Source organism: Peribacillus deserti (assembly GCF_016909175.1).
Classification (GTDB): Bacteria; Bacillota; Bacilli; order Bacillales; family DSM-1321; genus Paraperibacillus; species Paraperibacillus deserti.
Window position 1 is genome coordinate 1 of record NZ_JAFBFI010000016.1, and the last position, 57,671, is coordinate 57,671.

The following is a 57,671-nucleotide window of genomic DNA, read 5'->3' on the forward strand; positions in this document are numbered from 1 at the left end:
CCATACGAGCAATTTCAATAAGTTTGCGAGTAAAAAATAAAGGGATGCGATCATGTTTAAGAAAATGCGAGCAAAAATTCTGATTAGCGAGCAACTGAGTACATACGAGCAATTTCGATAAGTTTGCGAGTAAAAAATTAGGGATGCGATCAAGTTTAAGAAAGTGCGAGCAAAAATTCTGATTAGCGAGCAACTGAGTGCATGTGAGCAGTTTCAATAAGTTTGCGAGTAAAAAATAAAGGGATACAATCAAGTTTAAGAAAATGCGAGCAAAAATCCTGATTAGCGAGCAACTAAGTGCATGTGAGCAATTTCAATAAGTTTGCGAGTAAAAAATAAGGATTGCGATCAAGTTTAAGAAATGCGAGCAAAAATTCTGATTAGCGAGCAACTGAGTGCATGTGAGCAGTTTCAATAAGTTTGTGATAACAAATAAGAGGAAGCGAGCAGGTCTACGAAAATGCGAGCAGGCTCAATAAGTTTGCGAGCAAAAATCAGGAGGATGCGAGCAAGTACCAATAGTATACGGCAAGCTCTCGGTAAAAGTACTGCGTATGCCCGCCCAACAGCAATCAAAAAACCTGCCGCTTAAGCAGCAGGTTTTTAATTTCAATCATCTAGCCTTTTCATTCGTAGCGCTCGTCTTCGAAGTATTTCCTGAATTCCTTGGTATCGGTAAGTTCTTTGTTCTGACAATACGGGTTATCTTCTGTTGAGTTGTCAGGATCGAGATTTGTTTTGATAACTAATGTTGGTCCGGATGTCCGTCTCTCAGCAATGATGCGGTCATTCAGCTCGTTGAAATCAGGCAGGTCTTTACTTCCTGGTTCTTTCGGTTCCATACGGATACACCTCCATTTATAGAATGCTACTCATATTCCAAATTATGTATGGTGAAAAGCTGGGAAATCTTCAATTTTCTCACCTAAAAGCCGCCGGCTCGTTGGATGGACCTTGAGATGGTTATATGTTTAGGAAAGGGGGACTCAGATAATGCATGGAATAATATGAAGTGAGGGAATTCGTTCATGGGCCACATGTTGAATACTGCGTTTGATAACAGAGTTGAGAAGGATTCATTAAATAAATATCCTTTAAATGTTACTTCAGAGATTGGAGCATTAAAGACTGTTCTGCTTCAGCGTCCAGGGGGAGAAATAGAATATTTGATTCCTGATTATCTAGAAAAATTATTATTTGATGATATTCCATTCCTGCCGGCCATTCAAAAAGAACATGACTTTTTTGCAGATGCTCTTAGAAAAAGAGGCGTAGAAGTCATTTATTTAGAAGATCTTGCTGCAGAAGCGATTGAAAAAGATGAGATCCGATTACAATTCATTGAGGATATAATAAAAGAAAGCTGTGCAAATAATGAAACAGCACATCAGCAGGTTCAGGAATATTTAATGAATCTTTCACCAAGTGAGCTAATCCGCCAGGTTATGAATGGGATGTTAAAGACAACTGTGGACAATAAAATCACGAAAGACCTTTATGATATGCTGGATCAAAACTATCCTTTTTGTCTGGACCCTATGCCTAATTTGTATTTTACAAGAGACCCGGCAGCGGTTATTGGAAATGGCATATCGATTAATAAAATGGACCGGACTGCGAGGCAGCGGGAATCGTTATTCATGGATTATATTATGAAGTTTCATCCTAGGTTTAATTCGTCTAACATACCTATATGGTATAACCGGGATAGAGAGCATTCTCTTGAAGGAAGAGATATGCTTGTACTGAGCAAGGAGGTTGTGGCTATAGGGATCAGCGACCGAACTTCTAAAAAAGCGACTGAAGATATTGCGCTTAGCTTATTTTCGCGTGATAATCAGGTAAAAAAGGTCGTTGCGATCGAAATTCCTAAAACTCGGGCATTTATGCACCTGGATACTGTTTTCACTATGGTAGACAGAGACAAATTAACCATTCATCCTGCTATTCTTGGACCAGATGGAAAAATGGATATTTATATGATTGAATCAGAACAAATGAGCGGCTTAAAAGTTACCCGCAGGAATAATTTATTAGAAGTTTTAAAAGAAGTGCTTCATTTACGTGATCTAGTTCTCATTCCCTGCGGCGGCGGAGACCCTATAGCAGCAGCAAGGGAACAGTGGAATGACGGCTCAAATACTCTTGCCATAGCGCCGGGTGTTGTGGTGACCTATGATCGTAATTATATTTCAAATGAAACTCTCCGATCTTATGGAGTTGAAGTTATTGAAGTGTTAAGCTCCGAGCTTGCGCGCGGGAGAGGCGGTCTACGCTGCATGAGTATGCCTCTTTTCAGGGAAGACATATAAGTTTTGGACCCATGTAATATGGGTCTTTTTAGAATATATTTTGGAAAATGGCCATATACGAGCGGTTGACCCATCTGGAAGTGTAGTCATTGTTTTAGTAGAATAAATCTAATTGTTCCTGAACACCGGCAATATTGCTGGTGTTCATTTTTTTAACTAAGGAATTCAAGTTAAATGGGTAAGTGAAAGGATGTTCGCGGTTAAAAGTTATAGTATGATTAAAGGGTAAACACCATATAAGGGGGAGCACCATGAAATATAGCAAGGCGGCCTATATCACGCTATTTTGCGTGTTGATAAGTCTGGCAGGATGCGATAATAAAGCTAGTTCGCCTGCTTTCTTTAAAAAAGAAAGTTCAAGTTCATTAAAAGAAATCAGGGGACTCGGTTATTTAGGAGAGAAAAAGGGTCTCTATGCGGCTTCCAGCAATGGAATACATAAATATAAAGATTCCACCTGGTTTTCACCAGCAAAAAACAAAAATAATTACATATCTTTTCAGGCAGCTGCCGGAGGCTTTTATGCCAGCGGATATAGCGAAGGAAACAAAAAGAAACCGTTAGGCGTTGTAAAGAGTGCAGATGAGGGGAGAAAGCTAAAAGTGGTTCCTTCTACTGATAAACAGACTTTTCCTCATCTTGCAGCAGGATTGAATAATCGAATTTTATATATGTTAAGCCAAAAAGAAGGCGGCATATTATATACAAAAGATGAAGGCAAGACGTGGACCAAGAGTAAGCTTACAGGCCTTACTTCCAATCAGCTCGGGGGCATGGCCGTACATCCTGACCAAGGAAACAGCTTTGCTCTGTATGCTAAGGAAGGTATATTTTTATCCAGTGATTTCGGTGACAGCTTTACACTCTTTCCCACAACAGGACCTGTTACTTCAATGATTTTTGGAAAAGATTCGATTATCTATTCTGAACTGCTAGAAGACGAGCCAGCTCTATTTGTGCTGGATTTAAAAACAAGAAGGAAATCTGAATTGTCTGTACCCTCGCGTGCTTTAAATAATCCTGTTTTATATCTTGCAGTAAATCCGCAAAATAATAAGGAGATTGCTGCAGCCACTTATAAAAATGAAATCTTTGTATCGAAGAACAGCGGCCAAACCTGGGATAAGATTACAACGGCTAAGAAGAAAGAAAAATAATGTTTATCTGCAGTCCTTTTTTTAGGGCTGTTTTTCATTTTCAAAATACAGGACTGATCTAAAAGAATATAATCCGCAAAAATAAGCTACTAATGAAAGGCCGAGCAGACAATCCGTTTAAGAACGTGCTGGCATCATCACTGCTTTTCCTAAAGTACACAAGGTTAAATTGCTATCGCAGCAGCACAATTAATGTTTATCTGTAGATCCTCTATAAAGTAATAGCGTTAGAACGTCCGGTTTTGATAGAATAGTAATAAGTAATAATACAGTTTTAAAAACATCTGCAGCATTCACTCAGCAAAGGATCCTTCATAAAGTTTTTACCCCAAATATCATCAAAGATCATAGTGCTTAAAGCACTCCATACATATGTCATGATCACTACATTCCCATGCTTACATTAAAAGTTTAGCTTTGTTTTAGTCACAAATGAATGGTTGTTCATTATTAGGAGGTTGCTGTATGGATATTAAGGAATGCGTTGCTGTTATCACAGGGGGGGCTTCCGGGTTAGGTGAAGCCACTGTGAGGCATGTAGCGGCAAGAGGAGGGAAGGCTGTCATTCTCGATCTCGCTAAGGGCAGGGGAGAGGAGCTGGCCGATGAATTAGGAAGGAATGTAGTGTATTGTCATACTGATGTTACTTGTGAAGAACAGGTCACAGCAGCGTTAAACAAAGCACAAACAGAATTCGGAAGCTTTAATACGGTTATAAATTGTGCTGGAATTGTAATAGGCAGAAAGGTATTAGGTAAAAAAGGCGTCCATGACCTGGAATCCTTTTCAAAAGTGATTCAAGTTAATTTAATTGGAAGTTTTAATGTAGTGCGGCTTGCCGCAGAACGATTAGCTAAAAATGAGCCAAATGAGGAGCAGGAGAGAGGAGTCATCATTAATACAGCTTCAGTAGCTGCCTTTGAGGGGCAGGTGGGACAGGCTGCCTATAGTGCCTCAAAAGGCGGAATCGTAGGCATGACCCTTCCGCTCGCTAGGGAGTTTGCATCGGCTGGAATACGAGTGATGGCTATAGCGCCTGGCCTATTTTATACGCCGATGTTTGAAACCCTGCCAGAAGAAGCAAGAGATTCATTAGGAAGAACTGTTCCATTTCCCTCTCGGCTGGGAAAACCATCGGAATTTGCAAAAATGGTAGAGTCAATCTTAGAAAATACTATGCTCAATGGGGAGATTATTAGACTTGACGGTGCCATCCGCATGCAGCCCTATTAAAAGATAAAAAACTGAATATTCAATAAAAGGAGGGTGTTTATGCGTAATCTCTACCTTCAAGATGAACATCATATATTTAGGCGTTCATTTCGTAAATTTTTAGAAAAGGAAGCCAGCCCTTTTTATGAGTCATGGGAAGAAAATAGAATGATTCCTAGGGAATTCTGGTTAAAGCTCGGCAGCGAGGGTTTTCTTTGTCCGGATGTTGAAGAAAAGTATGGGGGCAGCGGCACTGACTGGGGTTATTCAGTGGTCATAAATGAAGAACTCGAAAGGATCGGTTCAGGTCTTGTTGGGATCAGCTTGCATAATGATATAGTAGTGCCTTATATTACAGCCTATGGAACAGAAGAGCAGAAACAAAGATGGCTGCCTGGGTGCCTTTCTGGTGATCTCATAACCGCCCTCGCAATGACGGAGCCGGGAACTGGATCAGATCTTGCTGGGATTGCAACTACAGCTAAACGAAATGGGAATCATTATGTCATTAACGGACAAAAAACCTTTATTACCAATGGCATTCATGCTGATTTGGTACTCGTTGCCTGCAAGACAGATTCTCATGCTGCTTCCCGGCATAAGGGAATCAGTCTGATTGCTGTTGAAAGAAATAACCCTGGTTTCACCCGAGGAAGAAAGCTTAACAAAGTAGGCCTTCATTCGCAGGATACAGCCGAATTGATTTTTGAAGATTGTAAAGTACCTCTGGAAAACTTAATTGGTGAGGAGGGAATGGGTTTTTCATATATGATGGATAAATTGCAGCAGGAGCGGCTGGTTGTAGCCATCGCGGCACAAACTGCCTCTGAGGAAATGCTGCGTATGACCATTGAATATGTGAAGTCCCGGGAAGCCTTTGGAAAACCGATCAGCTCTTATCAGCATAATCAGTTTAAAATTGCTGAGATGGCAACTGAAATTGAGATGGGCCGGGTCTTCTTAGATTCATTAATTTCGGATCATTTAAAGGGAGAAAACATCGTAACAAAGGTGTCTATGGCAAAGTGGAAATTAACAGAAATGGCAAAGCAGACAGCTTCTCAATGCATGCAGCTGCATGGGGGCTATGGATATATGGAAGAGTACGAGATTGCCAGAAGATACCGAGACATACCAGCGGCCAGCATATATGCAGGAACAAATGAAATTATGAAGCTTATTATTGCAAAAAATTTAGGATTATAGAAATGAGGTCATTTTTATGAGGGAAGCAGTAATTGTTGCAGGAGTCAGAACACCTGTGGGCAGGAAGAAAGGGCTGCTAAAAGATATAAGGCCGGATGAATTGTTAGCGCTTACTTTGAAAGAGCTGATTAATCGCACAAATATGGATCCTTCGATGATTGAAGATGTGATCATTGGCTGTGTTTCTCAGATTGGTGAGCAGGCTGGAGATATAGCCAGAGTGGCAGCGCTTATGGCGGACTTTCCAATAGAAGTCCCTGGTACGACCATTGACAGGCAGTGCGGCTCCAGCCAGCAGGCAGTCCATTTTGCAGCTCAGGCGATCCTTTCCGGCGATATGGATATTGTGGTTGCCGGCGGGGTAGAAAGTATGTCGCGGATCCCTATTGGTTCCAACTACCAGGGAGTCAGGCCTTCTCCAATGTACACGGAAAAATATGAAGTCATCCATCAGGGGCATTCTGCTGAGCGGATAGCTGACAAATATGATTTTTCAAGGGAAGAGCTGGATATCTTTGCTCTTCACAGTCATCAAAAAGCGCTGTATGCCCAGGAAAAAGGATACTTCCAGAGAGAAACATTCCCGATAGAGACTACGCTTGAAGATGGTACGCCAGCAGTTCTAAGAGAAGATTCCGGCCCGAGAAAGGATAGTACTCTTGGGGCATTGGCCAATCTGAAACCCGCTTTTACTGAACAGGGAGTAGTAACGGCCGGGAATTCCTCGCAAATCAGTGACGGTGCAGCCTGTTTATTAATCATGAGCAGGGAAAAAGCGGAGGAGCTCGGGTTTAAGCCTCGATTTAAAATACATACGAGAGTAGTTGTTGGCTCAGACCCGACCCTGATGCTCACAGGGCCGATACCGGCTACACAAAAGGCTCTGGAGAAGTCTGGATTGACTGTTGACGATATTGATGTATTCGAGGTGAATGAGGCCTTTGCATCTGTGGCACTGGCATGGCTGGAAGAGACCGGAGCTGATCCGCGGAAGCTTAATCCAAATGGAGGAGCCATTGCGCTCGGACATCCGCTGGGAGCAAGCGGTGCCAGGCTGATGGTTTCCATGATTCATGAATTAGACAGAATCAATGGAAGGTACGGCCTGCAGACTATGTGCGAGGGCCATGGTATGGCAAACGCTACGATAATTGAAAGAATAGAGGCTTGAGAGAAAAACAAGTCTGGGTGCGGGCAGGCAGGCCGATGATCTACAAAATAACGTTTGGAGGTTTTTAGGATGGGAGTTACGATTGGACAAATTTTTGACTTAACCGTAAAAAAATACCCTGACCAAGAGGCGCTTTTTGATGTACGAAAGAACAAACGGATGACCTATAAGGACTGGCAGGAAGAGGTAAATGGATTGGCTAATGCATTCCGGGATGCCGGCATAAAGAAGGGAGATCTTATTTCAACTTATTTATTTAACACAGGTGAACTGGCGACGGCCTATTTTGCTTGTGCCAAGATAGGCGCCGTGTTTAATCCGATCAACTTCCGTTTAACTTCTGAAGAAACTGCCTTTATCTTGGAAGATGCCCAGCCTAAAATCGTTTTATTTGAAGAAGCAACAAGTCCAGTAGTTACATCCATTGAAAATCGATTTCCCTATATTTCTTTTTGGTATATAGACGAACATACGCCGGCATTTGCCCAAAATTATTACGACAAAACGGCTGCAGCACCAAGAACGCCTATTTCCATTGAAGTAGAAGAAACCGACTTATATGCTATTATGTATACCAGCGGCACAACGGGAAGGCCAAAGGGTGTTATGCACTCCCATCGGGATATGGCTGAGCAGAGTTTGTTATGTATAACCTCAACCGGAATTACTTCAAAGGACCGAGGGCTGATTACCGCTCCTATGTTCCATTGTGCTGAACTGCACTGTGCGTTTCTGCCAAGGGTGCATGCCGGAGCAAGCAACGTAGTGCTGCATCAATTTCAGCCTAAGAAAGTTTTAGAATTAATTGAATCTGAGAAAATATCCATTTTATTCGCAGCGCCGACCATGTGGAATATGATGCTTCAGGAAGAATTAGCTGAACATGATGTTTCCTCCCTTCGGCTAGGCTTATATGGTGCAGCGCCAATGGCTCCTGCGCTTGTTAGAGCCTGCCGTGAAAAGCTGGGGGCCGCTCTGGTGCAGGCGTACGGGATGACAGAAATGGGGCCAGCCATTACCTTCTTATCGAACGACGATCAAATAAGAAAAGCCGGTTCGGCCGGCCAGGCTGCCTTAAATCATGACATACGAATCGTGAAGCCAAACGAAGAAGGACCTTCTGAGCCTGATGACATTCTGCCTCCTTATGAACCGGGCGAGATCATTGTACAGGGTCCTTGTATCATGAGTGGATACTATAAACGAGAAGAGGCTACACAAAAAGCTTTGTATAAGGGCTGGTATCATTCAGGCGATATCGGATATTTAGATGAAGAGGGCTTTCTCTTTGTGAAAGACAGAGTGGATGACATGATCATCAGCGGCGGCGAAAATATTTATCCCCGCGAAGTCGAAGACACTTTATATGAGCACGAAGGTGTTCTGGATACGGCAGTAATTGGTGAACCGCATGACCGTTGGGGCGAATCGGTCACAGCGATTGTAGTGAGAAAAGACCCTGCCCTTACGGAAGCAGAATTAGATGAATTCTGCAAAAACAGTAGTAAGCTGGCTAATTTTAAAAGACCAAGAAGATATATTTTTATGGATGCATTGCCACGCAATGCAAGCGGGAAGATACTTAAGTTCCAGTTAAGAAAAGAACTTGAAACTGTTTATTCTGAAAGGCCATAAAATCAAAACAGCCCTTCATGCGGAAGGGCTGTTGCATTTTCAGGACCTGGGCTCAGATAGGAAACTTGATTGATTTAGGTTAGACAGAAATTCAATATTTTTGTAGAAAAGGTCTTTTGCCTCCCAATCTTGATAGCGGACTGGAATCTCTAAAGAGCGGAAGTCTTCGGTTTGACCATCTGTCAGTGTGATTAGGGTTTTAATATACTGCTCTGTCTCTTCAACGGCTGAAGCAGAGCTTACAGGACCGTGCCCTGGAATAAGCGTGCGGGTTTCTAAAGTTTTGAGCTTTTGAAGGATGTCTATCCAATGATCCGGATGGCCGTCAATTAGTAAAGGATGATTGTTGACTGTTACTAAATCTCCGCTAAAGAGGACTTTTTCTTTCGGCAGGTACAAGAAAGCATCACAAAGAGTATGGCCTCCTCCATAAGTCTGCAAGATAGCTGTCCTATTTTCACCGGAAAACACCATTCTATTTTCAAAAGTTAAAACACGTGGCGTAAATTCGAGTTTTGGAAGTGAAGCTTCTATTTCTTTTAAAAAATCCAGTTGGATTCGTAATTTTTTTGCCTTCGCTAAATCTTGCTGAGTTTTTATTTCCCTTTCCAGCTTTTCAATATTGGCTAAGAGCTGTGGGATTTTCGCCTTTTGATCAGAAATTCTCTCTGGATGGGTTTCTATCATCTTTGTTCTTGTAGCTAGTGAAGAAATGATGACCGCACCCTGAAAGCATTGATTTCCTCTTATGTGATCGCCATGCCAATGACTATTGATCACACAGGAAACTGGTTTTTTTGTAAGCTTTTCAGCTATGTCAGCTAACTCACGGGCAGCGTTTTGTGAATTAAAAGTATCAAAAATAATGGTCTTATCTCCCAAGTCTATAATACCTGAGTTAGACACCGCTCCACCGCCTTGTTTAGCTATAGCAGCAAATATCCCATTCTCCAGACGTTCAATTTCGAAATGATTGGTATTTTTAATGACCATGCTATCACCCGCTTTAATTATTGTTGTTTAGCCTCTTAATAAAAGGGAAAATGAAAAATACAATATATTCTTAGGGAGGCGTTTTCATGAAGACCTTACAAGTTGAAGTTAAATATGACGAAAGTGCATTTCAGGAAGGTAAAGTAGATGTATTCACTCAATTGAAAGAGCATTTAAAAGACACCGGCTTTCATGTATCAACCATAAGTGAAGGAGGAACCGGAGAAACTTCAGGGAATTTAAACAGCCGTCCTTATGATAAAGGTGCTCTGCCTAATCAGCCTGAAAATGCAGATCCTGACGTATTGACAGCAGGAGCCGGAGGAATGGTTTCCCCTGATTCTGATAACTACCCGATAGATAAAGAAGGCACTCGATAGAGAGTGCTTTTTTTCTTTAATCTTTTTCTATACAGAGACAGTAATCTCCTTCTATATTTACTGAACGGAAAAAAATAGATGGGTGGTCATGTATTTATGTTTAGGACTTTTGTATAACGATGAAGTTGATAGTAATGCCGAAAAGAAATTTTACAAATATAACATTCGCTCTGTTGGTTTAGACCCAAAGTAGGAAAGATTATCGAAAGTTAGCAGGATTACCTTAAAATCGGGCATTTACCTTTAAGGAACAAGTCTGTTTACATATAAGTTAAATAAGTAAGTAAAGGAGGAGTATATTCGTCTCTGCCCGAAAATTGTAAGAGCTATGACGTTATTCTAATTGGAAGTAAACAAAAAGCAGGAGAAACTTCTTCATTGGCTGCAACAGAATACTATACTACTTTAGTACTATTTAAATAGCCCGTTTGATGAATAGTCAGGTACATGTTCTTCTGCGATAATAAATAATAACAAAGCCCGCACTGGGTTTTGCCCTGCATTGGTTAGTGGCGACATTCGACCAGTGCGGGGTTTTTATTTGTTTTTTTTTATAATAGACCATAGAATATAAGTTACAGAATATTCAAAATAAGGGGTGGCTCAGTGGGCAGGGGACGTTTTCATACCAGGGAAGAATACTCAAAGCTTTTTCTCTTAGTTATTTCTATAGTGGGTTGGTTGTCTTTGTTTTTCTCGGCATTCTTTCTTCACATACCAAATGAACCGGTAGTATTAGTCCTTTTAATCCTGTTTGTTTTTATAAGTGAGTATTATCCCATGCCGGTTTGGAAAGGGTTTACTGCCATCTCATTTCCGCTTATATATGTGCTTTATATTTTATTCGGCACTCCTTATACTGCTCTCTGCTATGCGTTAGCAGTGATGCTTGTAAATATGCTGCAGCGACGTCCTTTGAGGATTATTTTTTTTAATCCCGCCCAGCTGGCTTTAAGTATTTTTGCAAGTACAGCCATTCTGTCCGTATTTAATCCCGTATTAGACTCGAGTTTACAACCCGATGTAATAGTTGGAATTGTGGAATTTTTTATCTTATTGATATCCTTCTTCATCTGTAACAATTTAATAGTTGATTTAGTATTAATCATTCGCCCTCAGCCTTACTCCCTTAAAATGTGGAAACAAAAAACGATTACCGAACTCAATAATGCTCTAATCTCCTTAGTATATGGCATTTTGCTCTATACATTGGGCAGTCAAAACCGGGGGGAAATTGACGTGTTTTCATACTTTTTCTTCTTTTCTCCACTGGTGGGCCTCAGTTTATTAAGCTCAACGATAGCTCGGCTTAAATTGGAAAAGAAAAGGCTGAAAGCGTTGTTTTCAATAACCACCGATCTAAATCAAATAGTGCCGGAATCACAATGGCTTTCAACATTGAAAAAAAGTTTCAATGAATTTATGAATGTGGAAGCTAGTCTTTTATGGACCAAAGAGGATGGAATTTGGAAGCAGCGATTTCAAGAAGGGAGAATCGCCTTGTCGTACTCCTTGCCGGAAGAAGTATATGAAAAATTTGAATGTATGAAACATCCAATTATTTATAACGATCGAAAAAAGGAAAGTGGAATTGCTGAGGATTGCTTTGATGCTGAACTCAAATCTTTTGTATACTCTCCTCTTGTTGTTGAAAACGAAACAGTCGGAATGTTTATAGTCGCAAGAAGCAGAACAAAGAGCTTTGTTCATGAAGATGTACAGTCATTAGCTACTCTTTCCAACCAGCTTGCAGCTGTAATTAAGACACAGATGCTTTTTTCTGAAAAAGAAAAACGTGTCATATTAGAGGAAAGAAACAGAATAGCGAGAGAAATTCATGATGGAATTGCCCAAACATTGGCTGGGGCAGTAATGAAGCTAGAAACAGCTGGGAAAATATATACGAAAAAACCAGATGAAACAATAAAACTGGTGGAAGAAAGTGTCTTCAGGCTGAGAGAAAGTTTAAAGGAAGTACGAGAATCTATATATGCACTTAGACCTTACCCAACTCAAAAAGAGGGACTGGTAGCCGCAATTTCGAAGAAAATAGAAGAACTACGAAAAGAGTACCAGCAACACATTTTATTTGAAAAAAGAGGTACTGAATTTGATTTAAGTCCTATGGCTGAAAAAATATTATTCGATTCATTTCAGGAAAGTATTCAGAACGCTATAAAACACGCTGAAGCTTCTAAGATTGAGGTTTTATTATGCAATCAGGCAGATCATATTATGCTTCAGGTAAAGGACAATGGAAGGGGATTTTCTCTTTTTCAGGCAATGATTAAGGCTCAAAAGCAGCCGCATTTTGGCATCCTGCAGATGAATGATGCCGCAGAAAAGCTTAATGCATCACTTCAAATAGACAGCAAAGAGGGGGAAGGGACCATTGTCGTCATTATGGTTCCGAAAATGGGATTTGAAGGGGGGAGTATTCATGATCAGGCTCATGTTAGTGGATGATCATGCTGTTTTAAGAGATGGTCTAAAGAGTATTTTGGATATGGAGGATGATATTGAAGTTGTCGGGGAAGCCGTCTCTGGTGAAGAGGCATTACTAGAGGTACCCAAGTGCAAGCCTAATATGATTTTAATGGATATCAATCTTCCCGTGAAAAGCGGTGTGGAAGTGACAGGTATTCTTAAACAGGAATATCCGAATATGAAAATCTTGATCCTTACCATGCATAGCCATGAAGAATACTTTATGTCTGCAATAAGGGAAGGGGCCGATGGATATTTATTAAAAGACGCTCCATATGGCCAGGTTATAGAGGCTATACGTTCAGTCGCGAAAGGCGAATCAGTTATTCATCCTTCTATGACTAAAAAACTGCTGTCCTTTCACCAGCAGACAAAGCCTGAAGAATCTGCATTAACAGAAAGGGAAAAAGAAGTCTTGCTCTGCCTGCTTGAAGGGTTAAGCAATAAAGAAATCGCCAGTAAATTATTTATCAGCGATAAGACTGTAAAAATTCATGTGAGTAAAATCATTAAAAAATTGAATGTAAAAAGCAGGTCGCAAGTGGTGATTTATGCTGTGCAGAACAAGCTTGTTCCTATTCCGCCGGGTTCCTGAAAAGGAGCCCTTTTTCCTTGAAAAAAAGATTATATAGGAAGCCATATTTACGTATCCGAAAGGAATTAACAATTGGCATATACTCTGACTATTTCTCACTTGAGCCTTTTCCAATGTTTTGTAGTAATACTTTAGTAGTAATCAGCTAGTACTCCAGTATATCCATTTTTACACCTTAAGCAGAATAGTGCTTTTCATGCGTTCATGAGAAAATACAAAAAAAGTATAGGAGATGAACTGTATGAAAATAAAAGCTGCTATTCTATCTGCTTTCCTGTTTACCTCAGTACTATTCGGTTCTTTATTATCCTTAGAGGCGAACGCACAGGAAATGAAAGCCGCATATATCGACCCAAATTTGAGCGAAACGCTGGTGGACTCAGTTACACCGGTTGAAGTAATTGTTACATTTAAAAATGCGGAATCGGTTTCTTCTATAGGACTGCAGACACTTAAAGATGCAGGTATCACGAAGGGTTTCACGTTTAATAAGCTTCCTATCGCTGGAGTTTTAGCGACAAAAGTACAAGTAAACAAACTTGCCGAACAAGAAGAAGTTCTTTCTATCTACTTAAATAAAAAACTGCAATATGAAAATGAAGAGGCCACCCAGTTAACCGGTGTGGATCAAATCAGGACAAATGAAACCATGAGAACTCTAAACGGAGGGCTGCCGGTTTCAGGCAAGGGTATAGGTGTACTGATCAATGATAGCGGAGTGGATGGAACTCATAAAGATTTGCAATTCGGCCAGCATCTTGTTCAAAATATCTTGGGTTCAACGAATCTTCATGCAGTAGATACATTATTGCCTGTTTCGTATGTGGAGGATGTACCGAATACGGATAACAACTCAGGGCATGGCACACATGTTGCCGGTATTGTTGGAGGAACAGGAGCGATGTCAGGAGGCAAGTATGAAGGTGCTGCACCTGGAGCGGATTTAATTGGCTACGGTTCAGGTGCTGCTCTTGCTATGCTTGATACGCTAGGCGGATTTGATTATGCACTTACCCATCAGCAGGCCTATAATATTCGCGTGATTACGAATTCCTGGGGAGATACGAGCGACTCTGGAACAGAGTTTGACCCTTATAACCCGATCAATATCGCTACAAAAAAACTCTACGACAAAGGCATAACAACCGTTTTCTCCGCGGGGAATTCGGGACCTGGTGAATCTACGATTTCAGGCAATTATAAAAAAGCTCCGTGGGTTGTTACGGTCGCAGCGGGCGACAAATCTAGAAATCTAGCAGATTTTTCATCGAGGGGTAAAAAAGATGCGGGAGGAACCGTAACTGTTGATGGACAAACTTGGACATGGGAAGACAGACCAACAATTACCTCGCCGGGGGTTAATATCGTTTCGACAAGGGTATTATCTCCTATCCCGCTTCTAGGGGCAGCGGATGATGCACAGTTTATCTCACCAGCTTTTATTCCTTATTACACAACAATGAGCGGTACATCTATGGCTGCACCGCATGTGGCGGGAATTATAGCCTTAATGCTTGAAGCTAACCAAGCGCTTTCTCCCGCTGAGGTTAAAAATATTCTTAAATCCACGGCAGCCCCGATGGCAGGCCATGAAGCCTGGGAAACAGGAAGCGGTTATGTTAACGCCTTTGGAGCAGTTGAAAGAGCTTTTGGGATAGGACAATAGCACATTCAATCAAGGAGGGTTGATAATCAAATGTCAGTCCTTTTTTATAGTTTCAAAGGTACTATATGCCCTATATCCTTTGTATTATTTGAGAATACTCCATCCGGTGGTTCAAAATAGAACCTTTGCGGAATAGAAAAATTCATTCTTTATGAGGATAATTAAAATAGAATTTAAAATATTTTGACAATGGAGGAGAATAGATGAAACGCTGGATTCATGTCTTATTAGCCATTTTATTATTTGTACCAGCCTATATAGGCAGACAGCAGGAGGTTAATGCTGCTGGTGGAGCAGAAGCAGTAGTTGATCCGTTAATTAACAAAGCTCTTGAAACCGCTGGCTCACTGCAGGTTATAGTTTCTTTTAAAGGCGATGGCCCCCCAACAGAATCACAGCTAGGCCTTTTAAAAACTCTCGGGATAAAGACAGGGGTTTCTATGAAATCACTGCCGATAGCGGGAGTGATTGCTACAGGTGCACAGATTGAAAAACTAGCTGATTCTGGAGAAGTACAATCCGTCTATCTTAATAAAAAGCTAAGCTACTATAACGAAGAGGCCACGAATGTAACAGGAGTAGATAAAGTAAGAACTGATCCAGGTTTTCAAATAGCTAATAATGGCCTTCCTGTGACAGGCAAGGGCATTGGGGTTGTAGTAAATGACAGTGGAGTCGATGGCACCCACAAGGACCACGAATTTGGAAAAAACTTAGTACAAAATGTACTGGGTTCTACAAATCTAAATGCTCTTGAACCAGCATTGTTACCGGTCACATACCAAGAAAACGTTCCTAATACGGATACGAACTCAGGGCATGGGACTCACGTCGCGGGGACTGTAGGAGGCACAGGAGCAATGTCCTCTGGGAAATACGAAGGTGCAGCCCCAGGAGCAAATTTGATTGGGTACGGGTCCGGTGCAGCCTTGTTCGTTCTAGATGGGATTGGCGGATTTGATTATGCCATTACACATCAGAATCAATATGGCATTCGTGTGATCACAAACTCCTGGGGAGCAAGCGGTAATTTTGATCCGAATGATCCCATTAACATCGCAAGCAAAAAAGCTTTTGATAGGGGTATCACGGTTTTATTTGCTGCCGGAAATGAAGGTCCTGGAGAAAATACACATAATCCCTATGCAAAAGCTCCATGGGTAATCTCTGTTGCAGCGGGCGAGAAAAATGGAAAACTTGCTGAATTTTCTTCACGGGGAACGAAAGGGGCTGGAGGTACATTTACGGCAGACGGCCGGGAGTGGACATGGAAAGATGAACCGACAATAACTGCTCCAGGGGTAGATATTGTATCAACTAGAGTCCTGGGTCCTGTATCCAGCTTAGCTGCCGAGCAGGATGCACAGACGATTCCAACTGCGTATTTCCCTTACTATACAACGATGAGCGGAACTTCCATGGCAACTCCTCATGTGGCAGGCATAGTGGCTCTGATGCTTGAAGCAAATCCCAAGCTTTCACCTTCAGAGGTAAAGGATATTCTACAGAAAACAGCGACAAATATGCCAGGATATGAAACGTGGGAAGTGGGATCAGGGTATGTAAATGCCTTTGCCGCAGTGGATAAGATTTTAAATGGAAAAGAGTATGGGAAAACAGTCAATGCATCTCAAACCTTTAACAGTAATGTCCAATCATCAACTGAACGAAAAGAATTTTCCGTGGATTATAATCCAGTTACCTCGCTATCCACCAATCAATACGAATTTACGGTGGAAGCAGGATTATCAAGCCTTGTAGCAAAAGTGGACGGCAAGGGTATGCTTGAGCAAACCGGTAACCCTATTAACCTTGTCCTTATTGCACCAGATGGGAAAGAATATAGTTCAGGTGTAAGCCTGTTATTCCCATTATATACAGACCGCACTGTTTCTGTTTCATCTCCAGTTTCTGGAAGGTGGAAGGCTGAGATTAGAGGAATTAGGGGAGACGAAGCGAATCCAGTAGGAATTGGACTTCCCGAAACAGTGAAGGGGACATTAGCCTTCTCGAAGGTCAGCGGATTCACCGGCTTAAGTGATATAATCGGACATCCTGCTGCAGAAGCTATTAAAATGGGAGTGAGTGAACGTTTATTTGATGGATATTCCAGTGGAGCATTTAAACCATCTTCCCTTTTAACCCGTTCAGAACTGGCAAAATATCTTGTTATGGGAGCAGAAATCCGTCAGTTCCTGCCGGCTTCCGGGCAGAATACGTATTCTGATGTATCCGCAGCCGAACTGCCATTTGCTGAGGCTGCAGGTGCAAAGGGTGCTTCGTTCAGAGATCAGCATCAAATCCAAAAGGGAGTGATTTTACCAAAAGGGACTGGCAAATTTGCTCCAAAGGAAAGTGTAACAAGAGCTGAACTTGCCTACTCTTTGGTTCAAAGCCTTGGTCTTCAGAAGGATGCTGAAAACTTTTCCGGCCAGCTTACTGTTCAATATAAAGATGAAAGAATAAATATAGAAGATACATTTAATACCCCAGTTGAATTAAAAGGATATGTGCAGCTGGCTCTAGATTTAAATATCCTGAATGCTTCTTTCTCTGTAAGCCAGGGACCTTATGATCTAAAGCCAATTGTCAAAGCTAGTTTCAATCCGGCCGGCCTAGTGGCTAGAGGAGATTTTGCAGTCGCTATGACAAGATATTTTAATGCATTTCTACAATAGAAATATCTAAAGAGCGAATCTGCCTTGAGCTGATTCGCTCTTTTCAATGAGGTTTCTCTTTCCTCTTAATCCTCCAGAATTCATGGGAAATGTTTTTAAATAATCTCAGAAACAGCATCTCTGTGCAGCTAAAAGGAGCGCCGCCATACAATGTGTGCATTAAGAGTCTTGATGTACATACTAATCCTAGCTTAAAAGGATTTCAAACTTAGAGGTTTCATAGTTTAAAAAGGCTGATTCGGCAAATAATCGTGCCTTATCTGCTCCTTTCGTTAGCCTGGCTGCCCTGTTCCAATTTACTGCCTGCTTGCTTTCCGGTTATTTTAGATTACATGCATAAAAAAATCCTTGTTTCAAAAGCTAATCCCAAAGGAGGAATATTTATGAAAAAAATGAACATTTTAATCATGGCCGTCCTCGTTCTATTATGGTCAGGGACTCTCTCATCGGCTCAGGCAGAAACAGTAAATAAAGGCGAAGTAAAGCTGACACAGCAGCAAAAAGAAGAGCTGTCAGCATTACACAGAAATATATTGGCAGAAAAGAAAAAATTGATAACAAAATATGTGGAGTATGGGATTCTTACTGAGGAAAAAGGAAAGAAAATCTTAACCCGCTTAGAAGAGCATTACAGTATGCTTGAAAAAGAGGGTTTTGTTCCACAGCATAAAATGGGAAGAGATAAATGGAAGCATCATCACCCTAATCATCAGAATAGACCCTGACTAAAACTAAAAGGGCACGGCAGAGAGCCTCGCCCTTTTGCTATTTTTTATAAAAAATTCTGGATACCAGTAATCCTATTGAACCTAATCCCATAAATAAAATGGCCCGTACCAGCATAGAGACACTAGGTATATCGAAGAAAATGAGCTTTAGGAGAGTGAGTAATAAAAGGCCGATTCCTGTATATCTGGCAATCTTTAAGCCTTTAATAAGTCCATATGCAATCACAGCCAGTGCGTATAAACACCAAATGGCGGAAAGGATTAGATGCTGAGAATTAATACTAAGTACTTCTGTAATAATCATCGTTTCCCTTGTTAGGAAGTAAAGTCCTAATAGTGTAAGAATGAGACAGGCTGCAACCGTAAGCACCTGTTTATCATCCTGTTTTAAGGGCTGGTCTTTAATTGAGACATTCCACAGCAATATAAAGGCTGAAAAAAAGGCAAGCCATGCCAACGTTTCGATGGAAAAGACTTCTGATAGATCGGCAGCCAATGTTAAAGCTGTTCCAATGAGAAAGATACTATATCCAGTAATCTGCTGAAGCTTCGTTCCGAGCTTCTTCCCTAACAACACAGCTAATGTTCCTTCAATCATAAGAACAAGCGCGATAAATTTCTGATCGAAGACATGGTATATAAAGAAAAAGATGGCTAATAGTGAAATCGTTGACGCGACAGTCCATTGAGACTGCCTATTCTTTCGATAAGCATAAAAGGACACAGCTGTATAAACCGCAATAGATATCAATAGAAAACCGGTTATTCCATGATCAGTAAATCCATACCTGACCCAGATATATGTAATTACAAAGCTGGCAAATACAGTTCCAATCTGTGACTTCATAAATTCACTGCGTGACAAAAAGGCTAAAACTAAAAAGGCATGCTGAATTAAAATGGCCCACGATAAGACGTTATTGTCTGCTCCAAAAAAAGGGCCCAGCAAACTGTAAATAGCTAAGACGACATTTAGCAGAATAGCAGATACAAAGTATAATTTCACATATTTAAACCTTATAGATAAATATAAAAAGGTTATATAGAGGAATGTTTCATATGCCGTGAAAAGGTACACATTTCCGGAGCTGCTGCCAATAAGGAAAGGAACCAAAAACCCGCCTATAACACTGAGAACAGCCAGTGCTTCTGATCTAAACTTGTTTGTGAAATAAATACCAAGCAAAATCCAGATTACATTTAATATGAACGCAATGTTTGAGGAAATTATTCCATACAGATTCGTCATAGCAAATGTAGTAAGCATTAATAAACAAATCGATCCGCCGAGCAGGACCTGGCCCAGTTTCTCTCTCTCTTCCTTAAATTGTGTAAGGCCGAGCCAGATTAATAATCCAGCTGTCAAAAACCCTAAGGAACATTTTACGGCAGGGTTTATAAAACCATAATCAGAGGCTGCCTTAAATCCCCAAATCAGACCAATCAATAAGACAAATATGAAAATTCTTGGAAGCCAGACTTGAGTAAGCAGTTTTTCATAATCGACTGCTTCTTTCACAGGTTTAGAGTGAGGAACAGGCTCCATGGGCCGTTGAGAAACAGGCTTTATAATCGGCTTTACATTTGGCGCTGTATTTACTGGCTTGCTGGAAAGGATAGAGATTTGATGTTCCAGCCTTTCAATTTTCCGTTCCAATTCTTCTACTCTATTTTCTATAGTCATTACGGTTCCTCCAGCATTTGGAATTGTATATTTATCATAACAAAAAAGGGCAATAAAAATGAGAGATTTTTTAAAAATTGTTAAAATTCACCAATACGCTTTAGGTATAATAACTATATAAAATTTTATAAAGGGTAATGACATGGAAAAGGATAACCCAAAACACATAGTGGGAGTGTCAGGATTGGTGACGAATGACAATGGGGAGGTTCTGGTTGTACAGTCCATTGATAGACTTGATACCTGGGAACTTCCCGGGGGACAGGTTCAGGAGGGCGAGCCGCTTGACCAGGCGGTAATAAGAGAATGTTTAGAGGAAACCGGAATACTAATCAAGCCGGTTGGTATAACTGGTGTTTACTATAATTCATCTTATGACGTTTTAAGTGTTGTATTCCGCTGTGAATATATATCAGGTGAAATAAACATTCAGCCTGATGAGATCAAAGATGCTAAATTTGCTGAAATCACTGAAGCGAATATGGATCAATACTTTACCCGTCCACATATAAAATCCAGATTTATAGATGCTCTGGGACCGGAAGTAATGGTTCCTTATGAAACCTGGGATGACCCCTATAACAGGACGGTAAGATTAGAACCTTCACTCACCAGCCCGCATCCGGAATGTAAAAACTAATGAATTTACATAATTATTTTATTAAGATTCTTTTTATTTTTACGAGAAATTTTTTCTAAATATTTCTAATTATCTGCCCTGCTCTGTCGATAATAAGTATGGACATACATATATTATGACAGAAGGTTGGAATGTATATGAAAATGAAAATGACAGTGGGCACTAAAATTAGAGGAGCTTTCTTAACTCTCTTCCTATTGCTTGGAGGTGCTGCGGGGCTGGCATGGTATGAAATAGGACAGGTAGACCGCTCATATACTGAGGTCCTGAAAACTGAAGTAGTAAGCATGGAAAGGGTAAAAGAATTGAAAGCGGAGCTGAACCAGCAATCAGGCGAAGTACGCGGCTATCTTATTACCGGGGACGAGTCATATATGGCAGCGTACCAAGAGTCAGCCAATTTGTTTGAAAAAAATGTACTCCTGATTCTATCCGAGACTAAGGATCCTGGGTTTAAGAAACTCATCAAGGAAATAGATGAAATTCATGGAGACTTTCAGATGGTTGTTGAAAAGGAAGTCAAAGCAAAAAAGGCCGGGAATATCAATGAATATATGACAATCGTTAAAACTAGCGCGAAAGATGTAGGAGCTGGTTTTAGAGCGGCCGTTGATAAAGCAGTGGCTTATCAAATGAATAAAGTGGATGAGGTTAGTGCATTGACTACTGAGGAGACTAAGCAGACTCAGTGGCTTGTGATGGCAATCAGTATTTTCTCACTGGCTGCAGCCCTAGGGCTTTCCTATCTCATCAATAACGCCATCACAAAGCCAATTATTGCTGCTTCAAGGGCAATCAATAAAGTCTCAGGCGGTGATCTGTCAATTAAAGAAATCAAGGTTAAAAACAAAGATGAGCTAGGAACCCTGATCACATCTCTTAACCAAATGATTCTCAATCTGCGTACGATCGTAGGAGAGGTTAATCAATCCGCAAGCCATGTAGCCGCAAGCAGTGAGCAGCTTGCAGCAAGCTCGGAAGAAAGCACAGCAGCTGCTGAACAAATTGCACATAACACACAAAGGGCCTCACAGGGAATGGAGATTCAACTGCAGCAGTTTGAGACCGTATCCCTTTCAGTTAACGATATGACTTCAGGCCTTAAGCAAATTTCCCATAATAGTGATGATATGCTTGCCGCGGCCGAACAAGCAAGTGCAGTCACAAAACAAGGCACTCAATCAATCGGCAATGTTGTCAGACAGATGGCTCTCATTCACGAATCAGTTAGTGAAGCTTCACAATTTATTCAATCACTTGATGTCCGCTCAGCTGAAATCAGCAATATTGTAAGCTTGATTACTGGAATAGCCGACCAGACCAACCTGCTTGCCTTAAATGCTGCCATTGAAGCAGCCAGGGCAGGAGAACAGGGCAGAGGCTTTGCAGTTGTAGCTGATGAAGTTAGAAAGCTAGCGGAAGAATCTAAGAGATCCGCAGACCAGATTACAAATATGATTAACCTGATTCAAGAGGAAATCAAGCAGGCCGTCCAGGCTATGGAAGAAGGAAATCAATTAGTAAATGACGGCTTAGGTGACTCTGCTGAAGCAAATGGGGCTTTCGATTCTATTTCGCAATCCATTGATTCCGTTGCTACAAAGGTTAAAGAGGTATCTGCTTCTGTTCAGGATTTAACTGCTTCGAGCGGGCAAATTACGGAGGCGGTCATAGAAGTCAGGGAGATCAATGAGATGAGTGCGGCTGCCACATTAGAAAGCTCAGCTGCCACAGAAGAACAGCTGGCTACTATGGAAGAAGTGACAGCATCAGCAGAAGCTTTATCTAAGCTTGCAGAAGATTTGCAGTCTTCCATTTCTCATTTTAAAATGTAAACAAAGCCCGGAAAGCTCTTTCGCTTTCCGGGCTTTAAAAACCGTTCTTTTGTAGGAATATATTTCTTGCTATATTCAAAACATAAGAGAGGTTTTCTTACTATTTGGAGGTTACATATGTATACATTACTTACACATAACGATTTAGATGGAGTAGGCTGCGGCATTTTAGCCAAACTCGCATTCGGAGACAAAGTGGAAGTCCGTTACAATTCGATATCTAGTTTAAACAGGCAGGTCGAACATTTCCTTGAAAAAAATGATCTCTCACAGATTTTGATGATTACGGACTTATCAGTCAATGAAAAAAATGAAGAAGGAATAGAAGAATTTATTAGCCGAGGAGGCAAAGTTACCTTAATTGACCATCATATTACAGCCATACATTTAAACCAGTATGACTGGGGATATGTAGCCGTTGAGGATGATGAAGGAAGGCCGGCTTCTGCCACATCGCTCTTGTATACATACTTAATTAAACAGGGTTTTTTAGCACCCTCTAAGGCGGCTGATGAATTTGTGGAACTCGTCAGACTGTATGACACATGGGAATGGGACCGCCTCTCCATTCAAGATGCTAAGAGGCTGAATGATTTATTTTTTATGTTCTCCATTGAGGAATTTGAAGAAAAAATGTTTGCCAGACTCAGTAAAAGCGAAGAATTTACCTTTGATGAACTAGAGATGAAGCTGCTGGACATTGAAGAAAATAAAATTGACAGATACATACGAAGGAAAAAGAGGGAAGTGTATCAAACCTTTATCGAGGGAGAATGTGCGGGAATTGTTCATGCTGAATCCTACCATTCGGAACTTGGAAACGAATTAATGAAGGAATTTAGCCACCTGGATTACATAGCCATTGTAATGGTAGGAGGAAAAAGGATCAGCCTGCGAACCACCCATGACCATATTGATGTTTCAAAAGTAGCTGCCCGGTACCAAGGTGGAGGACACCAGAAAGCATCAGGCTGCAATCTTACACAAGAAGGTTTTTCTATTTTTGTTGAGCAGCCGTTTTTAATTGAACCTTTAAAAGCAGATGCTTTCCATAATAGGTATAACATAAAAGAACCGGAAACCTTCTGTCTATTCAGCAACCACAATCAGGATATTATACTAATAAGCAGGGAAGCTGATGAAGAATGGAAACTAGAAATCAATAGAGAGGTAATTGGAATTTATCCGGCTTTCATGGATGCTGAACGGGTGGTAAAAAGAAAATATTATGCCTGGCTGGTCCGGGATGATCAATATGTAGAATTTCTTAGAAAAAGATACTTAGAAAAGCAATAATCGTTTTGGGAGAGCATAAATGATAAAAATCATAGCACACACTGAAATACAAAATGCGGAGGAAATTCTAAGAATTCAAATTCCTGCCTATAAAAAAGAAGCTGAACTAATTGGTTTTAACGGAATTCCTCAATTAAAGGATCAAATACATGATATCCAGCAAAGCAGAGAAATATTTGCCGGTTTTTATGAAAATCGTGCCTTATGTGGTTTTGTATCATATGAAGTTAAAGAAGACATACTCGACATTTGCCGGCTGGTCGTCCATCCTGAGCATTTTCTGAAGGGTATAGCGGGGAAACTTATTCAATATGTAATGGAATCTAATTCACATCTGCAAAAGGTGTCTGTAAGTACAGGAACTTTAAACACGCCGGCTATGAATCTTTATAAGAAAATGGGGTTTAACCCTATGAGTACAACTGAAATTGCAAAAGGCATTACAGTTACACATTTAGTTAAGCTTTTATAAATAACAAAACCAGGCTCCAAGAGGCAGAGCCTGGTTTTTTTTTATTTCAGCTTCTTTTCATAAACATCGGCAAATCAGTATGCCCCATCTCACGAACATAAACAAATAAGGCTCCTTTATGATGAACTTCATGATCCAAAGCAAGTTGTAAAAACTGTCTGGCAGTCATATTCCTGCCAACCATGGCTGATACATCTATCTCTCTTTCCAAATCGCGGTCTGACAGGGATTCAAGGATCTGCCTTGTTTTATCAGTGTAAATCTCTGCGAGTTTTTGAAGGTCAGATTCCTCTTCCACTTTTTCTTGAAAAGGAGCAAGATGTCCTTCCTTTGCAGCTGCTGCAAATTTATAAAACGATTCCAGTATGTGAGTGGCCAGTTTACTAGCAGGCATGGAAGTTTCTGTAGGCTGATACTGGTAATGCTCTTTTCCGATTTTGCTGATCAGCTCATTCGTAACATCCCGGTGAGATAAGAAATAGTGAAGAAAACGGTTTGCTTTGCTCATAATAGTACCGCCTAATTTTTTAGTGCTGAGATGAACGAAGGTATGTAAGAGTATTCGTAATGTTCATCCTCCATCATTATATTCTAATGAGGATATTTGGAAAAGAGAACAGCGGAAAATGGGAGATAGAATGGTATGGGGCAATATAAGGACAAAATTGAATTTCAGCGGCGGTCTTAAGTATTAGGTGAATTTTATATTTTTACATGTTACACGCAGAAATTAGAAATATCGCGCTGAAAATATTAGAATTGCGCAGAGAGTGGTAATTTTCGCGCCGAGTCTGGCAAGTTCTGCCGTGCATGGGTCGAGGACACACGCATTTTACTCAATTAATAAACCCATCTAGGACGAGACAAGAAAAAACCAGCTCAGGAGGTGAGCTGGTGTTAAACCATTGCTAAGTCAATTAAGTCCATTTCATTTACAATTTGATCCACTTCCCAGCCTTCAAGAGTTTCTTTTTTAAGAAGGGCGTTTACAAGAGCATCGAACTGAAAACGGTGAGTGTCAATTAACATTTCAGTTTGTTCTAAAGCTTCATGGAAAAGTTCTTTCATTTTTTGTTCTTTATCATCTTTGGTGAAGGAAAGGGTAAATCCATCCTGAAGCAGGCCTAAATCAACCATTTGTTCAATAATTTGTTTAGCCTGCTGGACATCTCCGCCTACACCGATACTATGCTCTCCAAGGAACATCCGCTCGGAGACACCGCCTGCAAGTATCATTTTAACTCTGTCCATGAGATCAGATGCAGTTGATAAGTGCATTTCTTTTTGGATAGGGGCTACATATCCTAAAGCCTGCCCGCGGGGAATGATGGTTGCTTTTCTGACTGAACCTGGCTTTGTAAGTGCAGAAATGAGTGCATGGCCGGCTTCATGAATCGCAACTCGGCGTTTTGTATCTGCATCTTTCATCGTTCTTGATGTGCTGCCTAAAATCGTTCGATCCAGGGCGAAATCCAAATCGCCTCTTGTTATGGTTTCCTGTCCATTTCGGACAGCTCTTCTGCTTGCCATTTCAAATAAGGAGCTGAGCTCTGCGCCTGAAAATCCAGAAGTGCTTTCAGCCAGTACGTCTAGAGAAGCTGTCACATCTTGTGCGAGTCTCTTTCCTTTTACATGAATATCAATGATATCCCGTCTTCCCTGTGTGTCAGGAAGAGGTACTTCAAAGGAAAAGTCAACACGGCCCGGGCGAAGGAAAGCATCGTCGAGCATATCTTTTCTATTGGTTGCTGCAATAAATAATATTCCTTCGTTATCAAGACCGCCGTCAAGCTGAACAAGAAGCTCAGTCAGGGTTTTCTCAGATTCCTCGCCACCATGCTGCTTACGCTTGGCAGCAAGTGCATCGACCTCATCTATAAAGATGACCGCAGGTGTCTGCTTCCGCGCTGTCTGGAACAAGTTTCTAACACGGGATGCGCCTACTCCAACAAACATTTCATTGAATGAAGCTCCGCTGGCAGTGAAAAAGCTTGCTCCGATTTCACGAGCCATTGCCTGCGCCAGCAAGGTCTTCCCAGTTCCAGGAGGGCCATAAAGAAGGACACCCTTTGGAGGTTTAATTCCCACTTTTGCCGATCTTTCCGGTTCTTTAATAATGGAAAGTGTCTGCAGAATTTCCTCTTTCATTTCTTCCGGAAGTCCGCCAACGTCATTTAGCGTGATGTTCGGCAGAGGACGGGACTTTGAAATGCTAGTTTTCATGGTACTGGCAGCACTGCCGCCTTTGGCTTTTCTTTGATACAGGAAGCCCGCTCCAATTAGGAGGATTAATAGACCCCCCATAATCCAGCCTCCATACTCGCTGCTATTTGTATATGTGTAATGAACATTATATTTTTCTACAAGCTTATCTACCATTTGACTGTTTGGAGGCACATAAGAAACATATTTTCCTTGCGGAGTAGTGAGAATCAATTTTCCATCCTGCTGCTCTTTTAAGGAAACTGGTCCACCTTTTTCGGATTGAATTGTTTCAGCCATAGAAGAGAATGGAATCGTCATTTCTTTCGTTGTCCCTTTAATGATCCAAAAAACCGCACCGACTATTATCAATAAACCTGCCAGGGGCAGAACGAACTTCGACATTAACTTTGGACGTGAATTCAAAGACTCATCTCCTTCTGTATGATACTTAAATTATAGAAAATTAAGATATATTATACAAAGGGAAATTTTAAGATTATAGCCGGTAAATAGTGGAAATTTACATAAAACAGGTTTAAAGTGCAAAAAAGTAGTTTTCTCTTTAAAGCCAAAAAAAAATAGTGCTGCATCAGCATCAGCACTATTTTGTAAGCTCAGCCTTCTAAAAATGTAGAGAACATCCATAAATGCTTCTCAAGAGAAACAGAAATACCTAACAGTAAATCGCTTGTTCCTTCATCACCTGCCGCTTGAGCTTGTTCCATTCCAGCTGCAAGTTCTTCAATCATCTGCTGAAAATCGGTACGTAAGGTCTCTACCATTTCCATTGTATTTTCATTTCCTGAAGCTTCTTTGATAGTCGCTGTCGCGAGAGCATCTTTTAAAGTGGCTACAGGCCTCCCTTTTATGGCTAATAGGCGTTCGGCCAATTCGTCAACATATTGGTTAGCTTCATTGTATAATTCTTCAAATTTGATATGAAGAGTAAAAAAGTTTTCTCCCCTTACAAACCAGTGGTAATTATGAAGTTTTGTATACAATACAGTCCAATTCGCTACCTGCTGGTTTAATACGCTTGATACATCTGACATTCCTGTTACCTCCTGAAAATGGTCTCAATGGTTATCATTTCGAAAAAAACATCAATTATACAATTGTTTTTTTTCAATAATATGTTTTTCCTCAAATCAACCCTAATTAAACATCAAGGAAAGGAACAGCTATTAAAAAAATATAAAAAGTCTAATAAAGGATTAAATGAGAAATCCCCACTATGGACTGTAGAAGGGAGCAGGGAGGACTCGTTTTTTTAAAAGTTTCAGTATTGGTCTTTGTTTTTAATTGGGATCCATAGAGGAGACAAGGAGGCCGTCGACGAAAACTTTGATGGAGCAAACGCGCAGAAAAAAACAGAGGGGAGAAAGAGAAATGGCATAAGAATTGAGAAAAAAATGTGAAAAATGTCTTCATTCGCTTAGAACATTTTTCAGAAGCTTATATCTGCAGCTATGAATGAAATTACTCGTTCATTTAATCACACGTGTCCCAATTTTAGAGGACAAACGGTACGCAGACCTAAAAGTAAGAGGCAGCCATAATGGCCTTTCTAAAGGATATTGCTCTACATGCATGACCGCTGCTATTGTTCCATATATATTGCTATAGACGACAGTCGGAATAATGCAGCGGGCGGTGATTAAATGGGCATTCGCGTTCGTAAGGACAACAGAGTTTTTTCGCTGGACGGAAAGAATAGCAGCTATTTACTGTGTATCGATAAACAAGGGCATTTACTCCATCTGTACTGGGGCGGCAGGATCAGCAATCTTGAAGACTTTGACCTGCCATTTGTAAAAGGAATATCTACTTTTGAGGCTAAAGAGGATATTATGGCAGAGGAATTTACACCCTGGGGGCAGCTGCGATTTAAAGAGCCCTCGCTAAAGGCTGGCTTTTTAGATGGTACGCGGGATCTTGACCTGGTCTTTGATGGCTACAGGGAAGAAGGGGAAGTATTATCCATTTCATTAACTGATTCCTTTTATCAGGTTAAGATTCAAATTGTTTATCAAGTATTTGCAGAGTTTGATGTTATTAAACGATATGTGATCCTTAATAATTTGGATGATCACGAAATAAGAATTCAATCGTTTTATAGCGGCGAATGGAATTTTTTAGGCAGCGATTTTTACTTTACTAATGTTCAAGGTACATGGGCCAATGAAGGCAATAGATTCCGGCAAAAAATTCTGCCGGGAAAAAATGTGATAGAAAGCCGAAGAGGAATTACCGCACATAACCATAGTCCTTATTTTATGCTGGATCGAGATGCTAAAGAGCACTCTGGTGAGGTATACTTTGGAATTCTGGCGCACAGCGGTAATTTTAAACTTACTATTGAACAGAAGCCTTATGATCAAACAAGACTTTTGCTTGGAATGAACGGTTTTGATACAGAGATTAGTGTCTCTCCTGAGGCAAGTTTTGAAACTCCGCCTGTTTACTTCGGGTACACTGTAGCTGGTTTCAACGGTGCATCTAACTCATTAAACCAGCTTGGTCTGCATCTTCTTCCTGAGAAGCACAGAGAAACAGTTAGGCCTGTTCTATATAACAGCTGGGAAGCGGCCAGATTCAACGTTACATGTGATAATCAAGCGGTGCTGGCGGAAAAAGCAGCACAATTAGGAGTTGAACTGTTTGTTGTGGACGATGGGTGGTTTAAAAACAGAAACAATTCCTCAGCGGGCTTAGGGGATTGGTATCCGGATGAGAGCAAGTTTCCAGAAGGTCTGGATCCTTTGATAAAAAAAGTAAAAAGTTTGGATATGAAATTCGGTCTATGGCTGGAGCCGGAAATGGTCAATCCGGATAGTTACTTATACAGAATGCATCCTGATTGGGTGTACGGCTTTGAGAACAGGAAACACAGCCTTTCACGGAAACAGCTGATTTTAAATATAACGAAACAAGAAGTAAGGAATTATTTGTTTTTTGTGATTGATCAATTATTAACAAAACATGATATTTCGTTTATCAAATGGGATATGAACAGGCCTTTTTCTGAGCCCGGTGCACTAAACCTTCCTAAAGAGAATCAGCAGGAAATCTGGATGCTGCACAACAGGCATGTTCTTGCCCTTATTAAAGAATTAAGAGATAAACACCCCCATGTGTTGTGGGAGGGCTGTGCATCCGGAGGCGGACGGGTAAATTTCGAGGCTCTCCAATATTTTGACCAATTCTGGCCCAGCGATAATACAGACGCTCTCGATCGATTGTCGATACAGCATGGATATAGCTTAGCCTATCCGATAAAGACCATGGTCTCATGGGTAACAGATTCGCCAAATATGTATACAAAAAGGGAAATTCCTTTAAAATTCCGCTGTCATGCTGCCATGATGGGAGCAATGGGAATAGGCTGCAACCTGAATAAACTTACAGCAGAAGATTCGGAAATTCTATCACAAAACATTGCCTTCTATAAAAAAGTGAGGACTATTATTCAAGAAGGCTGCTTTTACAGGCTGAGTTCAATTACAGAGAGCGGTTATCATGCGGTTCAATATACAAAAGATCAAAGATCCGTTATATTTGCTTTTAAGCGAGGAGTTAGTCGTCATAAAAAAAACTTTCAGCTTAAATTAAAAGGTTTTAAGCCGGAAACGCGCTATTGTATATCCCTGCAAGGAAAGGTAGCTGCGATAAAATCTGGGGATTATTTGATGAATGCAGGAATCAGCCTTCATCTAGAAGGGGAATATGACAGCTGTGTATTCGAAATCTTCCCGAAAATGGGCGAGCTATATAAAAATAAAAAGTCAAAAATTAACTTGTTTTAGATCCAAATTAGGAGCAAGCTGGTTAAAGCGGCTGAAAAGCCTAATAGCCTAGGTTAGTTTCTCCCATACTGATACAGACTAAGAGAGAAGAAAAACCGTACTGTACGGGGCGGAAAGGGAGGTTATCCAATGCCTATTTATCAATTTTATGCCTTGATTGAACCCAGGGACGATTCTTTTTTTGTAAAGTTTCCCGACATCGAGAGTTGTTTTACTGAAGGAACCACTTTATCCGAGGCAGTGAATCTTGCTGAAGAAACGCTTGGTGTATATCTTTCATTTTGCGAGGATGAGCGGGCGGAAATACCTAAAGCATCTCCGCTAAACCAAATGGAGGTTATCCAGGGAACCAGCTTAGTGCTTGTACAAGTGAATACCGATCATTTCAAGGGGCGGACGTAAGGCCCCTGTTTCTTTTTAAACAGGCAGTGGAGGGGTCTATATCATAGAAATCCCCTTAAGGACGAAAAATCCCCATAAATTTCTCGGAATCCCCATAAAATCGAATGTACCTCTCCAATAATTCAATTTACCCCATAAAATTGCATGCAGTCCTCCTAAATGGTTTAGCACACATCATGAAGCGTTCAAGGTTATCTCCCACTCACGGGTTTAGCATGAAAAGGACACAGTTCGCACACAGATAGATTAGAAGTGTGCCAGACCCCTTCTTTCGCCCCGAGAACCAGGTTTTTCTCCACGCAGCATGATCATCAATCAGATAGTCAGAGTACCCCGTCACGGAGCATGTGCCCTGAACAGATAATCAGTCTGACCCGCTCAACCCACCCTTAGCAATGATTCCTCTCTAGCCTCGAAAAATATACTCAATTTTTGCCAAAATAAAAAAGAGTTAATCCTGATAAAGGGATTAACTCATCTGAGAAGAATATAATAATAGCTGTTTAATAAAAAATCGGGTTATGATTTCTTATGAAGGTTTGGTGTAATCTTCACTAACAGACGCTCTCCGGCTTCCATTTTTTCGCCGCATAAAGGACAGTCTGGAAGATCCTCGAATGAGTAATCTTTTCTCATCCAGCCTTTGCAATCCTGTGATTGACATTCCCAAACTTCAATTTGTTCTTTTGGTTGTGGTTCTTCCCACTTTTTACTATTATACATGTATAATCACAACTCCTTTTACTTATTGTATCATGAATCGGGCATTATTTATAAAATAGGGGGATAAGAAATGTTAAAAATAGGCGTTATTGGTTTAGGAGACATTGCACAAAAAGCATACCTTCCTATTTTCAGCGGAATATCCGAGGCTGAATTTCATCTATATACAAGAAATCAGGACAAATTAAAAGATATCGGCCGGAAATACCGCTGGGAGCAGCTTCATGATAGTCTGGAATCTATAATTCAGTCAGGCATAATAGGTGCGTTTGTACATACTTCTACAGAATCTCATGAAGAAATTATCAGTAAGCTGCTAGAGAACGGCATACATGTTTTTGTAGACAAACCCATAACTTATAATTACCAATCTTCTAAAGCGCTAGTAGACCTGGCACAGGAGAAGAATGTCATATTAACCGTGGGATTTAATAGAAGATTTGCTCCTCCTTATCAATTTATTAACCAAATCAAAGACAGAAATATGATTCTCATGCAAAAAAACCGTAAGAGTCAGCCGGATGAGATTAGACGGTTCATTTTTGATGATTTTATTCATGTCGTAGATACAATACGACATTTATATCCTTATGAAATTGAACAAACAATTATTACAGGAAAATCTAACTCTGGAAAGCTGTCTCATGTAACTCTGCAGCTTCACTCTAAAGACGGCACTGCAATCGGTATTATGAATCGAGACAGCGGGACATCTGAGGAAAAGGTGGAAGTATTCGGGCCGGATGAGAAACGAGCGGCATTAAATGTTACCGATACAGTTATTTTTCAGAATAAAAACGAATGGAAGCCTGGCGGAAACGATTGGGAGCCTACACTCAGAAAACGAGGCTTTGAGCAAATGATTTTGAACTTCATAGATTCTCTAAAAGGAGACGCTAATCCATATATTACAGCTGAAGATGCGCTGATCACTCATAGGCTTTGTGAAAAGATTGTCATTCAATTAGAAAGAGAGTAATCTGCTGGGGGACTGAGGTATGCACAAGAAAAGTGCCGGACGAAAAAAAGTCAGGGCTATTTATTGGATTATAGGAGGAATCACCTTTCTTACACTGCTCGTTGCAGCCGGGGTAAGATCCGCGCCAGGCGTACTAATCATTCCGCTTGAAGAAGAGTTTGGCTGGAATAGGGCAGAAGTAACCTTTCCGTTATCGGTTAATCTGGCTTTGTATGGGCTTTGTGGTCCCTTTGCTGCTGCATTAATGAATCGATATGGTATTAGAAAAGTGATCTTAACCGCACTGTTTCTTCTTGTGGCTGGAACAGGGCTGTCACCTCTTATGACAGAAACCTGGCAATACACCGTGCTATGGGGAGTTACCGTAGGTATTGGCTCAGGGTTAACTTCCTCTGTTTTGGGAGCCGTTGTGGCTAACAAATGGTTCAAAGAAAAGAAGGGGCTGGTAGTCGGGCTTTTTACTGCCAGCGGAGCTGCCGGTCAATTGGTATTCCTGCCGCTCTTTGCTAAGCTGGTGACCACATTTAACTGGACTTTAGTAACAATGGTTAATGCCTGCACGGCCTTTATTATTTTTCTTCTTGTTGCCATATTTATGAAAAATGACCCGAAGGACGCAGGAGTGCTTCCCTATGGAGCGGATGAAAGTGAAGAGCAGATACAAAGTCCTGCAGAAAACCCATTCAAAGCCGTTTTAGGAGGACTCAAAACAGGGATACGCTCCAAGGATTTTTGGCTTCTTGCCGGGAGTTTTTTTGTGTGCGGCCTGTCAACCAATGGCTTAATCGGTACTCATTTAATTCCTGCCTGTATGGAAATGGGCATTCCTGAAGTTACAGCAGCAGGCATGCTGGCATTTATGGGAATATTTGATATCTTGGGAACTACTATTTCGGGCTGGCTCTCCGATCGCTGGGACAGCCGGAAACTGCTCTTATGGTATTATGGACTCCGCGGACTGTCGCTGCTATTTCTGCCTTATGCATTAGAATCTTCCGGCATTGCATTAGGAATTTTCGTAGTTTTTTATGGACTGGACTGGGTGGCAACTGTTCCGCCAACAGTAAAGCTCTGTAATGATGCTTTCGGAAAAAACAGCAATGTCGTATACGGCTGGGTTTTTGCTGCTCATCAATTAGGTGCTGCAGCAGCGGCATTTGGCGGGGGACTGTTGTTTACGATGTTCGGTACGTACACCGTCATATTCATGTCTGCCGGCATTTTGTGCGGTGCTGCCGCAGGATTTGTAACTCAAATCCAAAAGACGAATAATACTCCACTAAAAAACATAGCTTAATAACAATAATGAACTTCATTTTACTGAAAATTTGAAGTTTTGAAAGTAAATGGTTGACTTGGGCTATAGAAAGGTTTATAGTCATAATCATATTAATTGAATCGAATGGCTTTGACGAAGAGTAGTACCTTAGGCGGAATAATGCAGAGAGCCGGTGGCTGGTGGAAACCGGATAATTTTCCTAAGCGAATGGACTTCCGAGCTTTAAACCGAACCCTTTTGTTAGGCAGTAGGCTTTAACGTTTGCCCAGCGTTACATGGGCAGGTATTCAAGCATCTTGCTTTGATACCGTTAAGAGGGTTGCAGTTGCAACCAATCAAAGGTGGTACCGCGGGTTTCCCGTCCTTTTTACAGGACAGGAAGCCCTTTTTTGTATTCAAAAAAATGCATATTACACTTCAATGAGAAAGAAGAGTAGCTTAAACGGACTGTTGCAGAGAGTCGGTGGCAGGTGTATTCATGCAAAAAGCACGCATGATCGGACCTTGGTGAGAACCGATACAGTAAGTTAAGTGAATGGCCTTTCGAGAGGTCCCTTGAACATGAGTAGAGGGACACGGATTCCCCCGTTACAGGGATAGGATATCTGGTTAAGGATCTTAATCATGTATCTGAAGAGATGGGAAGCGCTTTTATGGTTTCCTAACGGGGGTGGCACCGCGGTATATTCGTCCTCCATAAGCTTTATTGCTTATGGAGGACTTTTTTTATACCAAAAACAACTCACATAACGAAAGAGGGATAATAAATGGCTGTGAAAAGCAAGCAAATGCTGAAGATATATAGAAGAGAAGTAAAGGAGCAAGTGGATTCTGTTTCCGCGTATGAAAGTCTTGAGGGATCATATAAAGTATTTCTCGAATTCCCCGATCAAAAGGGCGGAACACAGACCATTATTGGATTAAACCCTTACCTGCAGATTAGATCAAGCCAAAATGAAATTGAAGTGATAAAGGAAGGGGAAGTTACCCGGACTACTGGAAATCCTCTTCAAAAGCTGAAAGAACTGATTGCCGGGCATCATTCAGATCAGACAGAAATCGCTAAAGGAATTGGCTACTTTGGCTATGATTTTATCCGAAGCGCAGAAAATATCGGTCCAGAAAAAATCAATGATTTAAATACCTATGACTTGAATTTCCTGTTTCACTCCCACTATCTAATGATTCAACAGGATGGTACAGCAGAATATTGCCTGGTTGATTATGAGGGCAGTTTGACCGAAGAACAGGCTGATCATATTTTAAATGAGCAGGCTGCCAAACTAGAGGCACTTCTGCAGGTTGAGAAAACAGAAGATTTTAAAATTTCTGGATTTGTTTCCGAAACAGGCAAAGAGCAATTCGAAGAAGCTGTCCGCAGGCTAAAAGCTCATATTTTAGAGGGAGATATTTTCCAAGCGGTGTTATCGCATAGATTTAACAGCAGCTTTACAGGCGATCCATTCCAATTTTTTAAGAAGCTTCGTATTTATAATAAATCAATGTATCGATATTATATGGATTTTGAAACCTATCAGATTGCAGGAAGTTCACCTGAACGTTTAATAACGGTTAAAGAAAATAAGATTCTCTCCAATCCAATTGCCGGCACCCGCCGTAGAGGAGAAAGCCCGGTTAGAGACCTCGAGTTAGAGAACGAGCTGCTGAATGATGAAAAGGAAAGAGCAGAACATTATATGCTTGTGGATTTAGCGCGAAACGACCTAGGAAAGGTGAGCAAGCCTTCGACAGTAAAAGTAACGAAGTTAATGGAAATAGAGAAATATATAAATGTTATGCATTTGGTTTCAGATGTCGAAGGAATGCTTGATGAGCAGGTTCATTTTTTAGATACAGTGGCATCCAGTCTGCCGGCGGGTACGGTTTCCGGTGCACCAAAAATAAAGGCTATGCAGCTGATTAACGAGATTGAAAAAACTCGCAGAGGAATCTACGGAGGAGGCATCGGCTATTTTACACATGGCGGCAGCCTGGATCTTGCCCTGACAATCAGGACCATGATTTTTACAGAAAATAAAGCATACCTTCAGGCCGGGGCAGGAATTGTACACGATTCGGTTCCTGAAAGTGAATGGAACGAAACATTGTTTAAAGCTAATGGTTTATTGGAGGCGCTCAAATGATCTTACTGATCGATAATTATGATTCATTTACTTATAATCTGTATCAAATGCTGAAGGAACTGGAAATAGATACCTTAGTCAGAAGAAATGATGAAATAACGATAGAAGAAATAAGAGAGCTGGATCCCCAGGGAATCATTATATCCCCCGGTCCCGGTGCTCCGGATTCTGCTGGTATCTGTCTGGAAGTGGTCAAAGCATTTTTTACAAACATACCGATTCTAGGCATTTGCCTGGGTCACCAGGTGATCGGGGCAGCATTTGGAGCAGTGATCAAGAAGGCTGCGACCGTTAAACATGGAAAAACCTCTGAAATTATCCACAATGGAAAAGGAATTTTCAAAAGCATGGAGAGTTCGATGACAGTAATGAGATATCATTCCCTGCTTATTGACTCCGGGAGCATTCCTGATTGTTTAGAGCAAGTGGCTATAGCAGAGGAAGATGGTGCTCTAATGGCAATGCAGCATAAGGAATATCCTGTAATCGGCTTACAATTTCATCCGGAATCAATTGCCACTCAATCAGGTAAACAATTAATTAAACACTTTGCGCAAAATTTAAAGCGGAGGGATATACATGAAAAAGTTCTTAATTAATCTGCTGGCAGGCCAGGAACTGGGCTTTGAAGACATGAAGGAGGCAGCTGAAGCACTGCTAAATCCTGAAACTAGTGAAAGCGAAATTTCAGCCTTCCTTATGGGTTTAAATTGTAAGGGAGCGACACCTGGAGAGATGGCTGCCCTTTCTCAAAGCATTCGCACTGCGTCTACCCATAAGTTTGACATTGGAGAGGGAAGTATGGATGTATGCGGAACAGGCGGAGACGGTTCAAATAGCTTCAATATCAGCACGACAACTTCCTTTGTACTGGCCGCAGGCGGTGTAAAAATGGTGAAGCACGGAAACAGAGGCATCACAAGCCGATCCGGTTCTATGGATGTACTGGAGAGACTGGGGATTTCCCTTATACAGAATCCACAGGATACAAAGCGGATGGTGGAACAAACAAATATTGCCTTCTTATTTGCCCAGCATGTTCATCCCCAGTTAAAGAAAATTGTTAAGGTCCGAAAAGAATTAGGGATACCTACCGTTTTTAACAGCCTTGGTCCTTTGACCAATCCAGTTTCTTTAACATACCAGGTGACGGGTGTTTATAGTGCCGATTTATTGGATTCTTATGCGAGGGTCTTTCAAAAGCTTGGAAGAAAAAAAGCGGTTGTGGTTCATGGTGCCGGCGGAATGGATGAAGCTTCTCTGCAGGGTGAAAATCAGCTTCGGATCGTAGAAAATGGAGAGATTACAAAACAGACGGTACATCCTTCACAGTTTGGCCTAAAGCAAGCAAGCAACCTGGAAATCAGAGGCGGATCTCCTGAACGAAATGCTGATATTTTATTATCTGTTCTTGAAGGAGATCAAGGACCATTTACAGATACTATACTGTTAAATGCAGGTATTGGGCTCTTTACAGCCGAAAAGGCTTCAACTCTTCAAGAAGGAGTAAATCTCGCCCGTGAGTTGATCTATTCAGGAAAAGTATACAGCCACTTTAAAAAAGTGTTAGAAGCATCGAAAGCGATCAGCATGGAGGAGGTAATAATATGAAAGATTATCTTGAACCAATATTAGAAGAAAAACGGAAAAAACTTTCACAGCTATCAAACGCTTCAAGCAGTCAAAGGCTTCCTGCTGCTACAGCTACACTAAAGCAGGCATTAGAGCAGGGTTTCAGCATTATAGCAGAATTTAAACGAGCCTCTCCCTCAAAAGGAGAAATCAACCCTGATGCAGACCCGGCTGAAGTTACAAGCCTATATGAAGAGGCTGGGGCGGATGCAGTTTCGGTGCTTACTGAAGAAACTTTTTTTAAAGGAAGTCTGCAGGATTTAGAAATGGTAAGAAAACAAGTGAAGCTTCCAATTCTTTGTAAAGACTTTATCTTAGAAAAAAGACAGATTGATGAAGCTCGTCACTCGGGAGCAAATATCATTCTATTAATTGTACGGGCTCTGTCTGATACCAATTTGCGAGATTTATATGATTATGCTGAGTTTCAGGGGCTTGAAGTGCTTGTTGAAGTTCATGATAAAAACGAATTGCAGCGGGCCCTGGCTATTGGAGCCGCGATTATTGGCATTAACAACCGAAATCTTACAACCTTTGAGATTGACTTGTCTGTCACAGAACAACTGGCAAAAGCGGCGAAAGAGTGTGGTGCCTTTGTGATCAGCGAAAGCGGAATAACTTCATTGGAAGATTGTGAGAGAGTGATAAGGGCAGGGGCTGATGGCATTCTGGTAGGAGAAGCGTTCATGAGGCAGGATAATCCTAAGGAATTAATTGCTCAAATGAAGAAGCTGCGAAAGAGAAAAAGTCTATGAAAGTTAAAATATGCGGAATTATGGACAGAGAAGCCGCTCATGCTGCAGTAGCTTATGGAGCAGATGCGTTAGGGTTTGTTTTTGCGGAAAGTAAAAGAAAGATAGATAAAGAGCGTGCTAAACAAATCATTGACAGCCTGCCGGAAGAGATTCAAAAAGTAGGGGTTTTTGTGAACGAATCAAAGGAACATATAGAAGAAATCGCCGTTTACACAGGACTTACGATGATCCAGCTTCATGGAGAAGAAGAGGATGAATTAATCCAGGTGCTTTCCCTTCCTGTTATAAAAGGAATCCCTTTTCAAACTGAAATAGACACAGTCCTTAGAAAGTCGAAAGCCGACTACATCTTGCTTGATGCGCCGAAAGGAAAATACCGGGGCGGGAACGGCCATAGTTTTAATTGGCAGGATGCAAGGGATCTGGGAATAGAGGTGAAAAACCTTATATTAGCTGGCGGGTTGACTCCTGAAAATGTTGAGGAAGCCATCATGATTATCAAACCGTTTATGGTAGATGTTAGCAGCGGCGTGGAAACGGATGGAAAAAAAGATCTAGAGAAGATAAAAAAATTCATTGAAAATTCCAAAACAGGAGTGATGTCAAAATGACGATGACAAGTTATAAAATGCCAGACCAGAATGGAAAATACGGGGTGTTTGGTGGAAAGTTTGTACCGGAAACGTTAATGAATGCTATTACCGAGTTAGAACAGGCCTATAACACGATAGCTTCAAAAGACGGGTTTCAGGAGGAATTTCAGTCCCTGCTTAAAAACTATGTCGGTCGTGAAACTCCTCTCTATTTTGCCAAAAGATTGAGTGAGAAAACCGGAGGAGCAAAGATTTATTTAAAACGGGAAGATCTCAACCATACGGGTGCTCACAAAATAAATAATACGCTAGGCCAGGCTCTGCTCGCGAAAAGAATGGGCAAAAACAAGGTGGTAGCAGAAACAGGAGCAGGCCAGCATGGTGTAGCAACAGCCACAGTATGTGCCCTGCTTGATATGGAAGCTGTGATATTCATGGGGGAAGAAGATATACAGCGCCAAAAGCTTAATGTGTACAGAATGGAACTGCTAGGAGCTAGAGTGGTTTCCGTTACACAAGGCAGCCGTACGCTGAAAGATGCTGTGAATGAAGCCCTACGTTACTGGGTTACAAACATTGATGATACACATTACATTATGGGCTCTGTTCTAGGTCCTCATCCTTTTCCGCAGATTGTCCGTGATTTCCAGAGTGTAATCGGAAAAGAGACAAAAGAGCAATTCTACACTGTAGAAAATAAGCTGCCTGATTATGTAGTTGCCTGTATCGGAGGAGGCAGCAATGCCATGGGAATGTTCTATCCATTTATAGAAAACGAGGATGTTTCCCTTATCGGCGTAGAGGCAGCAGGAAAAGGAATTCAGACTGGGTTTCATGCCGCTTCCTTAACCAAAGGTAAAAAAGGTATCCTTCATGGTGCTTATATGTATCTGCTTCAAAGTGAGGATGGCCAGATCCAAGAGGCCCATTCCATATCTGCAGGACTTGACTATCCAGGAGTAGGTCCTGAACATTCATACTTAATGGAAGAAGGACGGGTTGAATATACTTCTGTTACCGATGAAGAGGCTCTTTCGGCTTTCCACCTGCTTACAAGAGCTGAAGGCATCATTCCGGCGCTCGAAAGCTCACATGCGATTGCACATGCTGTAAAGTTAGCAGCTGAACTGCCATCCGATTCAAGCATTGTCATCTGTTTATCGGGCCGTGGCGATAAAGACGTAGATACTATCAGAAAAGCTGCTGAGGGGAGAACGGATCATGAATAAACTGAATGAAAAATTCAAGACATTAAAAGAAAACGGAGAGAAGGCGTTTGTTGCCTATATTATGGGTGGAGACGGCGGCATGGAAAGACTTAAGACGGATATTCTCTTCTTGCAGGAAAGCGGTGCAGACATTATCGAGATCGGAGTCCCTTTTTCAGACCCGGTTGCTGACGGACCAGTCATACAGGAAGCCGGGCTCAGGGCTCTTGAAAAAGGCACCTCAATTTCTCTTATTCTGGAAACCCTAAACGAAATAAAAGGGGATGTCAGGGTGCCGCTCATTTTAATGACCTATATCAATCCGGTCCTGCAATATGGCATTGAAAAATTTGCTCAAAACAGTGAGAGAGCTCAAATTGCCGGCTGTATCTTCCCTGACCTTCCTCTTGAAGAAGAAAGCCTGGTGAAAGAAGCACTTTCAAAGACTGATATTGCAGTAATTCGATTAGCTTCTTTAACAAGTCCGGAAGAAAGGCTCAAAGGATTAGCAGAAGATAGTGAAGGATTTATTTACGCAGTAACAGTAAAGGGAGTTACGGGAGAGAGAGCTGAACTTGATGCTGCTGAACTAGAAGCCAAAATCAGTGAATTGAAAACATATACCACAACACCTGTTTTAGCAGGATTCGGTATTTCCACTCCGTCACTAGCTAAAAAGGTCCTCCCTTTTTGTGACGGAGTTATTGTAGGAAGTAAAATCGTGAGCGCATTTCATCATAATAAAAGAGAAGAAGTCAACGAACTCATTAAAGGAATTAAAGGCCTTGCGTTAACAGCTAAATAAGCGGACGATGAACACCTGGATGTAAGAATCCGGGTGTTTTTTTTGCTAAGAAAAACTCTTATTAAATAGAAAGGTTATATATACAAAGATGTTAGACGCCTTATGCTTAAGCCCCGTTCCCTTCGGCAAAAATACAGGTTTCTCTAGCAGAGTAATATAGTAATCCTATGTTAATGGCACTATCCCAGGTTTTTTTTCATGCAATATTGCTTATTTTCAGTGGAAACTACTAATTTGAGCCTAAATTCAACTACTAATTAAACAAATTTAGATTGGCGTCCAGGTTAATCGGTGTTTATGCTTATGTTTTGCAGATTTATGCTTAAGTTTCTTGAATTTATGATTAACTTTTATTCATTTGTGCTTAAGTTCCAAGGATTTATGCTTATGTATGATTTTGAAATTCGCTTAATGCTTATGTCTGCCTCCTTTTGCTTGAATAAATTAAGTCTCCCTTAGTAGGAAAATAGGGTTTTTTATCGAATTGTTTATGAGATAAAATTGGAGAGGTGTGAGCACAAAATGAAAACCGATTTAATACGGGTAGCACAACTTATATCCCTTCAGAAACATTGATAAATCATCAGAGTGGTACACGAACGTATTGGGAGCAGAATTAAGCTATAAAAGACGATGATAAGGCTAGTATTAATTTAGCCAACCAAAGCTAGCCGCTCCTAATCAACACTTGAATTTTATAGATGATAAGGGGAACGAGCATTTTGCTCTTACCTTTGAGGTGAATGGCATCCAGCATCTGAACATCCTTCATGCCCAATTAACTGAGAAAAATATTGAAATTGGAGAGACTAGAAAACAGAGGCCATTCAGGCAGAAATTTTGTATTCAGCGATCCAGATGGAAATAAGTTTGATGTGTGGAGTGAGCTAAGCCGGGATTTTATTGAAAAATACGGAATTCGTTCATCTTAATAATTAAAATAGCATCAGGCTGGAGAATTCATCCAGCCTGTCGCTATTTTTCTGTGTTCACTGTATGTGGAGGGGTGGTGTTGTCTAGCGACTGAAACCATCAAAAGGCAAGAGCCGCCATCCGCCTGCAAATTCTGCATTAAACAATGTCAGCTCGAGATTATTGTTTCACTGAAAAAAGCTATGTTTAAAGGCTTGGAAAAAGGCTTCTTAGCCCAAATAAAGTAAGATTATTCATAAAACCAATGAAAACAATGGTATGATTTAGTAAGTTCATAATAAAGGAGTAACAGGAAAATGATTCAGCGATTTTTTACTTATTATAAGCCGCATAAAAAATTATTTATGATCGATTTTGCCAGCGCTGTAGTCGTGGCTCTGCTAGAGCTTGCCTTTCCGCTTGCTGTTCAATGGTTTATTGATACTTTGCTGCCTGGCGAGGATTGGTCTGCCATAGTCTCAGTCAGTCTAGGCCTGCTGGCACTGTACGTAATCAGCACGTTCCTCCAGTTTATTGTGAATTACTGGGGGCATATGCTCGGGATCAATATAGAAACAGATATGAGGCAGCAGCTGTTTCAGCATGTTCAGAAGCAATCCTTTAAGTTTTTTGATAATACAAAAACAGGACATATTATGAGCCGGGTAACCAATGATTTGTTTGATATTGGAGAGCTTGCCCACCATGGTCCAGAGGACTTATTTATCGCTGTTATGACGTTCTTCGGAGCCTTCTGGATTATGCTCACCATTAACGTAAAGCTGGCTCTTGTTGCGATATGTATTTTGCCTTTTCTGGTGCTTTTAATGGTGTTCAGTAACCTGAAGATGAATAAAGCCTGGAATAAAATGTACGGAGAAATAGCCGACGTCAATGGCAGAGTAGAGGATAGTGTGTCAGGGGCTCGTGTCGTTCAATCTTTTACAAACGAAAAATATGAAATTAAAAGATTTAAAGTGAACAATCAAAGGTTCAGAACTGCTAAACTTGCTGGCTATAAAGTTATGTCATTCAGCTCATCCGGAATTTATATGATGACCAGGCTGATAACCCTGGCCGTTCTGGTTGTAGGAGCATGGCTGAGCTACCATAAACAGCTTTCTTATGGCGAACTGGTAGGGTTTGTCCTATATGTAAATGTTTTGTTTAAGCCTGTAGATAAAATTAGTGCTCTGATGGAGCTATATCCAAAAGGAATGGCCGGATTTAAGAGATTCACTGAACTCATTGACCAGGACCCAGACGTTCAGGATGCGAATGGGGCAATCGAAGCGGGCTCATTAACTGGGGATATTACATTTGAAAATGTATCGTTCAGCTATGACGGGAAAAATCCAGTGTTACAAAATATAGATTTAGAGATTAGAGCCGGAGAAACAGTGGCATTTGTCGGGCCAAGCGGAGCTGGAAAAACCACCATCTGTTCTCTGATACCGCGTTTTTATGATGTAACGGCTGGAAAAATAAAAATGGATGGCATCGATATCCGTGAGCTGACCAAGCAATCGCTTCGTTCGCAGATTGGAATTGTTCAGCAGGATGTATTTCTTTTCACTGGAACACTAAAAGAAAACATAGCTTACGGCAAGTTAAATGCATCGGATGATGAAATTGAGGAAGCTGCAAAACTGGCCCATTTAGAAAAGTTCATTGATTCTCTGCCTGATGGGTATGAAACACAGATAGGTGAGAGAGGCCTTAAATTATCAGGCGGCCAAAAGCAAAGAATAGCAATTGCGCGGATGTTCTTGAAAAACCCGCCGATTCTCATCCTGGATGAAGCAACCTCCGCTCTAGATACAGAAACAGAAATGATCATTCAGAATGCATTAACGGAGCTCGCTAAAAACCGTACAACTTTAGTAATTGCCCACAGACTAGCAACTATCAGAAATGCTGACCGGATTGTAGTGGTAACCGAAGAGGGGATTGCGGAACAGGGAAGCCATGAAGAACTGCTGCAGCAAGAGGGCGTCTTCGCAAACCTGCACCGAGTTCAATTTCAAAATTAGATAGAAAAGGCCCTTTCTTAAGATAAGTAGTTCCGATAACGTGGAGAAAAAGCTAAATAACAGTGTAATTGACACATCAATTTTCGACTAACATAACCATATAATTTGAACAAAAAAACGCTTGGGGTGTTTCAAAGATCCCTAAGCGTTTTTAATTTATAGTGTTGGACTTGTTCAACTAACGCCCTCGTAAGTTGAAGAAATTTGTTGTCTATTATTCTAACTTTTGTATTCTAAAATATCTCCAGGCTGGCATTCTGATGCTTTGCAAATTGCCTCTAAAGTTGAGAGCCTAATTGCTTTTGCCTTTCCATTTTTCAATATAGAAAGGTTAGCCATTGTGATTCCAACCCTCTTTGATCGTTCTGTTACGCTCATTTTCCTTTTAGCCAGCATCACATCAATATTGAGTATAATTCCCATGGTTATCCACCTCAGACTATTAGATCATTTTCTGATTTTATATCGATGGCTTCTTGTAAAAGTCTTTGAAGAACAGCAGCAAAGATTGCAATCACCATTGAAGCAAAAGTAAGCATTGCTCCCAAGCTTATAAAACCTGTTATGTCTTCACCTTCGCCTTTAATCAATATAACTACAAATATTAATCCTGCTACAATCAAGGTAATGATGCTGATTCCACAGTATTTTATATACTTCAAAGCTCTAACAGATAATACCGAGAACGCCTTGTTCTGGTCAATATAGCTTAAAAGTTTTAAAGTCTGATACAAGGCAATGAAAAACGGTGTTGCCGTTATATAAGCACCTATCAAAAAAAGATACTGCAAGTAGGCGGTCTCTGGATGCGATGCTGCATCTCTAGCGGCTATCTCAGGCAACCAAAGTATACACAAAGCTAGAACTGGAGTTCCGATAATAAAAACGACTATCTTTAAAAAGAGTGTTGAACTTGGTTTCATATGAAGCACCTCACTTATTTTCTGGCAACTTGACTTTAACACATACTTTATCGTTTTACAATAAAACATTGTTGTTTTTTATTATATTATTATTGTATAAAAATAACCTTAAAAAAGATAAAATTCTGTATAAAACTTAAAACTATTCAATTTATAAATTGTGCAACTGGTAGTTAATCAAATGCGGTAAGTCCTTTTATTAATCGTACTTAAAATATCTCATATCTAATAAGTTGTATTTTAATTTAGGTTATTTTAAGATTACTCTGAATTTAATAATAATTTTGGAGATGAGCTTATGGATTCTATGCAACTTGTACAGGTAACCAGGGGAAGCATTATAGAAAGCGCACACAGGGGACATATAGCGGTTGTAGATTCGAAAGGAGAACTGCTTTTTTACGCTGGAAATCCAGAAAAAATTGTCTTTGCCCGTTCTTCGATGAAGCCTATTCAAGCCATACCAGTGGTTGAGACAGGTGCGGCAGACCGCTTTAAGCTGGATGATGCAGATCTTTCATTATGCTGTGCATCCCACAGCGGAGAAGTGATGCATACCGGACGTGTCCATTCCATTCTTGGAAGAGCTGGCTTGGAGGCTTCGCATTTACAATGCGGAACGCATATCCCACACTGGCCGGACTCTTATATTCAATTGATGAAAGAAGGAAAAGAAGTGACTCCTCTCTACAATAATTGCTCTGGGAAGCATACTGGAATGCTCGTAACCGCCAAGCATTTGCATGAATCAGTAGAAGATTACTATGAGCTTTCCCATCCTGTTCAACAGCGGATATTATCTGCCGTTAGTGAAATGACAAATTACCCTGCAGAAAAAATTGAAATAGGAATTGATGGGTGCGGGGTTCCAGTTCACGGCCTGCCATTAAAAAATATAGCCTTTGCTTATGCCAGAATGGCTAATCCGCACCTTTTAAGTGACGATCGTAAACTGTCAGTTAGACGGATTACAAAATCTTTGATTGCCGCTCCCGAAATGGTTGGTGGTACGGAGCGTTTCTGCACTGACTTTATGAAAGCGGGCAATGGCCGTTTTTTTGGAAAGGCGGGAGCAGAGGGAGTGTATTGTATTGGCGATCTGGAGACTGGTATTGGAATTGCCATAAAAATAGAAGATGGGAATGGGCGGGCGGTTTACCCGGCAGCCGTTGAAACTCTAAAGCAATTAAACCTACTGTCAAGTCAGCAGTTAGAAGAATTAAAGGGGTACTGCCAGCCTAAATTGGTAAACGCGCGTAAAGAATCAGTGGGGGAACTCATTCCTGATTTTCAGCTGATACCGGTCCATTAAAGGAAAAACACCATCCTAGTTTTTAACAGGATGGTGTTTATTTAAAAAAGAAAATGCAAGAAAAATGGACATAAGAGTGAGGTGAAAATGGCGCTTAAGGTCATTGCGATGGAACTAATGGCACTTTCCAGCTCGCCATACTCACTTGCTTTTGAAGTTCCAATCCCATGGGAGGCAGTACCAAGACCGATTCCAATAGCAATGGAATTCGTAATGTTAAGTTTTTTCAAGAGAATGGGACCAAAGACAGCACCTGATATACCGGCAACCATCACATAAACTGCAGCCAGGGCTGGAATGCCTCCATTTAATGAACTGATACTCATCGCTACAGGAGAGGTTACAGATTTAGGGGCAAGAGACAGTATAATTTTCTCATCAAGCCCGCACCACCAAGCAAGGTAAATTCCAGAGATAAGGCCTGCGGTAGTACCTGCCAAAACACTGGTCAATATAGAAACAAAAAAGCTTCTTAAAGTTTTCCGATGCTGGTATAAGGGGTAGGCTAGTGCGACAACTGCTGGTCCCAGCAGAGTGCTGAGCCAGCTTCCTCCTCTCATATAATCGTCATAGGAGTAGTGTGAGAATAGCAGAATGGAAATCATAACAAGTGTCGATGTAGCAATCGGAACTAAAATGGGTGATGGGAACCTTTTGTAGACACGGATCATGGCCGCATATACCAGTATCGTTAAACAAATAAACAGGAGAGCTGAGAGAAAATTCATATACTCATCTCCTGTTTACCGTCAGACAGAGATTCATGAGTCTTCTTATTGTTAAGCTTCTGGCTGATTACGGAAGACAAAATCATGACGATAAATGTACTGATAAGGACGACACCTATACTTGCTGGGTGTTTTTGAAATAAGGAAAGATAATCCATTGCACCTACAGTGGCTGGAATAAATAGAAGCGGCATATGTTTAATTAAAAAATGGCTCCCAGTTTCGATCCATTTTGGCTGAAACCATTTAAAATGAAGCAAAGTGAATAATAAAAGCATTCCAATAATGCTGCCGGGAATACTAAGCTGTAACATAGATTGTACGAATTCCCCCGTCATGTATAATCCATATAAAATCATTGTTTGGCATATGATGGTAAGCGTCTTCATTAGCTGACATCCCTACTAATATTTTATTTATCATGTTAAGTCTGTAAGCGTTTATGTGTCAAATGTAACAGCTTCTAGTTTTTTCTTTCCCATTAACAAATTGACAGAAGATAAAATGTATTCTATATTTAATTCCAAGAAAACTTATAGGAATTAGTATATATAATCGGATAAGAAATTAACAAGGGAGTTGGAAAAGATGGGAAGAAGCCAAATAACGATCCCTTGGAGGGATAGTAGTCTTTCTGCCGCTTTGGACGTACCAGATGACTATGTTAGCCATTCAAGGCTTCCATTGGTTATTATCTGCCATGGATTTATAGGCAGTAAAACAGGTGTAGACCGATTGTTTGTAAAAGCAGCAGAAAAATTAACTGCTGAAAACTTTGCCGTCTTGCGTTTTGATTATTATGGATGCGGGGAAAGTCCTGGCCAATACGGAGATACTGGATTATGTGACTTGATTGACCAGACTCAAAGAGTCATAGATTATTCCCTTAGTCTTAATTTTATTGATACAGAGCGTGTGTTTCTGCTTGGGCACAGCCTTGGAGGAGCAGCTTCCGTCCTTGCACTAGAATCTGAATCTAGAATAAACAAACTGATTTTATGGTCTGCAGTTGGGTTTCCGTATAAGGATATTACCTCTATCTTGGGGAGTGATGAAGTATTAAATCTAATGGAGGGAGAAACGATTGAGTACTCTGGCTATCATTTTACCAGAAAATATATTGATTCCCTTCTAAAACACTCACCTGTTGATAGTTTAAAAAAGTTTCAGGGAGATGCTCTGATTATTCATGGATCTGATGACGACGTGATACCATGCAAGTATAGTCTGCTTTATAAAGATATAATTAAAAACAGTGAAATTCATATAGTAGAGGGAGCGAACCATACCTATTCCAGCTCTTGCCATTTTAATGGTTTAATAATGACGACAATAGACTGGCTAAACAAAGCCGAAAAAAATAATAGCACGGTTAGTTAAGGAGCCTTATCTATTGACAAGGCTCCTTAAGTTTGGATATCAATGCTGTTCTAGTTCATTAGCTGCTGTATTTACCTGCTGTATAGCCTGATCGACAATACGAAGTGATTCTTCAATATCCTGAAGGTTATCCTCCTTTTCAACTGTATTCTTTGCACTTTCAAGTAACGACTTCGCCTCGTTTAATGCAGTGGACGATTCCTGGACATATCCGCGGGCATTTTTTTTCTGCATAATCATTCCTCCTTCAATAACATTCAGGAATTAGTCTGCATCATTAACATAAGAAATATTTGTTTAATCTTTCTGCTTCGTCACTGACGGAAGTAAAATCACTATTAAAAAACCAATGAATAGAAGGAGATACATCCTCCTTTCCAGAATATAAAAAACAGGCAGAAATACCAGGCCGCAATTGACTAGATGAGGAGTATACAGATGATGGAAAATCCAAAATTACAAAAACTATATGAAGATTGGCTGATCGAGGCAACAATCGATGATATGCAGGAGAAAATGGGGAGCGGGCAGCTGAGCGCTAAGGAACTAACACTGCTCTATTTAAAAAGAATGGCAGAAGTAGATAAAAACGGACCTGAAATAAATTCAGTTCTTGAAATTAACCCGGATGCTCTGCAGATTGCTGAATCACTCGATGCCGAGAGGGCTGTTACAGGTCCAAGAGGTCCCCTTCACGGAATTCCAGTGCTGGTCAAAGATAATATTGATACAGGGGATAAAATGCATACAAGTGCAGGATCGCTTGCCCTTGCAAATTCTACAGCGTCAGAGGATTCGTTTGTAGCGGCCCAGCTGAGAAAAGCAGGGGCTGTAATTCTCGGGAAAACAAATATGACCGAGTGGGCCAACTTTATGACGGAAAATATGCCGAATGGATACAGCTCAAGAGGCGGGCAGGTTCTTAATCCCTACTCACCAGGAAAATTTGATGTCGGAGGCTCCAGCTCAGGATCAGGTGCCTCTATTGCTGCTAACCTGGCTGCAGCCGCTATAGGGACTGAAACGTCTGGATCTATTTTGAGCCCAGCGAGTCAAAATTCCCTGGTTGGTATAAAGCCTACCGTAGGTCTCGTCAGCCGGACCGGCATCATTCCTATTGCACATACTCAAGATACGGCTGGACCTATGGCTAGAACCGTCAAAGATGCCGTCTATCTTTTATCGGCTATTACAGGAGAGGATTCTTCCGACCCGGCTTCAGGAAAGAATACCTATTTTCTTGGTACTGATTTCTCTCAATTTTTAAAGATTGATGGACTTTCAGGGAAAAGGATTGGAATTGCCAGGGATGTATATTTTGAATATATAAATGAAGAAAAACAGGAAGTATTGAATTCAGCCATTGCAAAGCTTAAAGAAGCAGGAGCAGAAGTGGTTGAAAATGTTGTCATTCCTTCTACAAAACAAGAATGGGGTTATGATGTATTGACACACGAATTCAAGACCGACTTGAATGAGTATTTAAGCAAGCTCTCTAACAGATGTGCCGTTCATTCTTTAGCGGATGTGATCGCTTTTAATAATCGTCACAGCAAAAAAGCATTACAATACGGACAAACATTGCTGGTTGAATCAGAAAAAACAAGTGGTACGCTGACAGAGGGCCGATATATTCAAGCACTTGAGCATGATCAATATTATTCTACGATCATGGGTATTGACTCTGTGCTTGAAACCGAGCAGCTGGACGCGATTGTTTTTCCTAATAACATAGGAGCAGGAATTCCCGCGAAAGCAGGCTATCCATCGATAACTGTTCCAGCAGGCTACACTGCTGAGGGAGAACCGGTTGGAATTACATTTACCGGAATAGCTTTTAGCGAGCCTGTGCTTATTAACATCGCATATGGGTATGAACAAACTTCACTTGCAAGAAGAGCACCCAAACTTGGGGTTGAACAGACGTTAGTAGAAAAATAAGTTGCTGTAAGTACGGCGAAAGGTTTTGTATAAAGTTTTTTGGGGGTCTGTAACTAGAGGGAATATAGAAACCGGAATTCCTTATGTACGCCAATAACGGAGGGAATAATATGAAGAAAATGGGATTACAACTATGGACTGTTAAAGAGGCGGCACAGGAAGACTTCCTTGGAACCTTAAGGAGGATCGCTGAGATGGGCTATCAAGGTGTAGAATTCGCTGGTTTTTTTAACACTCCGGCCCTTGTTCTAAAGAATGTAATGGAGGAAACAGGTCTTTTGGCAGCAGGAAGCCATACAGGACTGGAGCAGCTGGAGGCGAATATAGAAGAGATATTTCAATACAATAAAACGATTGGAAATGATCTGATCATATGTCCGTGGCTGCCTGAAGAAAGAAGAGGTACCGAGGCGGACTATGTTGAATTGGCAGCCTTACTAAACTCTATTGGACAAAAATGCCACGAACAGGGCTTTACATTTGCCTATCACAACCACGATTTTGAATTTCAGCAATTTGGCGGTACTACGGGTTATGAAATCTTGCTCACTCATACAGATCCGAAATGGGTTAAGTTTGAATTAGATTGTTATTGGGTGTCATACTCAGGTCTAAATACCCTGGAACTATTATCAAAATACCCGGACCGTTTTTGTTCACTCCACCTTAAAGATATGAAAATCGAAAACGGAGAAAAAAGAAGTACTGAAATTGGAACAGGACAATTAGAGATCGAGCATCTTTTGAAAAGCGTGAACCTGCCTGCTATTGGGTGGTTTATCGTGGAGCAGGAACAATTTGACAAAGATTCCCTTGAAAGCTGCAAAATAAGTATAGATTATATAAAGTCTCTTTCCATTTGAATTTGTCTAGAGGAGAAGCGGGAATGTTAAGGGGAAAAAGGATTTATTTAAGGCCTTTAGAGGAAACGGACGCAGAGGGATATACAAATTTGCTCGTTCGCAACCGCCATGTGTGGCAGGATTACGAACCAGCAAGAGATAATAAGTACTATACTCAAGAAAATCAGCGAAAGTCCATACTTGAATCTAAGGAGGACTTTATAAACGGAAAGTCTTATATATTTGGAGTGTTTTTGATTGAAAACGATGAGCTTGTCGGAGAGATAAGCTTGTACAACGTTAAAGGCGGTTTTTTTCAGACAGCTTCTGCAGGCTACTCTATGGATACTGATCAAACAGGTAAAGGGCTTGCAACTGAAGGATTAAGTTTATTAATCCGTTTTGCATTTGAAACGATTAAGCTTAGAAGAATTGAAGCAGGAGTATCACCAGAAAATACCGCTTCTATTCGCGTACTAGAAAAAGCAGGTTTTCAAAAAGAAGGTCTAATGCGGGAAAATCTGCTGATCAATGGAGAATGGAAGAATCATTTTCTATATGCAGTTCTTTCAACTGACAAAAAATAAAAAGGGATAAATCAGCAAAAAGGCGACGATTGATATTGAAAGTTTTCATTTTCGTGCTCGATGAAGTATAATCATTAGGTAAAACTTACATATCTATGATTTGAAGGGAGTTTATTCATTTGAGTAAATATGCTGTAATTGATTTAGAAAAAGGCGGACAAGTAAAAATTGAACTGTTTCCAAACGAAGCACCTGGAACAGTTGAAAATTTTGAGAAACTAATTAAAGAAGGATTCTATAACGGACTTAATTTCCACCGTGTTATTCCTGGCTTTGTAGCTCAAGGCGGATGTCCTGAAGGAAGAGGAACTGGCGGACCTGGGTACACAATCAAATGTGAAACACAGGGCAATCCTCACAAGCATGAACGCGGTTCTTTATCTATGGCTCATGCTGGCAAAGATACAGGCGGTTCTCAATTCTTTATCGTATTTGAACCACAGCCGCATCTTAACGGAGTACACACTGTATTCGGTAAAGTTGTAGAAGGTATGGACAAAGTCGACGATATTAAACAAGGCGACAAAATGAAAGAAGTTAGAGTAATCGAAGAGTAAATGCAATAAGCCCGCGAAGTGTTTCGCGGGCTTTTTTATTTTGCTTTCTGGATGTGTAAAAGAACTTCTTCATATAAAGTGAATAAACAGGTTAAAATAAAAGGCTGTTTTCGCAAACTTTGTTGCTATCGAACAAGGAGGTTGATTTCCTCTCCAGGATGCTCGCTTTCCGCGGGGCGGGCGGTGAGCCTCCTCGGCTTTGCCTGCGGGGTCTCACCTGTCCCGCTGCTCCCGCAGGAGTCTCGCACCTTACGCTCCAATCAACTAATTTAACACTGAGATGACTTTGTAAAACTTATTAAATAACAACAATCTTTAAGAAAAGAGCCAAATAAAATAACAGAAGAAGTCTTTCTCATTTATTATAGGGACGCATCGATTCTTCTATTTTTCCTCCAAAACAGCTGCTTATATGCGCCGGAGCCAATGACCACACCCGCAATGATTAACAGAAGTCCGGCTAAATGTGAAGTAGTAATTTTTTCATCAAGAAACAGAGCAGCGCCCAGCAGGGAAAAGAACGGAGTCAGATTTAAAAATATAGAAGCTTCGGCTGCCCCGATTTTACCAATGCAGTAATTGTACGACATATGTCCCAAGGCAGTTGCAATGATGGCGGATGCGGAGAAAATGACCCACATTATCGTGCTGCCGGCTGCTAAGCTATGAATTCCTCCAGGCTCAGTTATTGTGGCAATAATTAATAAGAATAATGATCCGAGAGTCAGCATGTATCCTGTCAGAAGCCTCGGATCCATAGTTTTAGATGCCTGTTTAATCAAGATAAAACTAAATGCCTGTGAAAGAATGGATAAGAAAATTTCAAAATCTCCTATACTAACTCCATGCATTCCGGATTTCCCTTCCAAAACCGTAATAAATACTCCGGAAAACCCAATAATAAACCCAAGAAACTTAATCCAGGTAAGGCGGCTTCCGAGAAAAATAATAGCTAAAATGGCAGTCAATAATGGTCCAACTCCTAATATAAGTCCGCCATTAACCGCAGAGGTGTTTTTAAGGCCGACTGATAGGAGGGAGTGATGACCAGCTACATTTAAAATAGCACCCAGGACGACTGCCTTCCATTCACTTCTTGCAGGAAGCCGAAATTGCCTCAGCATGAGCAGAACAATGATAACAGCAATCCCAGCAGTCATGATTCGGAACGCTGTCATGGTTAAAGGCATAAATTGATCAACTAAAATTTTAGTTGCTGTTACATTTAAACCCCACGGAATCATGATGAAAAACAATAAAAGGTAAATTTGATAAGTACGCAAGGCTTCAACTTCTTTCTAACGGAATAACTTTTACATTGAATATTTTTTAATTTTATAGCGAAGGGTCCAGAATGTCACGAATTAAAAAGAAATAGCCAGGCAGCATTGTAAAAGAAATCAAGGGGTTTGCAGCAGATTGTAGAGGGAAAACAAAAGACGAAGGAATTATACTAGGAGGTTATGAATAATGAGTGTACTATTTACAGCTAAAGCAACTTCAAGAGGAGGACGGGCAGGAACAGTCCGGTCCGATGATGGAGTTATTGATTTCCAGCTTGCCAATCCACGAGCATTAAATGGAGATGGAGGAAATGGAACAAATCCTGAATCCTTATTTGCAGCTGGATATTCTGCCTGCTTTAATTCAGCGCTCGGACTTGTTGCGGGAGAAAAAATAAAAGTAGATCCTGTCGTATCCGCCGAAGTCAGCCTGCTGAAGGACGAAAGCGATAATGGGTTCAAATTGAGTGTTATTCTGAATGTAGATATCAGCGGCATTTCTCAGGAAGAAGCTGAAAGTCTAGTGGAAAAAGCTCATCAGGTATGTCCGTACTCAAAAGCAACTAGAGGCAATATTGATGTTGAGCTTAAGGTGAATGCGAACTAAAAACTATTATTGCTAAACAAATAAATTTGTGTTATTATAAATAAGCGATGAGCTGAGTTGTGTAAGCCGAATAACATACCTTTTGGTACACACTATGTGGAGTGTGGTTATTCGCCTCAATACGCGAAAGACGCCTGGGCAGCCAGGCGTCTTTTTTTGTGCATTTTGTTTCTTTAGGCAAAAAAGGAAAGCGTTTTTTTCAGGAATAGGACGAAAATGGATCATAGTTCACTTAAGATGAGGGTGAAATTTAAGAATTAGCAGCAAGGCGGATCAAGTCTATAGAAGCAAAAAAGGGGTAAAAATGATGGGTCTGCAGTTTGTAAAAGGATATAGAAATAACGAAACTTTAAGAAATAGCTTCAATCAGCTATCACAACAGATTTTTGGTATAAACTTTGAATCCTGGTATAAAGCAGGGTTTTGGATCGATAAATACGAGCCATATTCGTACATAGATGATCATCAGGTGGTCGCTAATGTCTCCGTTAATAAAATTGATTTGATTTTACATAAGGAACATAAAAGAGGCATCCAGATTGGAACTGTGATGACTCATTTAGATTATCGAGGCCAAGGCTTGTCTAAGAGATTGATGAACAAAGTGCTAGAGGATTTCGCCGATTATGACTTTATCTATTTATTTGCAAACCAGTCAGTACTGAATTTTTATCCGAAGTTTGGATTTATGCCGATGAAAGAGGTCCAATATTTTTTGGACTTTGAAAATGACCCTGCAGTATCTGCGCCTTTTAGAAAGCTGGATGTCCGCCACCCGGCAGACTTATCGTTTATTTTTGAGTTTGCATCCATAAGGATACCTATTTCTCGAAAGTTTGGTACAGTCAATGTGCAGGAACTGTTAATGTTTTATTGTATGTACGTTTTTCGCGATGATATTTATTTTTTTGAAGAAGACAGGGTTTTGGTTATTGCTCAAAACGAAGGTCATACCCTGCATGTTTTTGATATCATCAGCGTAGAGGAACTAGATATCAAGAAAATAATTTATTCGCTTACTTTGCCAGCTTCCAATCGAATTGTGTTTCACTTTACTCCAGATTATGCAGGCATACGTTTTAAAAAAGAATTACTTGAAGATACGAATGTGCTGTTTGTAAGATCTAATAACCAATCAGTATGGCCGAAAGATGTCAAGCATCCTATAACCTCACAGGCGTAAAATTTCTTTATCGCATTAAAGTGCTTTACATTCTATAATATAAGATGTATTCTTTATAATAATTAAATAATTCGAATCTTAAAAAAACCTTATCATGAGCGGTGGAGGGACTGGCCCTGAGAAACCCGGCAACCCCTGTTTGAAAAAACAGACGGTGCTAAATCCTGCAGAAAGATTACTCTGAAAGATAAGGGAGAGAACTTGTATGCTTATGCTGTGTATATGAACGCTCTTCCTTACAGGGGGAGCGTTTTTTGGTTTGCCAAAGAAAGCTGCGGCCGCCTTTATACGCTGTGGGAGACTTTTCTACTTAATAAAAAAAGGGGTTGTTTTCATTGACTAAAACATTACTAAAAGCACCATTTAGAGCCGACCATGTAGGAAGCTTCCTAAGACCTGAGAGACTCAAACAGGCCAGACTGAAAAAACAAAATGGAGAAATAACAGCTGACCAATTGCGGAAAATCGAAGACGAAGAAATTATCCGCCTAGTAGCTAAGCAAAAAGAAGTAGGTTTACAAGCCGTAACTGACGGTGAATTCAGAAGGGCCTGGTGGCATTTTGATTTTCTGGCTGAGCTGGAAGGTGTCGAGTTATACGAAACAGAGACTGGCTTACAATTTAATGGTGTTCAAACAAAAGCACACGGCGTCAAAGTAACTGGGAAAATAGACTTTGCAGATCATCCAATGCTTGAACATTATCAATTTCTCCATGAAATTGCTGGAGACCATACTGCAAAGTTCACGATACCAAGCCCCAATATGCTTCTCCTGAGAGCCTCACTTGAAGATGGAGTATACGAAAGCAGGGAGGAGTTATTTGATGACCTGGTCCTTGCTTATCAAAAGGCCATTCAAGCCTTCTATGATGCGGGCTGCCGCTATCTTCAGCTGGATGATACATCCTGGGCTGTATTCTTTTCGGAACAAGGCAGAGAAAATATCATTGCACAAGGTGATGAACCAAAAGATCTTGCTGAGCTGTTTGCCCGTACTGTCAATGAATCGATCGCCCATAAGCCTGATGACATGACAATCACTATGCACATCTGCCGCGGTAACTTCAAATCTACTTTTATGTCAAGCGGCGGCTACGATTATGTTTCTGAAATTATATTTGGAGGCTTAAACGTAGACGGCCTGTTTCTTGAATTCGATGACGAGCGTTCAGGAGGTTTTAACCCTCTGCGCCATGTAATTCGTGACGATCTGCAAATCGTATTAGGATTAATAACATCTAAATTCGGGGATCTCGAGCAAGCTGAACAAATTAAAACCAGAATTGCAGAAGCAAGCCAATTTCTAGATATAAACCAGTTATGTCTAAGTCCTCAATGCGGCTTTGCCTCAACAGAAGAGGGCAATCTTCTAACAGAAGAACAGCAATGGGAGAAAATAAGACATGTTATTAAAATAGCTGGGGATGTTTGGAAATAAGTGCATTAAAAAAAGACTCGATTTAGTTCGAGTCTTTTTAATTGTGGTAACTAGATTCCGGATTCTGTTAAGAATGGGGAAGATGAACTAGCAGTTTACCTTAGAATTACTTGCATATGTAAACGTGCTCGCAAAGTATATATTGTTGCTCGGCATTTAGGATGTCTGGTCGCAAGTAGGTATTTGGTGTAAACATGCTCGCGTGATGAGTGTCTGCTCACAAGGTAGGAAGGGATGCTCTCAAAATCGGATTTTTGCTCGCAAGTTCATATGTTTGCTCACAATGTATGGGAACTTGCTCACATGCTGGGTGTCTGCTCGCAATGCAGGGATTGTTGCTCTCAAATCCGGATATTTGCTCGCAAATAAAGTTTGTTTGCTCACAATGTATGGGAACTTGCTCACATGCTGGGTGTCTGCTCGCAATGCAGGGATTGTTGCTCGCAAATACATTTATTTGCTCACAATGCATCGAAACCTACTCACATGAAGTGTGTTTGCTGGCAACTACATTTATTTGCTCACAATGTATGGAAACTTGCTCACATGAAGTGTGTCTGATGACATGGTGTGTCTCTGCTCGCAACGCGCGGTCTCTAATCATAAGAACTTAATTTTTGCTCACTAATCTTCAAGTGCCTTTTTTGCCCGCGCACTCACCAGAGCCTCTCCTCCGCATTGTTCCAGCCGCTCCAGCATCATATTTTAAATAAAGCATCATCTGGGAGGAATGCATGAACTCCTAATAATTAACAATCTGCGTTATTCGTAAATCGACTACGAGTGAAGCATAAGCACATGCTTCTGTTCTGGATATGTTATATAAGTCGGCCATCAGTCCAGCATTTCATTTAAAGCGATCCACATGGCTTCGTTCAGGTCTTCATGGATGCCCATTGTAATCCATTCGTTTTTGACCTTAGCTCTTGGTGTGTCAATGGAAAAGTCTTTTAATACAGTGAGGGTCAGGTCAACTTTTTCCATAGGACATTCCAGAGCAGGTCCAGAAACTTCACCGCCCCTTGAAGTGCATGCCCGTCACCGGCAGAAAAAAGTCCTCCTTCAACGGTTATTGGCAAATATAAGGTGGTACCTGCCTGAAGTTCTTTGCAATCCAAATTCCCGCCCCAATTTCGTGGAACAACAGTAGAATGTTTTCCCTCCTCGGCTGGCGGCATACCCAAAATTCCCATAAACGGGTTAAGTCTTACAGCGTAATCAAAATTGCCGAACTGGCTACTTCCTATCATATTTGTTTGATCGAGG

The 57,671-nt window shown here is 40.8% G+C and carries 52 protein-coding genes, 1 pseudogene, 1 riboswitch and 2 other annotated features (1 of these 56 running past the window's edge); of the genes and pseudogenes, 38 read left to right on the forward strand and 15 right to left on the reverse strand.

Annotation, left to right across the window (positions count from 1 at the left end):
• Positions 1–626: 626 nt before the first annotated feature.
• A complete protein-coding gene (locus JOC77_RS15715) occupies positions 627–842 on the reverse strand; it encodes a hypothetical protein (RefSeq protein WP_204544860.1) in 216 nt (71 codons plus the stop codon).
• Between the two features lie 195 nt (positions 843–1,037).
• Here JOC77_RS15715 and arcA point away from each other — a divergent pair, with 195 nt between their 5' ends.
• From arcA to JOC77_RS15745, 6 genes are all read left to right on the forward strand, one after another.
• Positions 1,038–2,312, forward strand: coding sequence for an arginine deiminase (gene arcA / locus JOC77_RS15720; protein ID WP_204545192.1), 1,275 nt, complete (start codon positions 1,038–1,040; stop codon positions 2,310–2,312).
• Between the two features lie 251 nt (positions 2,313–2,563).
• Positions 2,564–3,469: a WD40/YVTN/BNR-like repeat-containing protein gene (locus JOC77_RS15725; protein WP_204544862.1), complete on the forward strand. Its 906-nt coding sequence runs from the start codon at positions 2,564–2,566 to the stop codon at positions 3,467–3,469.
• A 465-nt stretch (positions 3,470–3,934) separates the two neighbouring features.
• Complete coding sequence (locus tag JOC77_RS15730) at positions 3,935–4,702, forward strand: 3-hydroxyacyl-CoA dehydrogenase (RefSeq protein ID WP_204544864.1); 768 nt, start codon at positions 3,935–3,937, stop codon at positions 4,700–4,702.
• 39 nt (positions 4,703–4,741) lie between these two features.
• The gene (locus tag JOC77_RS15735) at positions 4,742–5,887 is read left to right on the forward strand and encodes an acyl-CoA dehydrogenase family protein (RefSeq protein ID WP_204544866.1); all 1,146 of its coding nucleotides are present in this window, start codon (positions 4,742–4,744) and stop codon (positions 5,885–5,887) included.
• A 16-nt stretch (positions 5,888–5,903) separates the two neighbouring features.
• Positions 5,904–7,058: a thiolase family protein gene (locus JOC77_RS15740; protein WP_204544868.1), complete on the forward strand. Its 1,155-nt coding sequence runs from the start codon at positions 5,904–5,906 to the stop codon at positions 7,056–7,058.
• Between the two features lie 69 nt (positions 7,059–7,127).
• Positions 7,128–8,693: a fatty acid--CoA ligase gene (locus JOC77_RS15745; RefSeq protein WP_204544870.1), complete on the forward strand. Its 1,566-nt coding sequence runs from the start codon at positions 7,128–7,130 to the stop codon at positions 8,691–8,693.
• A 39-nt stretch (positions 8,694–8,732) separates the two neighbouring features.
• On the opposite strand, the gene JOC77_RS15750 is transcribed toward JOC77_RS15745, so the two are convergent.
• Positions 8,733–9,686 carry an MBL fold metallo-hydrolase gene (locus JOC77_RS15750; RefSeq protein ID WP_204544874.1) on the reverse strand — a complete coding sequence of 318 codons (954 nt, stop codon included), beginning with the start codon at positions 9,684–9,686 and terminating at the stop codon, positions 8,733–8,735.
• 86 nt (positions 9,687–9,772) lie between these two features.
• Between JOC77_RS15750 and JOC77_RS15755 the strand changes: the two genes are divergently transcribed.
• The 6 genes from JOC77_RS15755 (at position 9,773) to JOC77_RS15780 (ending at position 18,217) form a co-directional block, all read left to right on the forward strand.
• Positions 9,773–10,066 carry a hypothetical protein gene (locus JOC77_RS15755; protein WP_204544877.1) on the forward strand — a complete coding sequence of 98 codons (294 nt, stop codon included), beginning with the start codon at positions 9,773–9,775 and terminating at the stop codon, positions 10,064–10,066.
• A 780-nt stretch (positions 10,067–10,846) separates the two neighbouring features.
• Complete coding sequence (locus tag JOC77_RS15760; protein ID WP_239558821.1) at positions 10,847–12,532, forward strand: GAF domain-containing sensor histidine kinase; 1,686 nt, start codon at positions 10,847–10,849, stop codon at positions 12,530–12,532.
• On the forward strand, positions 12,507–13,148 hold the full coding sequence (locus JOC77_RS15765) for a response regulator (protein ID WP_204544883.1): 642 nt from the start codon (positions 12,507–12,509) through the stop codon (positions 13,146–13,148). Before JOC77_RS15760 ends, JOC77_RS15765 begins: the two co-directional genes overlap by 26 nt.
• 241 nt (positions 13,149–13,389) lie before the next feature.
• On the forward strand, positions 13,390–14,814 hold the full coding sequence (locus tag JOC77_RS15770) for a S8 family serine peptidase (RefSeq protein WP_204544885.1): 1,425 nt from the start codon (positions 13,390–13,392) through the stop codon (positions 14,812–14,814).
• A gap of 203 nt (positions 14,815–15,017) precedes the next feature.
• The gene (locus tag JOC77_RS15775) at positions 15,018–17,492 is read left to right on the forward strand and encodes a S8 family serine peptidase (RefSeq protein ID WP_204544887.1); all 2,475 of its coding nucleotides are present in this window, start codon (positions 15,018–15,020) and stop codon (positions 17,490–17,492) included.
• Between the two features lie 383 nt (positions 17,493–17,875).
• Positions 17,876–18,217, forward strand: coding sequence for a YckD family protein (locus tag JOC77_RS15780; RefSeq protein WP_204544891.1), 342 nt, complete (start codon positions 17,876–17,878; stop codon positions 18,215–18,217).
• Positions 18,218–18,257: 40 nt separating this feature from the next.
• Here the strand turns inward: JOC77_RS15780 and JOC77_RS15785 are convergent, their stop codons facing one another.
• Complete coding sequence (locus JOC77_RS15785) at positions 18,258–19,904, reverse strand: DUF2339 domain-containing protein (protein ID WP_204544894.1); 1,647 nt, start codon at positions 19,902–19,904, stop codon at positions 18,258–18,260.
• Between the two features lie 142 nt (positions 19,905–20,046).
• Between JOC77_RS15785 and JOC77_RS15790 the strand changes: the two genes are divergently transcribed.
• The 4 genes from JOC77_RS15790 (at position 20,047) to JOC77_RS15805 (ending at position 24,147) form a co-directional block, all read left to right on the forward strand.
• Positions 20,047–20,544 carry an NUDIX domain-containing protein gene (locus tag JOC77_RS15790; RefSeq protein ID WP_204544896.1) on the forward strand — a complete coding sequence of 166 codons (498 nt, stop codon included), beginning with the start codon at positions 20,047–20,049 and terminating at the stop codon, positions 20,542–20,544.
• A gap of 137 nt (positions 20,545–20,681) precedes the next feature.
• On the forward strand, positions 20,682–22,379 hold the full coding sequence (locus JOC77_RS15795) for a methyl-accepting chemotaxis protein (RefSeq protein WP_204544898.1): 1,698 nt from the start codon (positions 20,682–20,684) through the stop codon (positions 22,377–22,379).
• Positions 22,380–22,496: 117 nt separating this feature from the next.
• Complete coding sequence (locus JOC77_RS15800; RefSeq protein WP_204544900.1) at positions 22,497–23,675, forward strand: DHH family phosphoesterase; 1,179 nt, start codon at positions 22,497–22,499, stop codon at positions 23,673–23,675.
• A gap of 19 nt (positions 23,676–23,694) precedes the next feature.
• Positions 23,695–24,147: a GNAT family N-acetyltransferase gene (locus tag JOC77_RS15805; protein WP_204544910.1), complete on the forward strand. Its 453-nt coding sequence runs from the start codon at positions 23,695–23,697 to the stop codon at positions 24,145–24,147.
• Positions 24,148–24,193: 46 nt separating this feature from the next.
• On the opposite strand, the gene JOC77_RS15810 is transcribed toward JOC77_RS15805, so the two are convergent.
• The 3 genes from JOC77_RS15810 to JOC77_RS15820 all read right to left on the reverse strand — a co-directional run bounded on the left by JOC77_RS15810 (position 24,194) and on the right by JOC77_RS15820 (position 27,404).
• Positions 24,194–24,655 (reverse strand): DinB family protein, encoded by a 462-nt coding sequence (locus tag JOC77_RS15810; protein WP_204544924.1) that lies wholly within the window; start codon positions 24,653–24,655, stop codon positions 24,194–24,196.
• A gap of 389 nt (positions 24,656–25,044) precedes the next feature.
• The gene (locus JOC77_RS15815; RefSeq protein ID WP_239558823.1) at positions 25,045–26,775 is read right to left on the reverse strand and encodes an AAA family ATPase; all 1,731 of its coding nucleotides are present in this window, start codon (positions 26,773–26,775) and stop codon (positions 25,045–25,047) included.
• 191 nt (positions 26,776–26,966) lie between these two features.
• Entirely contained in the window at positions 26,967–27,404 is a 438-nt protein-coding gene (locus tag JOC77_RS15820; protein WP_204544927.1) for a Dps family protein, read from the reverse strand.
• Positions 27,405–28,013: 609 nt separating this feature from the next.
• Between JOC77_RS15820 and JOC77_RS15825 the strand changes: the two genes are divergently transcribed.
• Both JOC77_RS15825 and JOC77_RS15830 read left to right on the forward strand, forming a co-directional pair.
• Positions 28,014–30,158, forward strand: coding sequence for an alpha-galactosidase (locus tag JOC77_RS15825; RefSeq protein WP_204544929.1), 2,145 nt, complete (start codon positions 28,014–28,016; stop codon positions 30,156–30,158).
• 129 nt (positions 30,159–30,287) lie between these two features.
• Positions 30,288–30,560 (forward strand): type II toxin-antitoxin system HicB family antitoxin, encoded by a 273-nt coding sequence (locus JOC77_RS15830; RefSeq protein ID WP_204544931.1) that lies wholly within the window; start codon positions 30,288–30,290, stop codon positions 30,558–30,560.
• 519 nt (positions 30,561–31,079) lie between these two features.
• Here the strand turns inward: JOC77_RS15830 and JOC77_RS15835 are convergent.
• Complete coding sequence (locus tag JOC77_RS15835) at positions 31,080–31,283, reverse strand: cold-shock protein (RefSeq protein ID WP_204544933.1); 204 nt, start codon at positions 31,281–31,283, stop codon at positions 31,080–31,082.
• Between the two features lie 70 nt (positions 31,284–31,353).
• Between JOC77_RS15835 and JOC77_RS15840 the strand changes: the two genes are divergently transcribed.
• From JOC77_RS15840 to JOC77_RS15885, 11 genes and pseudogenes are all read left to right on the forward strand, one after another.
• Positions 31,354–32,262, forward strand: a complete 909-nt coding sequence (locus tag JOC77_RS15840) for a Gfo/Idh/MocA family protein (protein WP_204544935.1) — start codon at positions 31,354–31,356, stop codon at positions 32,260–32,262.
• Positions 32,263–32,281: 19 nt separating this feature from the next.
• Positions 32,282–33,559 (forward strand): MFS transporter, encoded by a 1,278-nt coding sequence (locus tag JOC77_RS15845; RefSeq protein ID WP_204544947.1) that lies wholly within the window; start codon positions 32,282–32,284, stop codon positions 33,557–33,559.
• A gap of 102 nt (positions 33,560–33,661) precedes the next feature.
• Positions 33,662–33,910, forward strand: a binding site (T-box leader).
• Positions 33,911–33,952: 42 nt separating this feature from the next.
• Positions 33,953–34,239 (forward strand) — a binding site (T-box leader).
• Positions 34,240–34,308: 69 nt separating this feature from the next.
• On the forward strand, positions 34,309–35,685 hold the full coding sequence (locus JOC77_RS15850) for an anthranilate synthase component I family protein (RefSeq protein WP_204544962.1): 1,377 nt from the start codon (positions 34,309–34,311) through the stop codon (positions 35,683–35,685).
• On the forward strand, positions 35,682–36,284 hold the full coding sequence (locus tag JOC77_RS15855) for an anthranilate synthase component II (RefSeq protein ID WP_204544964.1): 603 nt from the start codon (positions 35,682–35,684) through the stop codon (positions 36,282–36,284). The genes JOC77_RS15850 and JOC77_RS15855 overlap by 4 nt, the downstream gene beginning before the upstream one ends.
• Positions 36,265–37,296, forward strand: a complete 1,032-nt coding sequence (gene trpD / locus JOC77_RS15860) for an anthranilate phosphoribosyltransferase (RefSeq protein WP_204544966.1) — start codon at positions 36,265–36,267, stop codon at positions 37,294–37,296. The genes JOC77_RS15855 and trpD overlap by 20 nt, the downstream gene beginning before the upstream one ends.
• The gene (gene trpC, locus JOC77_RS15865; RefSeq protein WP_204544968.1) at positions 37,293–38,072 is read left to right on the forward strand and encodes an indole-3-glycerol phosphate synthase TrpC; all 780 of its coding nucleotides are present in this window, start codon (positions 37,293–37,295) and stop codon (positions 38,070–38,072) included. Before trpD ends, trpC begins: the two co-directional genes overlap by 4 nt.
• Positions 38,069–38,683, forward strand: a complete 615-nt coding sequence (locus JOC77_RS15870) for a phosphoribosylanthranilate isomerase (RefSeq protein WP_204544971.1) — start codon at positions 38,069–38,071, stop codon at positions 38,681–38,683. Before trpC ends, JOC77_RS15870 begins: the two co-directional genes overlap by 4 nt.
• A 2-nt stretch (positions 38,684–38,685) precedes the next feature.
• The gene (gene trpB / locus JOC77_RS15875) at positions 38,686–39,894 is read left to right on the forward strand and encodes a tryptophan synthase subunit beta (RefSeq protein ID WP_204545198.1); all 1,209 of its coding nucleotides are present in this window, start codon (positions 38,686–38,688) and stop codon (positions 39,892–39,894) included.
• Entirely contained in the window at positions 39,887–40,678 is a 792-nt protein-coding gene (gene trpA / locus JOC77_RS15880; protein ID WP_204544974.1) for a tryptophan synthase subunit alpha, read from the forward strand. Before trpB ends, trpA begins: the two co-directional genes overlap by 8 nt.
• Positions 40,679–41,200: 522 nt before the next feature.
• A pseudogene (locus JOC77_RS21375) lies at positions 41,201–41,610 on the forward strand (VOC family protein).
• A gap of 297 nt (positions 41,611–41,907) precedes the next feature.
• Positions 41,908–43,623: an ABC transporter ATP-binding protein gene (locus tag JOC77_RS15885; protein WP_204544977.1), complete on the forward strand. Its 1,716-nt coding sequence runs from the start codon at positions 41,908–41,910 to the stop codon at positions 43,621–43,623.
• Positions 43,624–43,842: 219 nt separating this feature from the next.
• On the opposite strand, the gene JOC77_RS15890 is transcribed toward JOC77_RS15885, so the two are convergent.
• Together JOC77_RS15890 and JOC77_RS15895 are read right to left on the reverse strand one after the other, a co-directional pair.
• Entirely contained in the window at positions 43,843–44,046 is a 204-nt protein-coding gene (locus tag JOC77_RS15890; RefSeq protein ID WP_204544979.1) for a helix-turn-helix domain-containing protein, read from the reverse strand.
• Between the two features lie 11 nt (positions 44,047–44,057).
• Positions 44,058–44,546, reverse strand: coding sequence for a DUF2975 domain-containing protein (locus JOC77_RS15895; RefSeq protein WP_204544981.1), 489 nt, complete (start codon positions 44,544–44,546; stop codon positions 44,058–44,060).
• Positions 44,547–44,844: 298 nt separating this feature from the next.
• Here JOC77_RS15895 and JOC77_RS15900 point away from each other — a divergent pair, with 298 nt between their 5' ends.
• Positions 44,845–45,858: an asparaginase gene (locus JOC77_RS15900; RefSeq protein WP_204544983.1), complete on the forward strand. Its 1,014-nt coding sequence runs from the start codon at positions 44,845–44,847 to the stop codon at positions 45,856–45,858.
• Positions 45,859–45,899: 41 nt separating this feature from the next.
• On the opposite strand, the gene JOC77_RS15905 is transcribed toward JOC77_RS15900, so the two are convergent.
• A complete protein-coding gene (locus tag JOC77_RS15905; protein ID WP_204544985.1) occupies positions 45,900–46,586 on the reverse strand; it encodes an LrgB family protein in 687 nt (228 codons plus the stop codon).
• Positions 46,583–46,975: a CidA/LrgA family protein gene (locus JOC77_RS15910; RefSeq protein ID WP_204544987.1), complete on the reverse strand. Its 393-nt coding sequence runs from the start codon at positions 46,973–46,975 to the stop codon at positions 46,583–46,585. The genes JOC77_RS15905 and JOC77_RS15910 overlap by 4 nt, the downstream gene beginning before the upstream one ends.
• A gap of 199 nt (positions 46,976–47,174) precedes the next feature.
• On the opposite strand from JOC77_RS15910, the gene JOC77_RS15915 reads away from it, so the two are divergent.
• Complete coding sequence (locus JOC77_RS15915; protein ID WP_204544991.1) at positions 47,175–47,966, forward strand: alpha/beta hydrolase; 792 nt, start codon at positions 47,175–47,177, stop codon at positions 47,964–47,966.
• Between the two features lie 39 nt (positions 47,967–48,005).
• On the opposite strand, the gene JOC77_RS15920 is transcribed toward JOC77_RS15915, so the two are convergent.
• On the reverse strand, positions 48,006–48,200 hold the full coding sequence (locus JOC77_RS15920) for a hypothetical protein (RefSeq protein WP_204544994.1): 195 nt from the start codon (positions 48,198–48,200) through the stop codon (positions 48,006–48,008).
• Between the two features lie 207 nt (positions 48,201–48,407).
• On the opposite strand from JOC77_RS15920, the gene JOC77_RS15925 reads away from it, so the two are divergent.
• From JOC77_RS15925 to JOC77_RS15940, 4 genes are all read left to right on the forward strand, one after another.
• Entirely contained in the window at positions 48,408–49,907 is a 1,500-nt protein-coding gene (locus JOC77_RS15925) for an amidase family protein (RefSeq protein ID WP_204545201.1), read from the forward strand.
• A gap of 110 nt (positions 49,908–50,017) precedes the next feature.
• A complete protein-coding gene (locus JOC77_RS15930) occupies positions 50,018–50,770 on the forward strand; it encodes a sugar phosphate isomerase/epimerase family protein (RefSeq protein WP_204544997.1) in 753 nt (250 codons plus the stop codon).
• Positions 50,771–50,793: 23 nt separating this feature from the next.
• The gene (locus tag JOC77_RS15935; RefSeq protein WP_204545000.1) at positions 50,794–51,336 is read left to right on the forward strand and encodes a GNAT family N-acetyltransferase; all 543 of its coding nucleotides are present in this window, start codon (positions 50,794–50,796) and stop codon (positions 51,334–51,336) included.
• A 119-nt stretch (positions 51,337–51,455) separates the two neighbouring features.
• The gene (locus JOC77_RS15940) at positions 51,456–51,893 is read left to right on the forward strand and encodes a peptidylprolyl isomerase (protein ID WP_204545003.1); all 438 of its coding nucleotides are present in this window, start codon (positions 51,456–51,458) and stop codon (positions 51,891–51,893) included.
• Positions 51,894–52,255: 362 nt separating this feature from the next.
• On the opposite strand, the gene JOC77_RS15945 is transcribed toward JOC77_RS15940, so the two are convergent.
• The gene (locus JOC77_RS15945) at positions 52,256–53,176 is read right to left on the reverse strand and encodes a DMT family transporter (RefSeq protein ID WP_204545006.1); all 921 of its coding nucleotides are present in this window, start codon (positions 53,174–53,176) and stop codon (positions 52,256–52,258) included.
• A 184-nt stretch (positions 53,177–53,360) separates the two neighbouring features.
• Here JOC77_RS15945 and JOC77_RS15950 point away from each other — a divergent pair, with 184 nt between their 5' ends.
• From JOC77_RS15950 to JOC77_RS15960, 3 genes are all read left to right on the forward strand, one after another.
• Positions 53,361–53,783: an organic hydroperoxide resistance protein gene (locus JOC77_RS15950; RefSeq protein ID WP_338047240.1), complete on the forward strand. Its 423-nt coding sequence runs from the start codon at positions 53,361–53,363 to the stop codon at positions 53,781–53,783.
• 304 nt (positions 53,784–54,087) lie between these two features.
• The gene (locus tag JOC77_RS15955) at positions 54,088–54,966 is read left to right on the forward strand and encodes a GNAT family N-acetyltransferase (protein WP_204545013.1); all 879 of its coding nucleotides are present in this window, start codon (positions 54,088–54,090) and stop codon (positions 54,964–54,966) included.
• A gap of 86 nt (positions 54,967–55,052) precedes the next feature.
• Positions 55,053–55,160, forward strand: a riboswitch (SAM riboswitch).
• A gap of 141 nt (positions 55,161–55,301) precedes the next feature.
• Positions 55,302–56,405 (forward strand): 5-methyltetrahydropteroyltriglutamate--homocysteine S-methyltransferase, encoded by a 1,104-nt coding sequence (locus tag JOC77_RS15960; RefSeq protein WP_204545015.1) that lies wholly within the window; start codon positions 55,302–55,304, stop codon positions 56,403–56,405.
• 834 nt (positions 56,406–57,239) lie between these two features.
• Here the strand turns inward: JOC77_RS15960 and JOC77_RS21380 are convergent.
• Together JOC77_RS21380 and JOC77_RS21385 are read right to left on the reverse strand one after the other, a co-directional pair.
• Positions 57,240–57,389 carry a hypothetical protein gene (locus tag JOC77_RS21380; RefSeq protein WP_239558825.1) on the reverse strand — a complete coding sequence of 50 codons (150 nt, stop codon included), beginning with the start codon at positions 57,387–57,389 and terminating at the stop codon, positions 57,240–57,242.
• Positions 57,371–57,671: the 3' portion of an acetamidase/formamidase family protein gene (locus JOC77_RS21385; protein ID WP_239558827.1), read on the reverse strand. Its footprint extends 206 nt past the window's final position; only the last 301 of its 507 coding nucleotides appear in the window; its start codon lies off the right edge, out of view — the gene reads right to left on this strand; its stop codon occupies positions 57,371–57,373. Before JOC77_RS21385 ends, JOC77_RS21380 begins: the two co-directional genes overlap by 19 nt.

Bases quoted from the DNA above. Each gene is read 5' to 3' on its own strand.
- JOC77_RS15790 (WP_204544896.1), top strand. From the start codon at position 20,047: ATGGAAAAGGATAACCCAAAACACATAGTGGGAGTGTCAGGATTGGTG.
- trpD (WP_204544966.1), top strand. From the start codon at position 36,265: ATGAAAAAGTTCTTAATTAATCTGCTGGCAGGCCAGGAACTGGGCTTT.
- JOC77_RS15915 (WP_204544991.1), top strand. From the start codon at position 47,175: ATGGGAAGAAGCCAAATAACGATCCCTTGGAGGGATAGTAGTCTTTCT.
- JOC77_RS15890 (WP_204544979.1), bottom strand. From the start codon at position 44,046: ATGGGAATTATACTCAATATTGATGTGATGCTGGCTAAAAGGAAAATG.
- JOC77_RS15925 (WP_204545201.1), top strand. From the start codon at position 48,408: ATGGAAAATCCAAAATTACAAAAACTATATGAAGATTGGCTGATCGAG.
- JOC77_RS15905 (WP_204544985.1), bottom strand. From the start codon at position 46,586: ATGAATTTTCTCTCAGCTCTCCTGTTTATTTGTTTAACGATACTGGTA.
- JOC77_RS15740 (WP_204544868.1), top strand. From the start codon at position 5,904: ATGAGGGAAGCAGTAATTGTTGCAGGAGTCAGAACACCTGTGGGCAGG.
- JOC77_RS15840 (WP_204544935.1), top strand. From the start codon at position 31,354: ATGTTAAAAATAGGCGTTATTGGTTTAGGAGACATTGCACAAAAAGCA.
- JOC77_RS15830 (WP_204544931.1), top strand. From the start codon at position 30,288: ATGCCTATTTATCAATTTTATGCCTTGATTGAACCCAGGGACGATTCT.
- trpC (WP_204544968.1), top strand. From the start codon at position 37,293: ATGAAAGATTATCTTGAACCAATATTAGAAGAAAAACGGAAAAAACTT.
- JOC77_RS15750 (WP_204544874.1), bottom strand. From the start codon at position 9,686: ATGGTCATTAAAAATACCAATCATTTCGAAATTGAACGTCTGGAGAAT.
- JOC77_RS15895 (WP_204544981.1), bottom strand. From the start codon at position 44,546: ATGAAACCAAGTTCAACACTCTTTTTAAAGATAGTCGTTTTTATTATC.
- JOC77_RS15855 (WP_204544964.1), top strand. From the start codon at position 35,682: ATGATCTTACTGATCGATAATTATGATTCATTTACTTATAATCTGTAT.
- JOC77_RS15845 (WP_204544947.1), top strand. From the start codon at position 32,282: ATGCACAAGAAAAGTGCCGGACGAAAAAAAGTCAGGGCTATTTATTGG.
- JOC77_RS15730 (WP_204544864.1), top strand. From the start codon at position 3,935: ATGGATATTAAGGAATGCGTTGCTGTTATCACAGGGGGGGCTTCCGGG.
- JOC77_RS21380 (WP_239558825.1), bottom strand. From the start codon at position 57,389: ATGGAAAAAGTTGACCTGACCCTCACTGTATTAAAAGACTTTTCCATT.
- JOC77_RS15780 (WP_204544891.1), top strand. From the start codon at position 17,876: ATGAAAAAAATGAACATTTTAATCATGGCCGTCCTCGTTCTATTATGG.
- JOC77_RS15800 (WP_204544900.1), top strand. From the start codon at position 22,497: ATGTATACATTACTTACACATAACGATTTAGATGGAGTAGGCTGCGGC.
- JOC77_RS15715 (WP_204544860.1), bottom strand. From the start codon at position 842: ATGGAACCGAAAGAACCAGGAAGTAAAGACCTGCCTGATTTCAACGAG.
- trpB (WP_204545198.1), top strand. From the start codon at position 38,686: ATGACAAGTTATAAAATGCCAGACCAGAATGGAAAATACGGGGTGTTT.
- JOC77_RS15745 (WP_204544870.1), top strand. From the start codon at position 7,128: ATGGGAGTTACGATTGGACAAATTTTTGACTTAACCGTAAAAAAATAC.
- JOC77_RS15810 (WP_204544924.1), bottom strand. From the start codon at position 24,655: ATGAGCAAAGCAAACCGTTTTCTTCACTATTTCTTATCTCACCGGGAT.
- JOC77_RS15785 (WP_204544894.1), bottom strand. From the start codon at position 19,904: ATGACTATAGAAAATAGAGTAGAAGAATTGGAACGGAAAATTGAAAGG.
- JOC77_RS15955 (WP_204545013.1), top strand. From the start codon at position 54,088: ATGATGGGTCTGCAGTTTGTAAAAGGATATAGAAATAACGAAACTTTA.
- JOC77_RS15755 (WP_204544877.1), top strand. From the start codon at position 9,773: ATGAAGACCTTACAAGTTGAAGTTAAATATGACGAAAGTGCATTTCAG.
- JOC77_RS15770 (WP_204544885.1), top strand. From the start codon at position 13,390: ATGAAAATAAAAGCTGCTATTCTATCTGCTTTCCTGTTTACCTCAGTA.
- trpA (WP_204544974.1), top strand. From the start codon at position 39,887: ATGAATAAACTGAATGAAAAATTCAAGACATTAAAAGAAAACGGAGAG.
- JOC77_RS15930 (WP_204544997.1), top strand. From the start codon at position 50,018: ATGAAGAAAATGGGATTACAACTATGGACTGTTAAAGAGGCGGCACAG.
- JOC77_RS15920 (WP_204544994.1), bottom strand. From the start codon at position 48,200: ATGCAGAAAAAAAATGCCCGCGGATATGTCCAGGAATCGTCCACTGCA.
- JOC77_RS15820 (WP_204544927.1), bottom strand. From the start codon at position 27,404: ATGTCAGATGTATCAAGCGTATTAAACCAGCAGGTAGCGAATTGGACT.
- JOC77_RS15805 (WP_204544910.1), top strand. From the start codon at position 23,695: ATGATAAAAATCATAGCACACACTGAAATACAAAATGCGGAGGAAATT.
- JOC77_RS15850 (WP_204544962.1), top strand. From the start codon at position 34,309: ATGGCTGTGAAAAGCAAGCAAATGCTGAAGATATATAGAAGAGAAGTA.
- JOC77_RS15760 (WP_239558821.1), top strand. From the start codon at position 10,847: ATGCCGGTTTGGAAAGGGTTTACTGCCATCTCATTTCCGCTTATATAT.
- JOC77_RS15775 (WP_204544887.1), top strand. From the start codon at position 15,018: ATGAAACGCTGGATTCATGTCTTATTAGCCATTTTATTATTTGTACCA.
- JOC77_RS15870 (WP_204544971.1), top strand. From the start codon at position 38,069: ATGAAAGTTAAAATATGCGGAATTATGGACAGAGAAGCCGCTCATGCT.
- JOC77_RS15835 (WP_204544933.1), bottom strand. From the start codon at position 31,283: ATGTATAATAGTAAAAAGTGGGAAGAACCACAACCAAAAGAACAAATT.
- arcA (WP_204545192.1), top strand. From the start codon at position 1,038: ATGTTGAATACTGCGTTTGATAACAGAGTTGAGAAGGATTCATTAAAT.
- JOC77_RS15735 (WP_204544866.1), top strand. From the start codon at position 4,742: ATGCGTAATCTCTACCTTCAAGATGAACATCATATATTTAGGCGTTCA.
- JOC77_RS15795 (WP_204544898.1), top strand. From the start codon at position 20,682: ATGAAAATGAAAATGACAGTGGGCACTAAAATTAGAGGAGCTTTCTTA.
- JOC77_RS15765 (WP_204544883.1), top strand. From the start codon at position 12,507: ATGATCAGGCTCATGTTAGTGGATGATCATGCTGTTTTAAGAGATGGT.
- JOC77_RS15935 (WP_204545000.1), top strand. From the start codon at position 50,794: ATGTTAAGGGGAAAAAGGATTTATTTAAGGCCTTTAGAGGAAACGGAC.
- JOC77_RS15825 (WP_204544929.1), top strand. From the start codon at position 28,014: ATGGGCATTCGCGTTCGTAAGGACAACAGAGTTTTTTCGCTGGACGGA.
- JOC77_RS15900 (WP_204544983.1), top strand. From the start codon at position 44,845: ATGGATTCTATGCAACTTGTACAGGTAACCAGGGGAAGCATTATAGAA.
- JOC77_RS15885 (WP_204544977.1), top strand. From the start codon at position 41,908: ATGATTCAGCGATTTTTTACTTATTATAAGCCGCATAAAAAATTATTT.
- JOC77_RS15725 (WP_204544862.1), top strand. From the start codon at position 2,564: ATGAAATATAGCAAGGCGGCCTATATCACGCTATTTTGCGTGTTGATA.
- JOC77_RS15910 (WP_204544987.1), bottom strand. From the start codon at position 46,975: ATGAAGACGCTTACCATCATATGCCAAACAATGATTTTATATGGATTA.